At 67.2% G+C, this 57303-nt stretch carries 52 protein-coding genes (2 of these 52 running past the window's edge); 27 read left to right on the top strand and 25 right to left on the bottom strand.

What is annotated here, in order from left to right:
- The 4 genes from V5F84_RS20080 to V5F84_RS20095 all read left to right on the top strand — a co-directional run.
- Positions 1 to 806: the 3' portion of a polysaccharide biosynthesis/export family protein gene (locus V5F84_RS20080; protein WP_394041960.1), read on the top strand. Its footprint begins 52 nt before the window's first position; 806 of the gene's 858 nt are visible here — the last part of the coding sequence; the start codon falls outside the window, past its left edge; the stop codon is at positions 804 to 806.
- A gap of 77 nt (positions 807 to 883) precedes the next feature.
- The gene (locus V5F84_RS20085; protein WP_394041959.1) at positions 884 to 1708 is read left to right on the top strand and encodes a WecB/TagA/CpsF family glycosyltransferase; all 825 of its coding nucleotides are present in this window, start codon (positions 884 to 886) and stop codon (positions 1706 to 1708) included.
- Complete coding sequence (locus V5F84_RS20090; protein WP_394041958.1) at positions 1705 to 3096, top strand: hypothetical protein; 1392 nt, start codon at positions 1705 to 1707, stop codon at positions 3094 to 3096. Before V5F84_RS20085 ends, V5F84_RS20090 begins: the two co-directional genes overlap by 4 nt.
- Positions 3065 to 3910, top strand: a complete 846-nt coding sequence (locus V5F84_RS20095; protein ID WP_394041957.1) for an FkbM family methyltransferase — start codon at positions 3065 to 3067, stop codon at positions 3908 to 3910. The genes V5F84_RS20090 and V5F84_RS20095 overlap by 32 nt, the downstream gene beginning before the upstream one ends.
- A 120-nt stretch (positions 3911 to 4030) precedes the next feature.
- On the opposite strand, the gene nadC is transcribed toward V5F84_RS20095, so the two are convergent.
- From nadC to V5F84_RS20120, 5 genes are all read right to left on the bottom strand, one after another.
- Entirely contained in the window at positions 4031 to 4918 is an 888-nt protein-coding gene (gene nadC / locus V5F84_RS20100) for a carboxylating nicotinate-nucleotide diphosphorylase (RefSeq protein WP_394041956.1), read from the bottom strand.
- Complete coding sequence (locus tag V5F84_RS20105) at positions 4918 to 6486, bottom strand: L-aspartate oxidase (RefSeq protein ID WP_394041955.1); 1569 nt, start codon at positions 6484 to 6486, stop codon at positions 4918 to 4920. Before V5F84_RS20105 ends, nadC begins: the two co-directional genes overlap by 1 nt.
- Positions 6483 to 7445, bottom strand: coding sequence for a quinolinate synthase NadA (gene nadA / locus V5F84_RS20110; RefSeq protein ID WP_394042113.1), 963 nt, complete (start codon positions 7443 to 7445; stop codon positions 6483 to 6485). Before nadA ends, V5F84_RS20105 begins: the two co-directional genes overlap by 4 nt.
- Positions 7446 to 7829: 384 nt before the next feature.
- A complete protein-coding gene (locus V5F84_RS20115) occupies positions 7830 to 8807 on the bottom strand; it encodes a glycoside hydrolase family 18 protein (RefSeq protein WP_394041954.1) in 978 nt (325 codons plus the stop codon).
- Between the two features lie 14 nt (positions 8808 to 8821).
- Positions 8822 to 10225: an exopolysaccharide biosynthesis polyprenyl glycosylphosphotransferase gene (locus V5F84_RS20120; RefSeq protein ID WP_394041953.1), complete on the bottom strand. Its 1404-nt coding sequence runs from the start codon at positions 10223 to 10225 to the stop codon at positions 8822 to 8824.
- A gap of 234 nt (positions 10226 to 10459) precedes the next feature.
- Here V5F84_RS20120 and V5F84_RS20125 point away from each other — a divergent pair, with 234 nt between their 5' ends.
- Positions 10460 to 11494: an acyltransferase family protein gene (locus V5F84_RS20125; protein WP_394041952.1), complete on the top strand. Its 1035-nt coding sequence runs from the start codon at positions 10460 to 10462 to the stop codon at positions 11492 to 11494.
- A 12-nt stretch (positions 11495 to 11506) separates the two neighbouring features.
- On the opposite strand, the gene V5F84_RS20130 is transcribed toward V5F84_RS20125, so the two are convergent.
- From V5F84_RS20130 to V5F84_RS20170, 9 genes are all read right to left on the bottom strand, one after another.
- Complete coding sequence (locus tag V5F84_RS20130; protein WP_394041951.1) at positions 11507 to 12826, bottom strand: aspartate aminotransferase family protein; 1320 nt, start codon at positions 12824 to 12826, stop codon at positions 11507 to 11509.
- Between the two features lie 49 nt (positions 12827 to 12875).
- Positions 12876 to 13865: a phosphotransferase enzyme family protein gene (locus V5F84_RS20135; protein ID WP_394041950.1), complete on the bottom strand. Its 990-nt coding sequence runs from the start codon at positions 13863 to 13865 to the stop codon at positions 12876 to 12878.
- 534 nt (positions 13866 to 14399) lie between these two features.
- Positions 14400 to 15116 (bottom strand): cysteine hydrolase family protein, encoded by a 717-nt coding sequence (locus V5F84_RS20140; protein ID WP_394041949.1) that lies wholly within the window; start codon positions 15114 to 15116, stop codon positions 14400 to 14402.
- Entirely contained in the window at positions 15113 to 16012 is a 900-nt protein-coding gene (locus tag V5F84_RS20145; RefSeq protein ID WP_394041948.1) for a proline iminopeptidase-family hydrolase, read from the bottom strand. The genes V5F84_RS20140 and V5F84_RS20145 overlap by 4 nt, the downstream gene beginning before the upstream one ends.
- A gap of 10 nt (positions 16013 to 16022) precedes the next feature.
- Complete coding sequence (locus V5F84_RS20150) at positions 16023 to 16841, bottom strand: DeoR/GlpR family DNA-binding transcription regulator (protein ID WP_394041947.1); 819 nt, start codon at positions 16839 to 16841, stop codon at positions 16023 to 16025.
- The gene (locus V5F84_RS20155; RefSeq protein WP_394041946.1) at positions 16838 to 17638 is read right to left on the bottom strand and encodes an ABC transporter permease; all 801 of its coding nucleotides are present in this window, start codon (positions 17636 to 17638) and stop codon (positions 16838 to 16840) included. Before V5F84_RS20155 ends, V5F84_RS20150 begins: the two co-directional genes overlap by 4 nt.
- Before the next feature lie 3 nt (positions 17639 to 17641).
- Positions 17642 to 18568 carry an ABC transporter permease gene (locus V5F84_RS20160; RefSeq protein ID WP_394041945.1) on the bottom strand — a complete coding sequence of 309 codons (927 nt, stop codon included), beginning with the start codon at positions 18566 to 18568 and terminating at the stop codon, positions 17642 to 17644.
- Positions 18569 to 18571: 3 nt separating this feature from the next.
- Complete coding sequence (locus V5F84_RS20165) at positions 18572 to 19660, bottom strand: ABC transporter ATP-binding protein (RefSeq protein WP_394041944.1); 1089 nt, start codon at positions 19658 to 19660, stop codon at positions 18572 to 18574.
- A gap of 296 nt (positions 19661 to 19956) precedes the next feature.
- Positions 19957 to 21105 (bottom strand): ABC transporter substrate-binding protein, encoded by a 1149-nt coding sequence (locus tag V5F84_RS20170; RefSeq protein WP_394041943.1) that lies wholly within the window; start codon positions 21103 to 21105, stop codon positions 19957 to 19959.
- A gap of 161 nt (positions 21106 to 21266) precedes the next feature.
- Here V5F84_RS20170 and V5F84_RS20175 point away from each other — a divergent pair, with 161 nt between their 5' ends.
- Together V5F84_RS20175 and fabG are read left to right on the top strand one after the other, a co-directional pair.
- A complete protein-coding gene (locus V5F84_RS20175) occupies positions 21267 to 23207 on the top strand; it encodes a hypothetical protein (protein WP_394041942.1) in 1941 nt (646 codons plus the stop codon).
- A gap of 248 nt (positions 23208 to 23455) precedes the next feature.
- Positions 23456 to 24238 (top strand): 3-oxoacyl-ACP reductase FabG, encoded by a 783-nt coding sequence (gene fabG, locus V5F84_RS20180; RefSeq protein ID WP_394041941.1) that lies wholly within the window; start codon positions 23456 to 23458, stop codon positions 24236 to 24238.
- Between the two features lie 73 nt (positions 24239 to 24311).
- On the opposite strand, the gene V5F84_RS20185 is transcribed toward fabG, so the two are convergent.
- The 3 genes from V5F84_RS20185 to mutY form a co-directional block, all read right to left on the bottom strand.
- A complete protein-coding gene (locus V5F84_RS20185; RefSeq protein WP_394041940.1) occupies positions 24312 to 25481 on the bottom strand; it encodes a site-specific DNA-methyltransferase in 1170 nt (389 codons plus the stop codon).
- A gap of 97 nt (positions 25482 to 25578) precedes the next feature.
- Complete coding sequence (locus V5F84_RS20190; protein ID WP_394041939.1) at positions 25579 to 26589, bottom strand: NUDIX hydrolase; 1011 nt, start codon at positions 26587 to 26589, stop codon at positions 25579 to 25581.
- A gap of 148 nt (positions 26590 to 26737) precedes the next feature.
- Positions 26738 to 27892: an A/G-specific adenine glycosylase gene (gene mutY / locus V5F84_RS20195; RefSeq protein ID WP_394041938.1), complete on the bottom strand. Its 1155-nt coding sequence runs from the start codon at positions 27890 to 27892 to the stop codon at positions 26738 to 26740.
- A 107-nt stretch (positions 27893 to 27999) separates the two neighbouring features.
- Here mutY and V5F84_RS20200 point away from each other — a divergent pair, with 107 nt between their 5' ends.
- The 4 genes from V5F84_RS20200 to V5F84_RS20215 all read left to right on the top strand — a co-directional run bounded on the left by V5F84_RS20200 (position 28000) and on the right by V5F84_RS20215 (position 30572).
- Complete coding sequence (locus V5F84_RS20200) at positions 28000 to 28530, top strand: DUF721 domain-containing protein (protein WP_394041937.1); 531 nt, start codon at positions 28000 to 28002, stop codon at positions 28528 to 28530.
- A gap of 90 nt (positions 28531 to 28620) precedes the next feature.
- Complete coding sequence (locus V5F84_RS20205) at positions 28621 to 29325, top strand: DsbA family protein (RefSeq protein ID WP_394041936.1); 705 nt, start codon at positions 28621 to 28623, stop codon at positions 29323 to 29325.
- A 188-nt stretch (positions 29326 to 29513) separates the two neighbouring features.
- The gene (ykgO, locus tag V5F84_RS20210; RefSeq protein WP_012114086.1) at positions 29514 to 29639 is read left to right on the top strand and encodes a type B 50S ribosomal protein L36; all 126 of its coding nucleotides are present in this window, start codon (positions 29514 to 29516) and stop codon (positions 29637 to 29639) included.
- Between the two features lie 153 nt (positions 29640 to 29792).
- Positions 29793 to 30572, top strand: a complete 780-nt coding sequence (locus tag V5F84_RS20215; RefSeq protein WP_394041935.1) for a tetratricopeptide repeat protein — start codon at positions 29793 to 29795, stop codon at positions 30570 to 30572.
- Positions 30573 to 30914: 342 nt separating this feature from the next.
- On the opposite strand, the gene V5F84_RS20220 is transcribed toward V5F84_RS20215, so the two are convergent.
- From V5F84_RS20220 to V5F84_RS20230, 3 genes are all read right to left on the bottom strand, one after another.
- Positions 30915 to 32399: an FAD-dependent monooxygenase gene (locus V5F84_RS20220; RefSeq protein WP_394041934.1), complete on the bottom strand. Its 1485-nt coding sequence runs from the start codon at positions 32397 to 32399 to the stop codon at positions 30915 to 30917.
- Between the two features lie 121 nt (positions 32400 to 32520).
- Positions 32521 to 33069: a DUF1036 domain-containing protein gene (locus V5F84_RS20225; protein ID WP_394041932.1), complete on the bottom strand. Its 549-nt coding sequence runs from the start codon at positions 33067 to 33069 to the stop codon at positions 32521 to 32523.
- Between the two features lie 104 nt (positions 33070 to 33173).
- The gene (locus V5F84_RS20230) at positions 33174 to 34061 is read right to left on the bottom strand and encodes a DMT family transporter (protein ID WP_394041931.1); all 888 of its coding nucleotides are present in this window, start codon (positions 34059 to 34061) and stop codon (positions 33174 to 33176) included.
- 72 nt (positions 34062 to 34133) lie between these two features.
- Here V5F84_RS20230 and V5F84_RS20235 point away from each other — a divergent pair, with 72 nt between their 5' ends.
- Both V5F84_RS20235 and V5F84_RS20240 read left to right on the top strand, forming a co-directional pair.
- The gene (locus V5F84_RS20235; protein ID WP_394041930.1) at positions 34134 to 34478 is read left to right on the top strand and encodes a DUF1244 domain-containing protein; all 345 of its coding nucleotides are present in this window, start codon (positions 34134 to 34136) and stop codon (positions 34476 to 34478) included.
- Positions 34479 to 34610: 132 nt separating this feature from the next.
- Entirely contained in the window at positions 34611 to 34874 is a 264-nt protein-coding gene (locus V5F84_RS20240; protein WP_348844337.1) for a DUF2312 domain-containing protein, read from the top strand.
- 213 nt (positions 34875 to 35087) lie between these two features.
- Here V5F84_RS20240 and V5F84_RS20245 read toward each other — a convergent pair whose 3' ends face one another.
- Positions 35088 to 35798, bottom strand: a complete 711-nt coding sequence (locus V5F84_RS20245; protein WP_394041929.1) for a GntR family transcriptional regulator — start codon at positions 35796 to 35798, stop codon at positions 35088 to 35090.
- Positions 35799 to 36231: 433 nt separating this feature from the next.
- Here V5F84_RS20245 and V5F84_RS20250 point away from each other — a divergent pair, with 433 nt between their 5' ends.
- Positions 36232 to 36723: an Lrp/AsnC family transcriptional regulator gene (locus V5F84_RS20250; protein ID WP_394041928.1), complete on the top strand. Its 492-nt coding sequence runs from the start codon at positions 36232 to 36234 to the stop codon at positions 36721 to 36723.
- A 50-nt stretch (positions 36724 to 36773) separates the two neighbouring features.
- On the opposite strand, the gene V5F84_RS20255 is transcribed toward V5F84_RS20250, so the two are convergent.
- The 4 genes from V5F84_RS20255 to V5F84_RS20270 all read right to left on the bottom strand — a co-directional run bounded on the left by V5F84_RS20255 (position 36774) and on the right by V5F84_RS20270 (position 42492).
- Positions 36774 to 37985, bottom strand: coding sequence for a xanthine dehydrogenase family Fe-S subunit (locus V5F84_RS20255; RefSeq protein WP_394041926.1), 1212 nt, complete (start codon positions 37983 to 37985; stop codon positions 36774 to 36776).
- Positions 37982 to 38800 carry an FAD binding domain-containing protein gene (locus V5F84_RS20260; protein WP_394041925.1) on the bottom strand — a complete coding sequence of 273 codons (819 nt, stop codon included), beginning with the start codon at positions 38798 to 38800 and terminating at the stop codon, positions 37982 to 37984. The genes V5F84_RS20255 and V5F84_RS20260 overlap by 4 nt, the downstream gene beginning before the upstream one ends.
- Positions 38797 to 41148: a xanthine dehydrogenase family protein molybdopterin-binding subunit gene (locus tag V5F84_RS20265; RefSeq protein ID WP_394041924.1), complete on the bottom strand. Its 2352-nt coding sequence runs from the start codon at positions 41146 to 41148 to the stop codon at positions 38797 to 38799. The genes V5F84_RS20260 and V5F84_RS20265 overlap by 4 nt, the downstream gene beginning before the upstream one ends.
- A gap of 180 nt (positions 41149 to 41328) precedes the next feature.
- On the bottom strand, positions 41329 to 42492 hold the full coding sequence (locus V5F84_RS20270; RefSeq protein ID WP_394041923.1) for an ABC transporter substrate-binding protein: 1164 nt from the start codon (positions 42490 to 42492) through the stop codon (positions 41329 to 41331).
- A gap of 475 nt (positions 42493 to 42967) precedes the next feature.
- Between V5F84_RS20270 and npdG the strand changes: the two genes are divergently transcribed.
- The 13 genes from npdG to V5F84_RS20335 all read left to right on the top strand — a co-directional run.
- The gene (npdG, locus tag V5F84_RS20275) at positions 42968 to 43633 is read left to right on the top strand and encodes an NADPH-dependent F420 reductase (RefSeq protein ID WP_394041922.1); all 666 of its coding nucleotides are present in this window, start codon (positions 42968 to 42970) and stop codon (positions 43631 to 43633) included.
- A gap of 7 nt (positions 43634 to 43640) precedes the next feature.
- Positions 43641 to 44408: a coenzyme F420-0:L-glutamate ligase gene (gene cofE / locus V5F84_RS20280; protein WP_394041921.1), complete on the top strand. Its 768-nt coding sequence runs from the start codon at positions 43641 to 43643 to the stop codon at positions 44406 to 44408.
- Positions 44405 to 45409, top strand: coding sequence for a 2-phospho-L-lactate transferase (gene cofD / locus V5F84_RS20285; protein WP_394041920.1), 1005 nt, complete (start codon positions 44405 to 44407; stop codon positions 45407 to 45409). Before cofE ends, cofD begins: the two co-directional genes overlap by 4 nt.
- Positions 45406 to 46113 carry a 2-phospho-L-lactate guanylyltransferase gene (cofC, locus tag V5F84_RS20290; RefSeq protein WP_394041919.1) on the top strand — a complete coding sequence of 236 codons (708 nt, stop codon included), beginning with the start codon at positions 45406 to 45408 and terminating at the stop codon, positions 46111 to 46113. The genes cofD and cofC overlap by 4 nt, the downstream gene beginning before the upstream one ends.
- Positions 46110 to 48515, top strand: coding sequence for a 5-amino-6-(D-ribitylamino)uracil--L-tyrosine 4-hydroxyphenyl transferase CofH (cofH, locus tag V5F84_RS20295; protein ID WP_394041918.1), 2406 nt, complete (start codon positions 46110 to 46112; stop codon positions 48513 to 48515). Before cofC ends, cofH begins: the two co-directional genes overlap by 4 nt.
- 219 nt (positions 48516 to 48734) lie before the next feature.
- Positions 48735 to 50144, top strand: a complete 1410-nt coding sequence (locus tag V5F84_RS20300; protein ID WP_394041917.1) for a pyridoxal-phosphate dependent enzyme — start codon at positions 48735 to 48737, stop codon at positions 50142 to 50144.
- Between the two features lie 37 nt (positions 50145 to 50181).
- Positions 50182 to 51147, top strand: coding sequence for a CoA transferase subunit A (locus tag V5F84_RS20305; protein ID WP_394041916.1), 966 nt, complete (start codon positions 50182 to 50184; stop codon positions 51145 to 51147).
- The gene (locus tag V5F84_RS20310; protein WP_394041915.1) at positions 51140 to 51910 is read left to right on the top strand and encodes a CoA-transferase subunit beta; all 771 of its coding nucleotides are present in this window, start codon (positions 51140 to 51142) and stop codon (positions 51908 to 51910) included. The genes V5F84_RS20305 and V5F84_RS20310 overlap by 8 nt, the downstream gene beginning before the upstream one ends.
- Before the next feature lie 22 nt (positions 51911 to 51932).
- On the top strand, positions 51933 to 52889 hold the full coding sequence (locus V5F84_RS20315; protein WP_394041914.1) for an LLM class flavin-dependent oxidoreductase: 957 nt from the start codon (positions 51933 to 51935) through the stop codon (positions 52887 to 52889).
- Between the two features lie 99 nt (positions 52890 to 52988).
- Complete coding sequence (locus V5F84_RS20320) at positions 52989 to 54263, top strand: ArgE/DapE family deacylase (RefSeq protein WP_394041913.1); 1275 nt, start codon at positions 52989 to 52991, stop codon at positions 54261 to 54263.
- Between the two features lie 232 nt (positions 54264 to 54495).
- On the top strand, positions 54496 to 55710 hold the full coding sequence (locus V5F84_RS20325; RefSeq protein WP_394041912.1) for a diaminopropionate ammonia-lyase: 1215 nt from the start codon (positions 54496 to 54498) through the stop codon (positions 55708 to 55710).
- A gap of 371 nt (positions 55711 to 56081) precedes the next feature.
- Positions 56082 to 56954 (top strand): branched-chain amino acid ABC transporter permease, encoded by an 873-nt coding sequence (locus V5F84_RS20330; protein ID WP_394041911.1) that lies wholly within the window; start codon positions 56082 to 56084, stop codon positions 56952 to 56954.
- Positions 56951 to 57303: the 5' portion of a branched-chain amino acid ABC transporter permease gene (locus V5F84_RS20335; RefSeq protein ID WP_394041910.1), read on the top strand. It continues 676 nt past the right edge of the window; the window shows 353 of its 1029 coding nt (coding positions 1-353); it begins with the start codon at positions 56951 to 56953; its stop codon lies off the right edge, out of view. The genes V5F84_RS20330 and V5F84_RS20335 overlap by 4 nt, the downstream gene beginning before the upstream one ends.

Consider the following 57303-nt stretch of genomic DNA (forward strand, 5'->3'; position numbering starts at 1 on the left):
GTGCGCCTCGCGGCCGGCGTGCCGGGCCGTGGGCGGCCCTGCGGCTGCCTTTGCTCCTGCTGCTGGGCAGCACCGCCCTTGCCGGCTGCACCACGACGTCCGGCCGCACCCCCCTGCTCACCGGGCAGGAACTGAGCTTCACCCAGGTCAACCCCGAGGGCTTCCGCCCCTGGACGCCGGGCATCCCCGTCTATCGCATCGGCGCGGGCGACAAGCTGAAGATCAAATTCTCCATCACCCGCGAGATGGACGAGGATCTCGTGGTCTCGCCCGACGGCACCATCGGCCTGCGCGCGGTGGGCCAGATCAAGGTCGAGGGCATGACGCTCGCCGGCCTCCAGGAGACCATCCGCGTCTCCGCCCGGCGCGAATTGACCGACCAGCGGGTGGTGGTCTCGCTGGAGGATTCCGGCTCCTCCAAGGTATATGTGGGCGGCAGCGTGGCCCATCCGGGGCTCTACAAGATCGCCGAGATGCGCGTGTCCTCGCTGGAGGCGGTCCTGCTCGCCGGCGGCTTCACCGACGAGGCGCGCCTCGGCGAGGTGGCGCTCATCCGCCGCGATCCCTCCAACCGCGCGATGCTCAAGATCATCAATGTGCGCGACATGATCCAGACCGGCTCGGACGAGGCCGACGTTCCGCTGGTGGCCGGAGACATCCTCTACGTGCCGCGCAGCGACATCGCCGAGCTGAATTTGTGGATCGACCAGTTCATCAACAAGGTCGTGCCGTTCCAGCGTACCTTCTCCTACACGCTGGGCGCCTATTCCACCACGTCCAGCGGCGCTTCGTCCTTCATCCCCTGAGCCCTTTTCTTGCGGGCGCAAGGTGTTATATCCCAAGGTGCGGCGCGGCGCGCGCCGGGCAAGATGCGGTGGGACCGATGCCAGCAGACGCAGCCGAGGCGCCGATCCGGGAAGTTCCCTATCTCGGCGTGCGCATTTCCTGCCTCGACGTGCCGGCGGCCGCGGCCCGCATCGCCGCGCGGGGCGCCGACGCTCCGTTCGCCTATGTAGTGACCCCCAACGCCCAGCATTTCGTGCGGTTGGGACGCCTCAAGGATGCCCGCTTCGCCGACGCCTATGCCCATGCCTGGCTGCGCCTGCTGGACGGCAAGACGCCACGCGCCCTCGCCCGCCGCGTGTTCGGGCTCGATTTGCCTCATGCCGCCGGCAGCGACCTGACCGCCTATCTGTTCGCGCACCATATCGCCCCCGGCGACAGCGTGACCGTGATCGGTGGGGGCGAGGAGATGCGCCGCCGCCTGATGGACCGGTTCGGCCTCAAGGCGGTGAACCTGCTCAACCCCTCCATGGGCTTCATCAACAAGCCGGAAGAGGTGGAGGCCTGCGTGGATTTCGTGCTCGCCCATCCGGCGCGCTACGTGTTCTTCGCGGTCGGCGCCCCAGCCTCCGAATATATGGCGCGGATGGTGGAGAAGCGCGGCGGGGCGGTGGGCACCGGGCTGTGCGTCGGCTCCTCGCTCAATTTCGTCACCGGCATCGTGCAGCGCGCGCCGGAATTCTATCGCAAGTTCGGCCTGGAATGGCTGCACCGCCTGATGCTGAACCCCAAGGGCCACGCGCGGCGGGTGTTCGTGGAATCCATGCCGCTGCTGCTGATGGTGGCCGATGCCCGGCGCAATCCTTCCGCCTACGGCATGGCGGGCGGCAAGGACGAGGGCGCGGGGAGCCCGGGCCAGCCATGAGCGCGCCGGCCGCGCGCGCCTATCGGCACGTGGCCATTCCACGGGTCGGAAGGTTCGCGCCCTCCTCCCGGCCGGACCTCGGCGAGCGCCTTTCGCCGAACCTCACGTTCGTGGTGCTGCTCGGCGTGCTGCCGATGTTCGCCCAATGCTTCCATTATCTCAACGAACTGCCGCCCACCTACCTGCTCTCCAAGGCCTGGCCGGTCATGGCGATTCCGCTGACGCTCTACGCCATGGCGCGCATGAAGCTGCCGGGCAAGGCGATCTATCTGGTGTTCCTCGCCTATGCCATCGGCTTCACGCCGCTGATCTCCATGATCCAGCTGGGCAACGGCTTTTTCGACGCGCTGACCACCACCATCAAGATCTGGCCGGTCACTTATTATTTCGCGCTCTCCGCGCTGCTGGCCTGGATGGCGCCCACGGGGCCGCGGCTGAAGACGGTGGTGCTCACGCTCGGCTATGCCACCTATGGCATCATGGTGCTGCTGTGGCTGGTGGCGCCGGCCTCCTGGTACAATAGCGATCCCTCGGTCGGAAAGCTGATGCTGTTCGAGGCCGAGCGCGGCTATCGCATCTACATGCCCATGTTCTTCGGCATGCTGCTGGTATTCTACCTCACGCGCAGCTTCATGCAGCGGCCGCATTGGCTGAAGGTGGCGGCGGTGGGCATCGCGGTGCTGCTGATGTTCATCATCTTCAAGCAGCGCGCCTCGATCGGCAGCGCCCTGGTGGTGGTCGGCTTCGGCGTGGTGGCCTCGGCGCCGCGGCAATTGCGCCGGCTGATGATCGGCGGCCTGTGCCTGCTGGTGCCCCTGGCGGTGGCCGTTCTGGTGATGAAGGCCAACGGCAACGTGGCCGAATCCCTCGGCGGCTCGCTCTCGGTGCGGCAGAATTCGTTCGCGCTGGCGACCCAGTTCCTGGGCACCGACATCTGGCACTGGCTGTTCGGCGTCGGTGCAACCACGCGTTTCAGCACCATCACGCTCGCGGAAATCTTCGGCAACGCGCAATTCTTCATCGCCGATCTCGGCTGGGTCGGCGTGGTGTTTGAATATGGCGCCGTGGGTGCGCTGTTAATCGTCGTGCTATATTTGTGGGGCTATGTGGCGGTGAGCAAGGCCGCGCAGCGCAGCGGCGAGCCGTTCGCCCAGGCCCTTGCTGACTATATTCTCTTCCTCATGGTGAGCTCCGCGGTATATTCCCTGGTGCTGACCCCCGGCGAACTCGGCGTCATCATGGCGCTCGCCGTCTATCTCGACCGGTACCGGGGACAACATCCGGGCCGCACGCCGCCCGCACCTGCCGACCTTGAGGCTGACAGATCCACCCGTAGACGGATGATGGTGATTACCCATGCTGCGACGGCTAAAAAAACTGTTCGGTGAGCCGGCCTTCCAGGCCGCGCCCGTGACCGTGCTCACGCGCGCGCTGACCTGGGCGGTCTCCGTGCCGCTTGGCCGCCAGCCCGTGTTCACCCTGGTGCCGGGCGGCGCCAAGCTGACCGTGCCGAGCGACTTCCGCTACACCTCGGTCTCCGCCTTCCTGCTGCGCGACGCCATCGAGCCGGAATTGCGCTACATCCAGAATTTCGTCGGCAAGGGCGACGTGTTCATCGACGTGGGCGCCAATATCGGCCTGTTCACCTTGAAGGTTGCGCCCTATGCCGGCCGCGTGGTGGCGGTGGAGCCGGGCAAGGATGCCGGCGACCTGCTGGCCAAGAACATCGCGCTGAACGGCTTTTCCCATGTGACCATCGTGCGCAAGGCGCTGTCCGACGCGCCGGGCGAAGCGGTGCTCCACCACAATCCCCTCGGCGACGACCCGCAGGCCTTCTCGCTGATCAGCGACGGCACCGACGTGGAGAGCGAGGTGGTAGTGATCACCACGCTCGACCAGATGGTGCAGGATCTCGCCCTGCCGCGCGTGGACTGCATCAAGATGGATGTGGAAGGCGCGGAGAACATGGTGATCGCGGGGGCCGGCCACACCCTCTCCACCTGGCGGCCGGACGTGATCTTCGAGATCAATTGCCCGACCCTGTTCAAGGCGGGGGGCGATCCGGCGGCCTCGTGGAACGGCCTCGCCGCCCATGGCTATGCCTTCTTCCGCCTTCAGGACGACGGCGCGCTGCGCCCGCTCTCCAGCCGGCCGACCGAATTCTGCAACGTGGTCGCCCGCCATCCCCAAGGCCGCGCCTGAGCGGAAAAGATGATCCGCGCCGCCTGAGCGGGAAAGATCAACCACGCGAAAGAATAGGGGCCGGAGCGCATCGCGCCGGCCCCTTTTTCATGCCCGCCCTTTTTCAGGCCGTCTGCGCGCCTAAGCTTCGTCCAGCCCGAGGTCCAGGATCGGCGCGCTGTGGGTGAGCCAGCCGCACGAGATGAGGTCGACGCCGGCCGCGGAGATGGCCGGCACGGTCTGGGCGTCCACGCGACCCGAGGCTTCGGTGATGGCGCGGCCGGCCACCATGTCGACGGCGGTGCGCAGCGTCTCGGGGCTCATATTGTCCAGCAGCACCGCATCGACGCCCACGGAGAGGGCTTCTTCCAGCTGGGCCAGCGTGTCCACCTCCACCTCGATCTTCACGAGGTGCCCCACATGGGCGCGGGCGCGCGTGATGGCGGGGATGATGCCGCCCGCCGCCACCAGATGATTGTCCTTGATCAGCACCGCGTCATCGAGCCCGAAGCGGTGGTTCGCCCCGCCGCCGGCGCGCACGGCATATTTCTCCAGCGCCCGCAGGCCGGGCGTGGTCTTGCGGGTGCAGGTGATGCGGGCATGCCCATTGGCGCGCGCGGCCGCGACCAGATGCGCCGTGGCGCTGGCGATGCCCGACAGGCGGCACACGAAATTCAGCGCCACGCGCTCGGCGCTGAGGATCGGCCGGGCGAGGCCCTCGATCCGCATCACCGCCTCGCCGGGGGACACATGCATGCCGTCCGGTTGCAGGATCTCCACGCGGATCTCGGGATCGAGCAGGTGAAACGCCTGCACCGCAAGCCCGAGGCCGGCGACCACTCCGTCCTGCCGGCTCGTCATGGTGAGCGCGAAGCGTGCATCGGACGGCACCACGGCTTCGCTGGTGATATCGCCGGCGCGGCCGAGATCCTCCAGCAGGGCGGCGCGCACGACGCCCTCGGTGAGCAGGGCCGGCAGGGGCGAGAGGTCGGGCACGGAGGCCACGAAGCGGGCGGCGAGAGCGGACATCAGACGGCTTCCTTGAAGGCGGATTCGCTCTGCCAGGGGACTTGCCAGGCGACGAGGGCGGCGGCGATCTGCGCGGGGTCGAACGCGCTGTGGCGTCCCTGGGGTTCGGGCGCGGGATGGTCGGCGCGGAAATGTCCGCCCCGGCTCTCCTCCCGCTTGAGGGCGGCGAGCGCGACGAGGCTCGCGACAAGCGCCGCATCATCGTGGGCGGCAAAGGGCGCGAGCGTGCGCAGCGCCTCGCCGAGCCCGGCGGCGGTGCGCACCACGCCCACATGGCGATCCATGATCCGCCGCAGGGTCTCGATCGCGAGCGCCGGCTTGATCGTGCGCGCCGGCGCCTCGGCGGCGCCGGCATCGCGGGCGGCCTCGGCGGTGATGGCCTCGGAAATCCAGCCGGAGAAGGCGATGGCTTCCAGCAGCGAATTGCTCGCCAGCCGGTTGGCGCCGTGCAGGCCGGTGGAGGCGACCTCGCCGCAGGCATAGAGGCCCGGCACGCTGGTGCGGCCGTGGGCATCCACCTTCACGCCGCCCATGTGATAATGCGCCGCCGGGCGCACCGGGATCGCCTCCCGCGCGGGGTCGATGCCGCTTTCCAGGCACAGGGCATGCACCGAGGGAAAGCGCGCGGCGAACCGGTCGCCGAGGCAGGCGCGCGCATCCAGCGTCACGCGCCGGCCGGCGACGATCTGGGCGTGGATGGCGCGGGCCACCACGTCGCGCGGCGCGAGTTCGGCGCCCGCCACATCGGCCATGAAGCGTTCGCCCTGGTCGTTGAGCAGGATCGCCCCCTCCCCGCGCAGCGCCTCGGTGGCGAGCGGCATGGGATCGCGCGCGGCGGCAATCGCGGTGGGATGGAATTGCACGAACTCGATGTCGCGCAGCACCGCCCCCGCCCGCGCGGCGAGCGCCAACCCGCTGCCGAGCGCGGCGCGCGGATTGGTGGTGGAGGCATAGAGCCCGCCGAGCCCGCCGGTGGCGAGCACCACGGCGCGGCCGAGGAGGTCCGTGCTCGCGCCGTTGGTGCCCATGCAGCGCACGCCGGTGACGCGGCCTTCGGCGTCGCGCAGCAGGTCGATGGCTTTGAGATCGGTGCGGCGGGAGATATGGGGGCTGATGCGGGCGCGGGCGATCAGGGCATCGAGCACGGCGCGGCCGGTGGCATCGCCATCCGCATGGACGATGCGATTGCGGCTGTGGGCGGCCTCCAGCCCGAGCGCGATGGCGCCCGCCGCATCGGTATCGAAGGTGACGCCCCAGTCCGCGAGGCGCGCAATGACCGAGGCGGCGGCGCCGGTGACGCGCGCGGCCGCCGCAGGATCGGTGAGGCCGGCGCCGGCCTTGAGCGTATCGGCGGTGTGCAGGTCGAAATGATCGTCCGCGCCGATCGCGGCGGCGATGCCACCCTGGGCCATGGCGGTGGCCGGCACGGCGGCGACACCCTGCGGCGCCACCACCAGCACCTTGAGCGGAGCCAGCGCGAGGGCGCAGGCGATGCCCGCCACCCCGGCGCCGACAATGATGATGCGATCCGCCTCGCCCGCGCCGGCCGCCGCAGCCACGGCGGTCACTTGATCGCCAGCATGCGCTCGACGCTCGCGCGGGCGCCGGGCACCAAGGCGGGGTCCACATGGACCTGGGGCGACATGGTCTCCAGCGCCCTACGGATGTTCTTCAGCGTGATGCGCTTCATGTGCGGGCAAAGGTTGCACGGCTTCACGAAGTCGATCTCGGGATAATGCACCGCCACGTTATCGCCCATGGAGCATTCGGTGACGAGCGCCACCCGCGCCGGGCGATGGTCGGCCACGAACTGCACCATCTCGGCGGTGGAGCCGGAGAAATCCGCCGCCGCGATCACGTCCGGCGGGCATTCGGGATGGGCGATCACGGTCACGTCCGCATAGATGTCGCGGATGTCCGTGATGTCGGAGGGCGAGAACAGCTCGTGCACCTCGCAATGGCCGTTCCAGGCGATGATCTCCACATCGGTCTGGGCAGCGATGTTGCGGGCGAGATATTCGTCGGGGATCATGATGACGCGCGGCACGCCGAGCCCCTCGACGATCTTCTTGGCATTGCCCGAGGTGCAGCACACGTCGGACTCGGCTTTCACCGCGGCCGAGGTGTTCACATAGGTGACGATGGGCACGCCGGGATAGCGGGCCCGCAGGCCGCGCACATCTTCCGGCGTGATGCTCTCGGCGAGCGAGCAGCCGGCGCGCTCGTCCGGGATCAGCACCACCTTGTCGGGGTTCAGGATCTTCGCCGTCTCAGCCATGAAATGCACGCCCGCGAGCACGATCACGTCGGCATCGGCCTTCGCCGCCTCGCGCGCCAGGGCCAGACTGTCGCCGACGATGTCGGCCACCGTGTGGAAGATTTCCGGCGCCTGGTAATTGTGCGCCAGCAGGATCGCATTGCGCTCCTTCTTCAGGCGCAGGATGGCCGCGACATCGTCCGCCAGCGCCGCCCATTCCATGGCCGGGACATGGCGCGAGACCTTGGCGTAGAGATCGGCCAGGGGCATCACACCCGCGGGAACAGGGACATCGAGCGGCGCGAAATCGGTCGCCGACGAGACCGGGGTGTCGAGCATGGAACGTCTCCCCATATGCTCGATCTGAGCATATCAACAGCCGAAAAACAGCCGGAGCAAAGCCGGCTTTCTTTCGATTATGCTTACACGGAGCATAAGGGGCGTCAATCCGCTGGCAACGGGATTCTTAGGTAGCAACGCACCATTCTCGTGGGTGCGTTGCGGGAAGTCCCTGGAATCGCGGCGCATTGAAATCAAAAAAAATATCCGCCCTCCGATCTCGCCCCGTCGGACCGGATGAGAGGCCAGGCCCGCCACGGACCGGCCCCTGCCGTCAGACGCTTCGATACGCCATGCGACTGACGGTCGATCGGCCTAAGGCATGGGCGCCGAGCAATTGGCGAGATCCAAAGCCATGCAGATGGTGGCGGCGAGATAGCGATCGTCGGGATTGTCCGGCCCGATCACCCCCGGCGGGGTGAGGCGCACCGCATAGAGCATGGCGCCCGCCAGCGGGTCCGAGGTGACCGCGCCCAGGATGCGGCGCGTGTAGTCCACGGTAAAGCGCGGCCCGCCGGCCTCGCTCGGCATCACCTGCACGCCCAGCATGAGCGGGCCCTTCCACAGCCGGCGATAGGCGCGGAACGCCTCCTGCGGGCGATAGCGCGGGCCGGCGTCGTAGGACATGATGGAGACGAGATCGATCTCACCCGCCACCGGCGCGGCCAGCAGCGCCAGGATCGAGCCGGTCCAGGGGCTGCGCGGCGCGGAGGCGCGGAAATCCCCGGAGCCGTAGGCGCCCACGCTCCAGCCCGCCACCGAGACCACGAACGGGCGCGGCAGCGCCTTGCGCACCTGCTCCACCACCGCGATGGACAGGTCGTCGCCGTTGCACTCCATCCCCTCGCCGCGCGGCACGCAGGCCGGATCGGGGGTTTCGTAATCCACGTCCACCCCGTCGGCGCCGAGATCGCGCACCAGCCGCGCCAGCGCCGGCGCATCGAGCTTGTCCCAGGCGAAATAGCCCCAGCCGCCCACGGAGATCAGCACCTTGATGCCCGGCTGGCGCGCCTTCAGCAGCGCCACCGCCTGCTTCAGCACCGCGCCGGAAAACGGATAGAGCAGCCCCGTGCCCTTGAGGTCGAGATCGCCGGCATAGACCAGATCCGGCTTCGCGAAGCTGAGCGCCACATGGGTGAGATAGCCCGGCAGGCGGGCGAGGCTGGTGTCGGCGGCAACCGAGGTCTGCACCTCGTACCAGCTGGCGTGATAGGCGAGGAATGGCCGGGGCGGCTCGGCCGCGCGGGCCGGCGTTCCGCCGGCCAGCAGAAGGGCCGCGCAGGCGGCGAGCACCAGGACGAGGCCGGTTAGAAGACGTCGCGGCCCGCCATGCCCTTGGTGATGGTCAGAAGCATGATTCTGATGTCGAACCATATGGACCAGTTTTCTATGTAGAACAGGTCGAGCTTCGCGCCCCGCTCGGCCTTTTCCACGGTGTTGATGCCGCCGCGCATGCCGTTGATCTGCGCCCAGCCGGTGATGCCCGGCTTCATCCGATATCGTGCCACATATTCGCGGATCGCCTCATAGCGAACATCCTCGGCGACCTGCATGTTCGGCACATGGGGGCGCGGGCCGACCACGGACATGTCGCCCTTGAGCACGTTCAGCAATTGCGGCAGCTCGTCGATGGACAGGCGCCGCAGCAGCCCGCCGACGCGGGTGATGCGCGGGTTGAACTTGGTGGTGCCGAGCGAGCCGTCGTCGGTCGGGTCCACGGTCATGGTGCGCAGCTTGAACACCGTGAACACCTTGTTGTTCAGCCCGACGCGCGGCTGGCGGAAGAAGATCGGGCCGGGGGAATCCAGCTTGATGGCCAGCGCCGCCCCGAGCAGGATGGGCGAGACCAGGATCAGCCCGATCACCGCCACCGAATAATCTTCCAGCGCCTTCAACAGGCCGAGCGAGCCCTTGAGCGGGCGCTGCTGCACCTGGAGCGCCGGCTGGCCGGCGATGCTGGTGACGCGGGCGAAGCGCAGGTTGAAGCCGTCCGGGTCGAGTTCCACCAGGACATCGGCGGCGATGCGGTGCAATTGCTCGACGATCGCGCCGATCTTCAGCGGATTGTCCCAGCTCTCGACGATCGTCACCACGTCCACGCGGTGGTTCTGCACGAATTTCAGGACGTCCGGCAAACCGCCGAGCACCGGGGGATGCGCGAGGTCCGCGGTCTGCGGATCGTGGGGCGCATCGTCGAAAATGCCGAGGAACACAAACAGGGCCTCGTCGTCTTCCTCCGCGCAGCGCAGCGCGAACGCCCGCGCACGCTCCACGTCGCCCACCAGCACCACCTGCCGGCGCAGAACCTCATGGCGGCGCGCCTGCGCCATGCCGAGACGCACGATCACCAGCCGGCCGAAAATCAGCCCGACGCCCGTCATGAGCCCCCAGGCCAGCAGGCCCGGCAGATTGGTGGTGTGGATCGGCACCAGCGCATAGTAAAATACCGCCACCAGCAGCGCGGCGGGCACGCCGCCGACGATCAGATGGCCGATCTGCCGCAGCGAATGGCTGTAATGCTCGACCCGGTACGCGCGCCCGAGCTGGAGGATCTGCGTGAACACGGCCGCGCCGAAGGCGCACAAGATGGCCACCTGACTCCAGGTGGCGAAATGCCAGATGGAATAGGACAATGCCGCGGCGAGCACGATCATCGTCACATCGCACAGCACGACCAGGCGATTTATCAGGCCATGGGTCCAACGCGTCATAGCCACCAACCCCGAAAACTCAAAAAATCGCTATGCCCGCCGGGGCGTTGAAGGTTCTGCGCAAGAAGCGGAAGGGGGTCAAGACGGAGTTTCGTGCCACCCGACCCGAAGCTCCTTGATTTGCCGGCACAGGGTTCCCCGTCGCCAAACCCAGCCCCTCGCCCCGTATGCCTTGATCATTCCGGCCGCCTTCGATACAGCATCTCTATTAAATGCGCTGGAGACCATTAACGGATGCTTGACTCGCTTCAATATTTGCGGGCGATCGCGAGCATCATGGTTGTATGCTTCCACGTTCACGTTCAACTCGAGCGGATGGACTATCACGGGTGGTGGCCAGCCTCGCTCGCCAGCGGCGTTGATCTTTTCTTCATTATCAGCGGCTTCCTGATGCTCGTGACGACGACCAACAGGACCGGCTATACGCTCACGTTTTACCAGAAACGCCTGGTGCGCATCGTTCCCCTTTACTGGATCATCACAAGTCTTTTCGTATTTCTGATGCTGTTCGTCCCCGGCGCGGTGCAGAGCGGACGGCCGGAAGTGTGGCACATCCTCGCCTCCTATCTGTTCCTGCCGGCGCAGCATCCCGTGTTCCCCACCATCGAGCCGGTGGTTATTCCGGGCTGGACGCTGAATTACGAGATGTTCTTCTATCTGGTCTGGGGTCTCGTGCTGCTGCTGCCGGATCGCATGCGCGTCGCCACCATCATCGCGCTGTTCGCCGGCCTCGTGCTGCTCGGCGCCGCGCTGCCCTCCCCCAATGTGATGCTGACCTTCTATACCTCCACCATCATCATCGAATTCATCTTCGGCGTCATGGTGGGCATCTGGTACCTTCAGGGCCGCGCGCTTCCCGTCGCGGCGGGCTGGGTGCTGGTCGTCGCGGGCTTTGCCGTGATGCTCGCCATCAACGAGGTGACGCCGCAGACGCGGTTCCTGCTCTGGGGCCTTCCGGCCGCGATGATCGTCATCGGCGCGCTGGCGCTGGAGAAGGCCGGGGCGGTGCGCAAATATCCCCTCTTCGTCCTGCTGGGGGATGCCTCCTATTCCATCTATATCGTCCACGGCATCGCGCTGTCGGCGGCCGGGCAGATCTGGCGCAAGCTCATTCCCGCCGATCTGCCGGGCGGCATCGCCGTGTTCACCGTGGGCGCCATCGTCGCGGCGGTGGCGGCGGGCGTGGTGGTGCATTTCACCATCGAACGCCCGCTCCTGCGGCTGATGACGCGCCGGCCGAAGGCGCGGGTCGCCCCGAGCCTGCCCTGAGAACGCGCCGCCTCACCCCGGCGCGAGGATGGCTTCCACCGCGTCGACGAACCGGTCGGCCTGCTCCAGGCTGAGGCACAGCGGCGGGCGCACCTTCAGCACGTTGCCGAGCGGACCTGCGGCGCCGATGAGGATGCGCTTTTCCCGCAAGGCATTGATCAGCCGCGTGGCGCCGGCCGCATCGGCCTTCTCGCCGTCCACGATATCGACGCCGAGATAGAGCCCCGCCCCGCGCACCATGCCGATCGCCGGGCAGCGGGCGCGGGCCGCGTTCAGCCGCTCGGCGATATGTCCGCCCACCTGCGCCGCATGGGCGATCAATCCCTCCTCCTCGATCACGTCGAGAACCGCGAGCCCCGCCGCCGCCGCCACGGGATTGCCGCCGAAGGTGTTGAAATAGCCAAACGCGTCGCAATAGCCCTTCAGCAATTCCGGCCGGGTGACGACGCCGCCCATGGGAATGCCGTTGCCCATGGGCTTGCCCATGGTCACCACGTCCGGCACCACGCCGTGGCGGGCAAAGCCCCACATGCCGGAGCCGGTGCGGCCGAAGCCGGGCTGCACCTCGTCGGCGATGAACAGGCCGCCCGCCGCATGCACCGCCTCCACCGCTTCCTTCAAGAAGCCCGGCGGATCGGCGAAAACGCCGTCGCTGGAGAAGATGCTGTCCACCAGCAGGCCGGCGAACTTGATCCCGTCCGCCTCCAGCGCCGCGATGGCGGCGCGCACCGCCTGGGCGAAGCCCGCGCCGAGATCGCCGGGGAAGGTGCGCGGATCCGGCGCCGGCACGGTGCGCACATATTTGGGCGGCGCGCCCACCTTGTAGGAGGAGGGCGACACCTCGGTCACGGCGGTGGTATTGCCATGATAGGCGGTCTGCGTGACGATGAAGCCGGTGCCGCCGGTGGCCATGGCGACGATGCGCAGGGCGAGGTCGTTGCTCTCGCTGCCAGTGCAGGTGAGCGCGAGGTTCGACAGCGAAACCGGGAAGGTCGCCAGCAGCCGCTCGGCATAATCGTGCACATTGTCGAACAGATAGCGCGTGTGGCAGTTCAAAAGCGCCACCTGTTTCTGCACCGCCTCCACCACCTTGGGGTGGCAATGGCCCACCGAGGGAACATTGTTGTAGAGGTCGAGATAGTCCGCCCCGTCGGCGGTGCGGATCAGCGCGCCGGACGCGCTGACCACATGGAGCGGCTGCTGGTAGAACAGCACCGAGGAGGCGCCAAAGCTGCGCTTGCGGCGTTCCACCAGCACCGCCACGTCATCCGCGAGCCCTGCGGTTTCCCCCGGCTGGAAGGCATTGAGGGACAGGATCTGCTGGGTCTTCATGGGCTTGTTTCCGGTTTTCCTGGCGGTGCCGGCGCGCGGCCGGGACGCGTCACGCGCGGGCGGAGAGGAAGGCTTCGGCGAGGGCGACCGTGCCGTCCGTGTAGGGAATCCCCATGGCCTGCGCCGTCGGCGTCTCGGCATGGGAGGCGATCCAGGCGGTCAGCAGCATGCGGCGCAGCATGATGAACACCGGCAATTGCGCCGCCTGCGCATCCGTCAGCGGCGCGCGGATGCGATAGCCGGCGATCCAGGCCTCCATCAGGGCCGGGACATAAGGCTCGTGCTCGATGAACGAGATGGCGGCGGCGAAATCATAGAGGAACCAGGAGAAGCCGCAGTCGTCGAAATCGATCAGCGCCAGCTTGTCCCCGTCCACCAAAAGGTTGGCGAGCCGCAGGTCGGCATGGACGAGGCCGAAACTGTCCGCATCCGTGCCGATGGCGGCGAGTTCGCGCTCCAGCACCTGGGCGGTTTTCTCCAAGGTGGCGCGGCCCGCGGAGGTGAGGCCGAGGCCGGCGCGCCAGTCGCCCCACAGCGGGGTGTCGCCCAGCATGGACTGGAAGTTCCACACCTTGCGGGTGAAGCCCTCCGGCCGCCGCCAGGCGCGGGCCTGGGCGTGCAGCCCGGCGTGGATGGCGCCGAGCTTCTCGAACCAGCCCACCAGGTCGTCGCCCTCGTCCGGCTCCTTGCCGGGCAGGAATTCGAACGCCACCACATGGCGCGTCGCGCCGGCGTCGTCGATGTCGGCGATCAGGCTGCCGTCCCGCTGCGGGATCGGGCGCGGGGTGAGGATGCCGCCTTCGGCGCGCAAGGCGTCGATCCAGGCCAGCTCGGATTCGATCTCGCGGCGGGTGTGATAGTCCGGCCGATGGACGCGGAACACGAGATCGCCGCCGGTGCCGGTATGGCTGGCGCGGAAGGTCGCGTTCTCCGAAATGGTCAGCAGCTTCAGTTCGGTGTCCGGAGCGATGTCCCAGCGCGGCAGCGCGCTGCGCACGCCGTCTTCGAGCCGGGTCAGGAATCCGCCGTCATAGAGCACTGGTGTTTCTCCCTCTGGTCCGGTGGCGTGTGACGGGACCTTCCGCCTCCCCGGCCTTTCGCGCCAGCGGCCCCGCATAGGTGCCTGCCCCCTCCCCAGCCCTCCCCCGCAAGCGGGAGAGGGGGTGCGCCGCAGACCGGACCTTGTGTCCCGGCCAAGTGCAGCGCCGGCTTGCCGGCGCGGAGCGCGAGCCGGGACCCAGCGCAAAAATCCGCCGCAGGCGCTTCGATCCCAAAAGCGCGCCGCACGGTCGGCTGCTACGCAGACTTCTTGCGCTGGGTCCCGGCGCGGCGCTCCGGCCGTGCCGTCGCTGAGCCGGGACACCGGAGCGCACAAATTCGCGTCCCGGCCAAGCGCAGCGCCGGTGCGCCGGCGTGGAGCGCGCGCCGGGACCCAGCGCAAGAATCCGCCGCAGGCGCTTCGATCCCAAAAGCGCGCAGCGCGTTCGGCTGCTGCGCAGACTTCTTGCGCTGGGTCCCGGCGCGGCGCTCCGGCCGTGCCGTCGCTGGGCCGGGACACGGAAGCTCAACCCGCTCATCGCGCCGTCTCCTGCGCCATCAGCAGCGCCGCGCACTCGGAAAAATCCATCACGTTGCAATAGATCATGTTGAGGATCGCCAGCTCCTGCGCGTGCAGGTCCAGGCTCGCGGCGGCGCATAGGTCTTCCAGCACCACCACGTCGAAGCTCTCGTCCGCGAGGCTGCGCACCGTGGAAGACACGCACTGGTCGGTGAAGATGCCCACGCACACGACCGTGCGGATGCCGAGATTGTGCAGGATCAGCCGCAGATTGGTCCCGGTCAGCGCGCTGTCCGTGGTCTTGGTGAGGACGATCTCGTCCCCCACCGGCGCAAGCTCCGGCACGATCTGGGAGGCGTGCTCGTCCTTCGGCAGAAGAAGATTGTTGAAGCCGGGCTTCTTCTGGCTGAGCGAGCGCTCGCGCCCGTCCGTCGTGAGGCAGGCGATGCGCGCGAACAGCACCTCCATGCCCTTGCCGCGAAACACTTTCAGTGCCTCGGCGATGCCGGGGATCACCTGGGCATGCATGCGCTCATGGAACGGCGTCCAGGCCTCATAATGGGCCAGCTCCGCCGCGCTCAAGCCCTCGCGCGCCGGGCGCTCCAGATAGGTGTTCTGCACGTCGATCACGAGCAGGGCCGTGGTCGCGGGATCGAGCACCGGATCGTCCGGCGCGGGCGCGGTGGCGTAATAGAGCGAGCGATTGCGCTGCTTCCAGTGCGGGGTGCTCATGCCGCCCCCCCTTGCGCCGCGCGCTGGAGGAAGGAGAGCAGCACCGCGCCGTGCGCTTCGGGTTCCTCATAGGCCGGCATGTGGCTGGAATGCGCGAATTCGTGCAGCTCGGCCTGGGGAAGCTGCGCCTTCATGCGCGCCGCGCAGGCCGGGGTCTGCTCGTCGTGCGCGCCCACCAGGATCAGCACGGGAACCGCGATCCGCGGCAGGTCGGCGAGGCGCGACCAATCCTTCAGATTGCCGATATAGAGAAATTCGTTCGGCCCCTGCATGGCCTCGTAGGGCGCCATGTTCCAGTCGGCGAGCGAGCGCATCACCGGGGCGGGCCAGTCCATCAGCCGGCACACATGGCGATAGTTCAGCACCGTGATGGCGCCCTGGTATTCGGGATGAGCGAGCGTGCCGTCCGCCTCGTGCCGGGCCAGCATGGCGGAGGTCTCTTCGCCCAGCGCATCGCGCAGGCGGTGCAATTCGCTCATGAGGTGCGGCAGGTCGGCGGCGGTGTTCTCCAGCAGCAGGCTCTTCACCGCGTCGGGATAGGTAAGCGCATATTCGATGGCGAGCCAGCCGCCCCAGGAATGGCCGGCGAGATGCACTGGGCCGAGGCCAAGCGCCTGCCGCACCGCCTCCACCTCTTCCACATAGCGGGTGATGCTCCACAAGGCGGGATCGGTCGGCCGGTCGGAGGCGCCGCAGCCCAATTGATCGAACGCCACCACGCGGAAACCATGGTCGGCGAGGAAGGAATGGGCCTCGCGCATGTAGTCGCACGGCAGGCCGGGGCCGCCATTCAGCAGCAGCACCACCTCCGGCCCCGTGCCGAATTCATAGGCGACGATGCGATGGCCCTGGATCTGGAGATCCACCCGCCGGTCCGGCGCTTTTTCCTGCCACATGGGATGCTCCTCAGGCGCCGCGCTTGCGGGCCACGGTGACTTCGACGCGGGCGCGATGGAGCGCGCGGGCGATGGCGCCGCTCGGGGCGATGTCGGTGACGAGGCGGCCGACATCGGCCCATCGCCCCCAGATGGCGAGCGCCTGCTGGTCGAATTTGGAATGATCGGCCACCGCGATGGTCTGCACCGCCCGGTGCATCATCGCCTTATAGACCGAGGCGGCCGCCGCCTCGGCGTCCGAGAAGCCCTCGGCGGTGATGCCGGTGGCGCCGAGGATCGCCCAATTGGCGTTGTAGGATTGCAGGAACTCGATGGTCTCCGCCCCGACGATCATGCCCTCGCGCCCGTCGTAGCGGCCGGGGCACATGAGCACGGAGATGGTGGGATTCGGCGCCAGGACGGTCGCCACCGAGAAGGAATGGGTGATGACCGTGATGTCCCGGCACTCCGCCGCCATGCGGCGCGCGACATGGGTGGTGGTCGCCCCCGCGCCGATCGCCACCACCTCGTTGGGGCGCAAAAACTTCACCGTCGCGGCGGCGATGGCCTCGCGCTCCTCCACCAGCATGCGGTGGCGCTCGGCGACCGAAGGCTCCGTGCCGAGCGGGCGCACCGCCCCGCCATAGGTGCGGTTGATGAGCCCGCGCTCGCCCAGTTCGTACAAATCGCGCCGGATGGTCTCGGTGGAGACGTCCAGCTCCGCCGCCAGTTCCGACACCCGCAAGGTGGAGCTGGTGCGCATCTCCGCGAGGATGCGCGCGTGGCGATCCTTCTTGGAGAGCTTGACCTTGTCCGCCAGCGGCGGCGCGCCATCGCCGGCGGGGCTCATGCCACCGCCCGCCGCCGCAGCATCCACAGCACCAGCCCGCCGAGCAGAAGCGCGCTCGCCGCGCCGAGCGTGCTCATGGTTCCAAGCGCCGGCACCATGGGCGTGTAGCCCGCCACCATCTTGGAATAGAGCCATTTCGGCACGGTGGAATCGGCGCCCGCCGTATAGAGCGAGAGCGGGAAATTGCCCCAGGAAAGCAGGAACGCGAACAGGGCGCCGGACCAGATGCCCGGCCACAGGATCGGCAGCGTGACTTCGCGCATCACCTGCCAGCGCGTGGCGCCGAGATCGAAGGCGGCTTCCTCCAGCGACGGATCGAAGCTGTAGACCTGGATCGCGATCACCAAGGTGACCACCGGCACGATCCACACCAGATGGGCGAAAACGGCGGTGAGCCAGGAGGTCTGGATGCCCACCGCGCTGAACCACAGAAGCAGTGCGAGCCCGAGCACCGGCTGGGGAAAGAAGATCGGCAGGATGACGATCTTCTGGAACAGCCGCCGGCCCTTCCAGTCATAGCGGGCGAATGCGAGCGCGCCGAAGAAGGCGACCACCACCGAGAGCACCGTCACCAGCGCTGCCACCAGCAGCGAGGTGTGGACGATCATGCCGATCTCGATGGAATCCACCGTCTTCTCCCACCATTCGGAGGTGAAGGCGCGGACCGGGAAGGCGAAATAGCGCCCCTTGGAGACGCTCGCCAGCGCCCCGCAGAAGATCGGCAGATACAGCAGGACCACGACGAAGGCGGTCCACAGCCAGATGAAGAGGCGCGTGCGGGCCTTTTCCTGTTCCATGGCTCAGCGCCTCCCCAGCAGGCGGTCGAGATCGAGGCGCGAGAACACCGCAAGGGTGAGCGCGCCGATGAAGATGGTCACCACCACCGCCAGCGCCGAGCCGAGCGGCCAGTTCTGCGAATAGGTGAAGGCGATTTCGATATCGTGGGAAATCACGATCACCGATTGGCCGCCGAGAATCTTCGCCTCCGCCACCGCGCCGATGCCCAGCACGAAGGTCAGCAGCATGCCGATGAGGATGCCCGGCATGGCGAGCGGCACTTCCACCTCGCGCCAGATCTGCCAGCGGTTCGCGCCGAGGTCGCGCGCCGCGTCGATCAGGTCGCGCGGCACCATGGCAAGGCCCAGCGTCATGGGAAACAGCATGAACGGCAGGTACACATAGAGCATGCCGGCGAGGATCATGGGCGGCTGGAACAGGATCTGCGGCCCGCCCTCGAAGCCCATCATCTTCAGCGTGCCGTCGAGCACGCCGTTCTTGATGAAGAACAGCACCCAGCCGTAGAGCCGCACGTTCTCCGACACGAACAGCGGAAACACGAACAGGATCGAGACCAGCGACGACCATTTCCCGAACACGCGGTTCAAGCCATAGGCGATGGGATAGGCGATCAGCGCCAGCAGCGCGCAGGTGGCGAAGGCAAAGCCCAGCGACCACAGGAAGGAGAGCCAGACCGTATTGTTGGCGTTGAAGATCTCCGCATAATTCACGAGCGTGAACGAACGGAACACTTCAAACGTGCGGGGCTTGGCGAAAGAATAGGCGAAGATGGCGATCAGCGGCGCGACGAAGCCCACCGCCAGCAGCACGATCACCGGCAGCGAGCAGCGCGCGCCGAGGGACAGCAGCTTGTCGCGCTGCGTTGGCAGGGCGGGCGCCGCCTCGAGCGAGACGGGGGCCGCGGGGTGGGAGAGCGAGGTATCCGCCATGGCTCAGGCCCGCACCGTGATGGCGTCGGCGGCATCCCAGCCCACCGTGACGCTGCGGTCCGCGGCGATCGGCAGGGCCTTGGAGCGCGACAGCTCCACCAGCATCACCTTCTCGCCCACCCGCACCTGGTACTGGATCCGCGAGCCGAGCGAATATTCGTTGTAGACCGTGCCCTTCAGGCTGTTCTGGGCACTGTCTCCGGCGCCGAGGAAGCGCAGATATTCCGGGCGGATGACGACGAAGGCGTGGTCCGCCTGCGCATCCTCTTCCGGCGGGCGCACATGAAAGGCGCCGGGCACGTCGACGCCGCGCCAGGGGGCGCCGTCGGTTTCCTTCTTCACCTCGATGACGTTCACCTCGCCGACGAATTCGGAGACGAAGCGGTCCACCGGGTGATTATAGATCTGCTCCGGCGTGCCCACCTGCACCAGGCGGCCGGCGCGCATGACGCCGATGCGGTCCGACATCACCATCGCTTCTTCCAGCGAATGGGTGATGTAGATGAAGGTCTTTCCGGTCTCCTTGTGGAGATCCTTCAATTCCTTCTCCAGCACCTTCTTCAGCTTGTAGTCGATGGCCGACAGCGGCTCGTCGAAGAACAGCACCTCGGGGTCGTAGGCGAGCGCGCGGGCCAGTGCCACGCGCTGGCGCTCGCCGCCCGAGCACTTCATGACGTTCTTGGAATAATAGCTTTCCGGCAGGCGCACCACGCGCATCAGCTCCAGCGCGCGGGCCTTGCGCGCCTTGGCCTCGACGCCGCGCACCTTCAGCGGGAATTCGATGTTGTCGCCCACGCTCTTGTGGGGAAACAGCGCCAGCGACTGGAACACCAGGCAGGTCGGCCGCTTGTTGGGCGGCACCTCGTTGATGCGCTCGCCGTGCAGGGTGATGTTGCCTTCGCTCGGCTGGTCCATGCCCGCGAGCATGCGCAGCAGCGTGGTCTTGCCCGAGCCCGAGGGGCCGACGATGGTGAGGAATTCCCCTTCGATCACATCGAGGTCGATCTTCTCGACGGCGACGAAATCATTGAAGGTCTTGCGCACCCCGACCAGTTGCAGGATGGGCAGTTTCGGCACGGGTTCTTGGGTCATCGCGGGTCTCGACAGGCGAAAAGGCAAAGCGGGTGAAAGTCGGGCGGGGGCTCATGCGCCCTACGGGCCCCCGCCCCACCCCTCCCCCGCACGCGGGAGAGGGAGCGCATCGGCGCTTTTTGAGGGCGCCATTCCCTTTCCCACCCCCGCCCCTTCCCACCTCTCCCCTCTCCCCTGTCCCCTCTCCCGCTTGCGGGGGAGGTTGGGGAGGGGGACGGCGGCTAGGGAAGGGGGATTGCCGGTGAGGGCCAGGGAGAGGAAGGCACCGGGCACGGGCCCGAAAGGGCGTGAAGCCCCTACCCCCGCACGCGCTTGGCGGCGTTCATGAGATCGAGCGCCTTCTCGTAGTCGGGCACGATGTCGTACTCGACCGAGCGGTCCATTTCCTCATCCAGGCTGTCCCACTGGATCGCGTCCAGTTCCTTCTTGGTGAACAGCTTGAAGCAGTCCGGATTGCCCATCTGGGCGACCGGGTTGAACGTGCCTTCCGCGAACGCGACCGTGTGGGCGATTTCCGGCGCCTGCACATATTTCAGGAATTCCACCGCCAGCGGGGTGGGGTTGGGATTGTTGACCGTGGACGTCACCTCGATCCACGAGACGCCACCCTTGCCGCCGGGCAGCGGGCCCTTGAGCGGGGTGATGCCGCGCAGCTCGGGATAGCCGTCGGCACGCGCCGCCGAAACCGAATAGGTGCCGCCGGTCAGGTGCAGGTCGATTTCGCCGGAGACCAGCGCCTGGTTCATGGTGGCGATGTCGCCGATCAGCTTGGCGCCCTTGAACACCTTCTTCGCGGTCTCCTCGAACTTGGCAAGCTCCTCCGGCGTATGGACCTTGAACGGGTCGATGCCGGCCACCAGGAAGATGTTGAACACGTTCCAGTCGTCGGATTCCAGGATGCCGTACTTGCCCGACAGCTTGGGATCGTTGAACAGGTCCCAGCCCGTGGTCTCGGCGGTCTTGCGGTCGATCTTCTTCGTGTTCACCACGAAGGAATAGGGTCCGAACCGCTGGATCGAGCCGAGCAATTCCTTGCCGTCATCGCTCATGGCCCATTTATAAGGCCATTTGAACATGGGGAGCATCTTCGCGAAGAACGGCTCGAACTCGTCCTTGGGCAGCGGCTTGATCAGCTTCTCGGGCCACATCACCTTGCGGGCCCAGGGATTGTTGACGTTGATCAGGTCCCACACATTGATCTCGCCGGCGCGCAGGCGGTTGATCATGGTGGGATCATTGGTGAGGCTTTCCGCCTTCACCGTGGCGCCGGTCTTCTTGCGGAACGGGTCCAGCACCTGGGCCGAATTGTAGCCCTCCCAGCACAGGATGTTCAGTTCCTTCTCGCGCGCCGCGAAGGCGGACCCGGTCATGGCGAACGGGCCGCCCGCCATCGCGAGGCCGCCGGCCGCCATGCCCTTGAGCACGGAGCGTCTGGAAATGGTCATTGTCGATCCCCTGGAATGGTCTGGTGGTTCTGATTTCGCGTCCAATCTCGGCCCGCCAGTCTTCCGGCACAGCGCCGCCATTGCCGTCCGAGGGGTCGGAGGGCAGGTCATCGCTTTGACACGCGGCGCCGGAGGAATGTTGGACTTTCTGTTGAACTATGTTGGATGTTAAGCTGCGACTCGTGGGCTTTACAACAGTTTTTTGCACCGCATTCTGCGTTTCGCACCGCGGGAGGAGGCAGCGCCCTGCCGCTTTCCGCCTTCCCACACCGCCGTGTTTTATTAAACTGCCGCGCTTCCCGCGCTTGCGGGGCCCTGCGCGGCGGTCGCGCGCAGCGCCGGCCTTGAGCGAGGTTCGACCGGAGCGAACGTTCAAGATGACTGGCCAGCCTGAGCACAGCGCCGCGCGCATCAGCCGGAGCGAAGACGACCGGGCCAGGCGAAGACCCGCCTTCGCCGCGCGCCTCATCGCCGGCGTGCGCGCCCATCCGCGCCTCGCCTGCGCGGTGGCGATCCTCGCCGTGATCCTGGCGCAGCGTCTTTTTCTGGCCATCACCCTGGGCGCGGCGCTGGACCAGTCGGCTGAAGCCAACCCCTCCCGGGTGACGATGCAGCTGATGCGCCGCGACGGGTTCCGGTTCGAGTTCCTGAAGACGCTCTGGTATCTCCAGCAGACGCCGCCGCTTCCGCACGTCATCTTCGGCGCGATCGTGACTCTGGCGGAGTGGCCGGCGGGCGTTGCGCGCTGGCTCTATGTGGTGCAGGCCGCGATCGGCAGTGCCAGCGCGGTGGTGCTCTTTCTTCTCATGGCGCGGCTGCGGTGCGGCCTGCTGGTGAGCGCGGGCATGGCGCTTGTGTTCGGCTGTTCCACGGACCTGCTGGTGATGGAGGTGCACGCCTTCGGCCAGCTGTTTTATGAAACGCTGGGCATGCTCCTGACCTTGCTGGCGAGTTATTTCGCCTGCGTCGCCTTCGACACACCCGCGGCGGGCCGCGGGTCGCGCAGCTTCATCCTCCTGGCGGGGCTGTACACGGCGCTGGCCATCCTCACACGCTCGTCCCTGTCCTTCATCTCCCTGCCGATCGCCGCCGTCCTGGCCTGGAACCGCGGCCTGCGCGCCATGCTGGTCTTCCTCGCTCCGGTGATCCTGCTGCAAGGCGGATGGGCGCTGAAGACCTATGCCGTCTACGGCTATCTCAGCCCCACCGCGTCCACCTGGGGGGGCATCAGCATAATGCACGGGCTGTTTCAGACCGACGCGGATGTCAAACGCTTCACCGACGCGGTGGCAAAGCCCGGCAGCCCGAGCGCGGAGTGGTTCGTGCGGGTGATGCAGGAAAAAGGCGTGGTCGAATGGGTTCCGCCGGTCGTGCTGTCCTTTGTGCCCGACGCGGTGCGGCAGCGGCAGGCCCGAATCGATGCGGACCTGCGCGGCACCAACCGCGCCGTCAATTCCATCGCCATTCAAATGCTGTCGGTGGAGTATCTGAAGGCGATCGGGGCAAATCTCGACATTCTCGGCCCGCTGCTGGTGAATAAATTCTTGCGGGCCTATCGCATATATTGGGAACCCATCCTGGGTTACGGCGCATTTGTCGGCGGCCCCCTGTTCCTGGAACCTCCGCTCGCCAGCATTGCCGACCTGACCTTCGATTGGCGCCCGCAGACCCCCTGGCTCAACACGGGCACACTTCAAAACCACATCCTGAGCCCGATTTTCCTTCCGGCGATCCGCCTGCTGCCCTTCGACACGGTCTTCTTCTTCATTCTCCACTTCGTCACGCCGCTGGCCCTGGTCGCGGACCTCGCGCTCCGGTGGCGACGGCGCCCCGGCATCTTCGATGCGAAGCTGATGGTGCTGCTCGCGGTGGTCACCTATGGCGCGATCTTTTTCAATGCCGTGGAGGTGAACGAGAACATGCGCTTCCGCATCGCGGTGGAGCCCGAAATCATCGCATTTTCACTTGGCTTGATCGCGGCTCTCGGGGCGCGGGTGCGCAGGGCGCGGGGCCTCATGGCACGGGACACGGCGCTGCCTTCCGCCGCGCACGGAGCGACCTCCCCTCTTTCGCCCGAGACAGCGGCAGTCACCCCGGCCTGAGGGCGCTGCGCCCCGCCCCCCGACGGCGCCGCGCTCCCGCAGGCGCCGAGCGAGGCGGGGCCGCGGTACCGGAAAAATGTTGGACTTAATGTTGAACTATGTTGGAAGCCGATCTGCGACTCGTGGGCTTTACAACAGTTTTTTTGCACCGCATTCTGCGCGTCGCATCGCGGGACGAAGCGCCCGCCGCGCGTGCGTCATCCCCCACCCGTCGCGTTGAAAACCTTCCAGATCATGAGGAGAAGCGCATGTTCAAAGCGCTCGCAGGGCGTACCGTCATCGTCACCGGCGCCAGCAAGGGCATCGGGCGCGGCATCGCGAAACGCTTCGGCGCGGCCGGGCTGAATGTGCTTGTGGTGTCGCGGAAGTTGGAAGAAGCCACATCCGTCGCCACCGAAATCGGCGCCCATGCCTCGGCCTTCGCCGCCGACGTCACCAAGGCGGAGGACTGCCGCGCCTTCGCCGCCGCCGCCCTGGAGCGCTATGGCAGCATCGACGTTCTGTGCGCCAACGCGGGCATCTTCCCCGCCGCCAAGCTGGACGTGATGACGGGCGAGGATTTCGACCTCGTCATGGACACCAATGTGAAGGGCACGTTCCTGTCGGTGTCCGCCGTTCTGCCGCACATGAAGGCCAGGAAATGGGGGCGCATCGTGCTCACCTCCTCCATCACCGGGCCGATCACCGGCTATCCCGGCTGGGCGCACTATGGCGCCTCCAAGGCGGCGCAGCTGGGCTTCATGCGCACGGCCTCCATCGAGCTGGCGCCCTGGGGCATCACGATGAATGCGGTGATGCCCGGCAACATCCGCACCGAGGGCCTCGACGGGCTCGGGCCGGACTATATTGCGAAAATGGAATCCTCCATTCCCTTCAAGCGGCTCGGCAGCGTGGACGACATCGCCAATGCCGCCTTGTTCTTCGCGTCCGAGGAAGCCGGCTACATCACCGGCCAGGGCATGGTGGTGGACGGCGGGCAGATCCTGCCGGAATCCCTCGGCGCGCTGGAGGAGATGGGCGGGCCGGTGTGAAACGCAAATCGGCCCCGGGCGAACCGGGGCCGACTGTCTTTCGTAACATTTCGCGGGGCGCCGAGGCGGGCGGCTATTCCGAGCGGATGCCCATTTCGGCGCGCAGGCGGGCCCGCAGCACGTCGATGGGATGGCGGCGGCCTTCCTGCTCCACATGCCAGAAGGTCCAGCCGTTGCAGGCCTCCGCCCCCTGGGCGAGCGCGCCCATGCGATGGATCGAGCCCACGGTGGGCGCGCCCGCCATGCCGGTGAGGGCGATGGTGCCATCGGCGCGCACCACGGCGCGCACATTGCCCTTGGAATCGGTGAGTTCCACACCCGGCGTCACCAGCCCGCGCTCCACCAGGGCCGAGAAGGCGACGCGGGGCGCTTCGCGCGCGCTCGGCGGGGCGGCGAGCGCGGACTCCGGCAGCGGTGTCACGCCGGCGATGCGCTTTTCCGCCGCCGCCGCATAAGTCGTGTCGCGCTCGATGCCGAGATAATGCCGGCGAAGGCGCTTGGCCACCGCCGCCGAGGTGCCCGAGCCGAGGAACGGGTCCAGCACCACGTCGCCGGGCCGCGAGGCCGCGAGCAGGATGCGCGCGAGAAGCGCTTCCGGCTTCTGGGTGGGATGGGTCTTGCGGCCGGTCTCGTCCTTCAGCCGCTCGGGGCCGGTGCACAGGGGAAACAGCCAGTCGGACCGCACCTGCGTATCCTCGTTGCCGCCCTTGAGCGCCTCGTAATTGAACACGTAATTGCGGGCGTCCGCATCGCGCGCGGCCCAGATCAGCGTCTCATGGGCATTGGTGAAGCGGCGGCCGCGGAAATTCGGCATGGGATTGGTCTTGCGCCAGATCACGTCGTTGAGGATCCAGAAGCCGAGATCCTGCATCGTCGCGCCGACGCGGAAGATGTTGTGGTAGGAGCCGATCACCCACAGCGTGCCGGACGGCTTCAGCACCCGCCGCGCGGCCGAAAGCCACGCCTTGGTGAAGGCGTCATAGGCGGCGAAGCTCTCGAACTGGTCCCAATCGTCGTTCACCGCGTCCACGCGGCTTTCGTCGGGGCGCTTCAGCTCGCCCTGGAGCTGGAGATTATAGGGCGGGTCGGCGAACACGAGATCGACGCTGTTGGCCGGCAGGGCGTTCATCGCGGCGATGCAATCGCCCACCAGCACCCGGTCCAGCTCCAGATCCACCGCCGCGAGGGCCGCCCGGGACAGACGGGGCGCCCCTCGGGGCGCCCCTTTACGCACCACATTCATGACGCAACCCATACGCAACGCTTACGATGGGGGCAGTGTCGCGGGCCGGACTTAAGGGCAGGTAAAGCAGGAGGGTTTTTTCGCCCGGATTGCGCCGCTATCCGCGCCGCGCGCCCTGCGGCCGCACGCCGGGGGCCGGGCGCTCCAGCAGCACGTCGCGGCGGAACCGCACGAGGCGCGCCGGGCGGCCGCCGGTGCCGCTGGTGGTCTCGCCGGTTTCCTCCACCAGGCCCTGGCTTTCCACCAGGCGGCGGAAATTCTGCTTGTGCAGCAGCATGCCGGAGAGCGCCTCCACCGCCTTCTGCAATTGCAGCAAGGTGAAGGCGGGCGGCATCAGCTCGAACACCACGGGGCGATACTTGATCTTGCCGCGCAGGCGGCTGATGGCGGTGGCGAGGATGCGCCGATGGTCGAGCGCCATGGGCTGGCCGAGCAGCGGCTGGCCGGGAAGCGCCTCGGGCGCGGCCGGCGCCCCGTCCTCTGCTGCGGCTTCCGCGACGAGGCCCGCTTCATAGAGCAATTCGTAGCGCTCCAGCACGCGTTCGTCGTTCCAGGAGGTCTCTTCCGCCCCGTCCTGGCCGAAGGCGAGCACGCGGCGGCGGCGGCGCACCTCGGCGGTGCGCGCGTCGGGCGCCGCGCAGGCCCAGGCTTCCAGGCCCGCGCCGATGCGGTCGAGCACGGCCGGGCGGCCGCCGCGCCAATCCTCCCAGGGGAAGCAGGCGTACCAGCCGAGCCAGGCCGCCGCCATCTCGCCCGCCGGCCGCGCCTCGCGCACCAAAGCGAGATAGGCCACGGAGAGCGCACGGGCCGCGCCGCCGTCGTGCCGGTCGAGATCGCCGAAGGTGTAGAGCTGCTCGACATAATTGAGCTGCTGGTGGGTCTGCCGCTCCACCCAGCTGCGCAGGCCGCCTTCCAGCGTGCGGTGATGTTCTTCCAGCGGGCCGGAGGGGAGCGCCGGCCGGTCGCCCACGCGCAGCGCGAGCACGCGCGGCTCCTCCGCCGTCACCGCGACCACGGCGGCGCTCAGATCGATGCTGAATTCTGCCGGCGCGTCGCCTCCACCTCCCGCCACGGGGCGCGAGGGAAAGCGGGGTCGGTCATCGCGCATGCCCACCGCCATGGAGTTTGCCTTGCGCGATCCTATGGCGCGAACGCGCGTCGGCGGCAATGCGGATTTCGGCGGGGGTGCGCGGGACGGCGCGAGACGGGGGTGGTCCGCCGCCTCCCTTGTCAGATGCCGGCCGGAGAATTTGCCCTCACGCCCCCGGTATGCGCGCGTGCGCCAGCACCTTGCGCATCACGCTCGGCAGCGCCTCGCGGGCGAAATCCGCCGGCTGCACCCAGCGATGGCCGGTGGGCGCGAGGGTGGCGGCCGGCAGATCGGCGCGCCACACCTCCAGCTCCAGGGCGAAATGGGTGAACACATGGCTCACCCGCCCCGGCAGGGCCCGCCAGCCCTTGGCCCCGGCGGAAAGCGGCGCATGATCGCCGGGCGAAGGCACGCCGGCGGTCCAAGGCGTGGACGGCACCTCGGTCATCTGCGCCAGCAGGCCCTTTTCCGGCCGGGTGCGCAGCAGCACCGCGCCATCGGCGCGCACGGCGAGAAAGGCGATGCCGGCCCGCGCCGGCTTCTCGGCCTTCGCCGCCTTGACGGGATAGCGCGCGGGATCGCCCGCCGCCCGCCCGAGACAGGGCACGGAGAGCGGACACAGCACGCAGGCGGGGGAACGCGGGGTGCAGATGGTGGCGCCGAGGTCCATCATGCCCTGCGCGAAATCGCCCGGCCGGTCGTGCGGCGTCAGCGCGGCGGCGAGCGCCTTGATGCGCGGCTTGGATTTCGGCAAGGGCTCATCCACCGCATAAAGCCGGCTCACCACCCGCTCGATATTGCCGTCCACCGGGCTTGCCGGAAGATCGAACGCGATCGCGGCGATGGCCGCCGCCGTATAGGGGCCGATGCCGGGCAGGTCGAGCAGCGCGGCCTCATCCGCGGGAAAGGCGCCGCCGTGACGGTCCACCACCGCCTTGGCGCAGGCGTGCAGATTGCGCGCGCGGGCATAATAGCCGAGCCCCGCCCAGGCCGAGAGCACTTCGTCCAGCGGCGCCGCCGCAAGATCCGCCACGCGCGGCCAGCGGAGAAGGAAAGCGGTGAAATAAGGCCCCACGGCCTTCACCGTGGTCTGCTGGAGCATGATCTCGGAGAGGAACACATGATAGGGATCGCCGAGGCGCCCGCCTTCCGCGCGCCAGGGCAGGCGGCGGCGGTGGCGGTCGTACCAGGGGAGCAGGGCGGCGGCGACGGCGCCCGTCGCCTTTTCACCCGTTGCTTTTTCGCGGGTCACTTTCGCGGGGGCCGCCGGCGCGGCGGGCTTCTTGCGGCTGCGCGGGGCTGATAGGGTGGCATCGTCCATGGCGCCACCGTGCCGGGGCCGCGCGCCGCCCGCAAGGGGGCGAGCGCCCGGCACGCCCGCCTTCCACCCGCGCGCCTCGCCCCGCGCGCCTCGCCCCGCCCGCAGCCATGACGGAAGAGCGCCCCATCAAAGCCCCCTGGAAGCGGCGGCCCGCCGCCCGCCCCCTCGCCGATCTGGTGGGGCCGTCCATCGCCGACCTGTGCGGCAAGGCGGGCTTTTCGGCGGTGGAGATCGTGACCCATTGGGACGAGATCGTCGGCCCCGCCCTCGCCCCGCGCTCGACGCCGGTGAAATTGCAATGGCCGCGCCAGGATGCAAGGCAGGATGCCCGTCATACCAGCGAGCCGGCGACTTTGGTGGTGCGCGTGGAAGGGGCCTATGCCATCGAGCTGCAATATGCCGCGCCCGTGGTGATCGACCGCATCAACGCCTATTTCGGCTGGCGCTGCGTCGGCCGGCTGGTGCTGCGCCAGGGGCCGGTGCCGCCGCGCCATCACGGCCCGCCGCCGCGCGTCGAGCCCGAACCGGAAGCGCTGGCGCAGGTGCGCGCCACGCTCGGCCCCTTCGAGGATGAGGCGCTCGGCGCCTCTCTCGCCCGTCTCGGCGCCCTGGTGCGCCGCGCGCGCCGGAAATCTTGATCGCCCCGAGGGCACGGGGGGATTGGCGCCCTATCCTCGCCATGCTAGCGCGCTCCTTAGAACGCGAAGGCGCAGTCCCCGGAGATCTCCATGTCGCTTCATCGTCGCCGTTTCCTGCTGGGCGTGGGCCAGTTCGCCCTGAGCGTCGCGCTCGCCGGTCCGCTGCTCCAGCTGTCCGGGATGGTGCCGGGCCTTTCGGCGGGCGCGCGCGCCCAGTCGCCGGCCCAGGGCCAGACCGTCGACCCGGTCAAGCTCAATGCCCCCGCCGCCACCCCGCTGCCCGAGCAGGCCATGGGCAAGGCGGACGCCCCCGTGACCATCATCGAATATGCCTCGCTCACCTGCAGCCATTGCGCGGCATTCCATACCGGCACCTTCCCGAGCCTGAAGGAAAAATACATCGACACCGGCAAGGTGCGCTTCATCCTGCGGGAATTCCCGTTCGATCCGGTCGCCACCGCCGCCTTCATGCTGGCGCGCTGCATGCCGAGCGACAAATATTTCCCCATGGTCTCCTCGCTGTTCGAGACCCAGCGCAGCTGGGCGTTCGGCAACAATCCGGCCGAGGGGCTGATGCGCGTCGCCAAGCAGGCGGGCATGAGCGAGACCGATTTCGAAAAATGCCTGAGCGACAAGGAGCTGGCGGAGAAGATCCAGGCCGGTACGCAATATGGCAACAAGGAACTCGGCGTCGATTCCACCCCCACCTTCTTCATCAACGGCAAGAAGGTGTCGGGCGCCATGACCCCCGACCAGCTCGACAAGGAACTGGCGCCGCTGCTCGCCGGCAAGTGAGGCGCAGCCCGCGAAGTGGGGCGGGTGCTGCCTGCGGGGCTTTCCGCAGGCGCGCAATCACGCGTCATCCACAGCGCGCGCCGTTGACATTGCGGCGCGCGCCCCTTATCGAACCGGCTCGATCCAATACATTGTGTCGACGAGCCGCGCGGTGAAGCCGCGCCGCGGTCGGCCGAAGGCAGTAGGTTATGAAGATCCGCAACTCTCTCAAGTCGCTCCTCGGCCGTCACCGGGACAACCGTCTCGTGCGCCGCAAGGGCCGCGTCTACATCATCAACAAGACCCAGAAGCGCTACAAGGCCCGCCAGGGCTGAGCGTTTTCCCGCTCCTTGCGAGCGGGGCTCTCGTCATCGAGATGAGTTGATCGCGCCGCTCCCCCCGAAAGGGGTGGGGCGGTTGACGCTTTATGCGCATCGCCTCACACTTTGCCGATGATGATGTCCAAGCATCCGTCCGGGGATTCCGCCTTGCGCGCGCCTGCCGTGCGCGCCTCTGCCGTGCGCGCCTCTGCCGTGCGCGCCGCTGCGGCCGGGCGCCGGGCGGTGGTGATGGCGCTGGCCTGCGCGCTCGCCCTCGCGCTCTGCGGCGCCTATGCCGCCCACGCCCAGGTCACGGGCGAAAAGCCCCCGGCCGGCGCCCCCAGATCCGATGCGACAAAGCCCGATGCGACCCGGCCCGATGCGACAAAGCCCGATGCGGCGAAGCCCGCGCCCAACGTCGGCGCGGCGGATTCGACCCCCGCCCGGCCCAAGCTGCCGCGCGACCGGCGGGTCCAGCTCGACGCCATGTTCGAGGCCCTGCGCCTTGCGCCCGACGATGACACCGCCTCCGCCCTCGGCAGCCGCATCGAGGCCATGTTCGCCCAATCGGGAAGCGCCAGCGCCGACCTTCTGATGTCGCGTGCCGAGGCCGCCGCCCAGGCCAAGGAATATGACCTGGCGCTGGAACTGCTCGGCACGGTGATCGACACCAATCCGGATTTCCTCGCCGCCCGCAGCCGGCGCGCGACGATCTATTATCTCCAGGACGATTACGCCTCCGCCCTGGTGGACGTGGGCGAGGTGCTGACCCGCGAGCCGCGCCATTATTCCATGCTGCTCGGCCTGTCGCTCATCATGCGCGAGATCGGCGACGACACCCGCGCCCTGGAAGCCGCGCGCCGCGCGCTCGCCGTCAACCCCCACCTGACCGCCGCCAAGGACATCGAGACCGAGCTGAAGATCAAGGTGGAAGGACGGGACATCTAGGGTCCCCCGTCAAGCACGCCTCCGTCCGCCTGCGGGCAGGGTGCGGTGCCTATCTGCGGCGCAGCTGACACCGCCCGAACGGCCCAGTCCCCTCTCCCGCGTGCGGGGGAGGGTTAGGGAGGGGGAAGGGAGGGAGGGAGAGGGGAGGCATTCCGGACATCCGAGGCGGCGCGGATTCATCTGCGCCGAAACTTCGGCCGAAATCGCCGTTTGGTCCGCGGAGAAGGCACCGAAAAGGGCCTCCAAGTGCCTTCTCCCCGCGATTCGTCTGCGCTAACCCATTGTTTCACGTGAAACATTTTTGGGGCGATCGCGGCACGCCTGCACGTCCGCGAAAGCCCCTCAGACCAGGATGGCGGCGAGATAGGCTTGCGCGGCGGGAAAATCCGTCGCCGCGGCCACGAGGCCCACATAGCCGTCCGGCCGCACCACCCAAAGCCCATCGTGCCCCGCCGGCGGCTCACGCGCTTCGACCAGCCCGCCGAACCGGGCCGCAAGGTCGCGCGCCGCCGCGCCAGGGGCGATCAGGGCGAAGCGCGGCGTGTCGCCAGCGCCGATGGGGGCAAGGGCCGGATCGAGCTGCGGCCAGCGTTCGCCCGCCTTCGGCAGGTCCCCGCCGTGGGGCGCGTGGGGCGCGGTGACCGACAGGGGGCTCACCGGATAGGCAATCTCCAGCTCGGTGAGGCTGTGGGAGGCGCGACGCTGCACCTGCGACAGGCCCAGCACCACATGGGCGACGAAATTGCGCACCGCCTGGGCCAGCGGATTGCGCATCACCCCGAGGGCGGTCATGCGCGTCGCATTGTGCAGCACCAGGTCGCCGACAGCGCTGCGCTCGATGGAATAGCTGTCGAGCAGGGCCGGCCGCGCCCGCCCATGCACCACCAAAGCCAGTTTCCAGGCGAGATTGAAGGCATCCTGCATGCCCGTGTTCATGCCCTGCCCGCCGGCCGGGCTGTGGATGTGCGCGGCATCGCCCGCCAGGAACGCGCGACCGAGGCTGTAGTCCTTCACCTTGCGCTCGTTGATGCGGAAATTCGCCAGCCAGAAGGGATCGTGCATATGGATGCCGCCGGGGCCGCGCGTCTCCACCAGCGCCTGCACCTCGGCGAGGGTGGGGTCGGGCCGGCGCGCCTCGCCTTGCGCCGGGCCGAGATCCGCCACCATGCGATAGCGCCCGCCGGTGATGGGAAAGAAGGCAAGGATGCCGTCGGCATGCCAGAAGATATCCAGCTTGTCGGGCTTGAGCCCCTCCAGGTGCGCATCCGCCAGCACCCAGTCGCTGGGCTGGGTGCTTCCGGCGAACGCCATGCCGAGCGTATGGCGCACCGTGGAATGGGCGCCGTCGCAGCCGACCAGCCAGTCCGCCTGAACCTCCTCCTCGCGGCCGGAGGCATCGCGCAAGGTGGCGCGCACGCCATCACCCGCAAGCGTGAAGCCCGTCAGGCCGGTGTTGCGCTCCACCGTCACGCCCAGGGATTCGAGATGGGTTTCCAGCAGCCGCTCGGTTTCGCTCTGCGGAATCATCACGGCGGCGGGAAACAGGCTGTCCGCCTCGTCGAAATCGATCTCGGCAATCAGCGCCCGGCCGTTGGACATGCGCGCGCCATACACTTGCATGCCGGCATCGATGAACGCCTGCGCCCGGCCGGTGCGGGCCAGCAGCTCCAGCGAGCGGCTCCACAGAACCAGGGCCTTGGATTTGTCGGTGCGCGCGGCGGACGTGTCCACGATCCGCACGCCGACGCCATATCGCGCCAATTCGCCGGCGAGGGTGAGGCCCACCGGCCCCGCGCCCGCGATGAGAACACGCCCCGTCCCAGCCATGCGACCCTCCCTGACCCGGACATTTTTGCCCGTGGCGCCGCAGGATGGCGCGGCTCTCTGGAAATATCACAGCGCCGGGCACCCGGCAGGGGGAAAGGCGCGATAGACGCCAATCTGGATGCTATTTCGCCCGGCTGCCGGGATTCGGCATGGGCATGGGAGCAGCGCCGGGCGGCGCAATGCCGGGCTGGGCACGGCCGGATTGGTTGGCCTCGGTCAATTGCACGGTCCAGCCGCGCTGCTCCTTGGTGTCCACCTCCAGGAAGCCGGCGCGATCGAAACCGCGGGCGAGGCAGTCCTCCACCCCGCGAATGGTGAATTCCTTGTCGCGGGTGCACATGAAGGCCTTGCCGGCCCATTCCCCGCCCTGGTCGTAATCCACCGCATAGAGGTAATAGAAGCGGGCCACCAGATCGCCGCGCAGCAGGGTCTCGCAGCTGTTGGCCGCGACGTTCCACCATCCCTCGGTGGTCCAGACCTCGTTTTCCTTATAGCCGATCGCCACCCCGACCCGGCTGGAGGTGCGGTTGCACAGGCGGAAGTCCGCCGCCGCCGGCGCCGCGCTCGCCGTCAGCGCGCCCGCCGCCAGCAGGGCGAGAAGCGCCAGGGCGCGCAGGCCGCGCCAGGGGCGGAAAGATCCATTCGGAGCGAACGGGAGGGAAAGCGACATGGGCTCGGCTGTTAGCCTTGGTACGGCACGGGCGTCAATGGATGATGCATGCACGATGCATCGACCCGCCTTTTCGGGCGCGATCGGGGCAGAAGCGAGGCGGATCACCCTTGCCGCCGCGGCCGGGCGACCCAGAGGCCGAGCAGCACCAGCCCCATGCCCACCCCCTGGAGCACGCCGAGCACCTCCCCCAGCACCAGCCAGCCCAAGGCTGCTGCCGACACCACTTCCAGGAAGAACACCAGCGCCCCGTACACCGGCGGCACCACGGAGAGGCCCACCGCCATCAGCCCCTGCCCGCCCACCTGACTCACCAGCGCAAGGCCCAGCAGCGCTGCCGCGCCGGAGGCGCTTGTGGGCCATAGGGTCGGCTCGGCCACCAGCGCCACCGCGAGCAGGATGAGCGTGGTGGCCGCGGTGGAAATCAGCGTCACCGCCCCGGCGCCCCGGAGGCGGCGGGCCCTGCCGATCGCCAGGAAATAGGCGGCGAAGAAGAGCGCCGTCACCAGCCCGGCCGCATCGCCCAGCAGATGCGCCGGCTCCAGGTGGAGGCTGCGCCCGATCAGCGCCCCCGCGCCCGCCAGACACAGGAAAAGCCCGGCGAGGGTGGCGCGGGTGATGGCCGCCCGCATCCCCAGCCAGGCGAACAAGGCCACCCACACCGGCGAGGTGGTGGCGAGCACGGCGGCATTGGCGACGCTGGTGCCGAGAATCGCCAGATGCCAGAAGAACAGGTCGCCGGCGAAGAATACCCCTGCGAGCAGCGCGTCGCGATCGGGCACCAGGGCCCGCCGCCCCTCGGCCGCCAGCGCCCACACGAGCAGGACCGGGAGCGCCAAAGCGGTGCGCCAGAACGCGCTGGCGAACGGACCCACGTCCGCGAGCCGGACGAACAGCACCGACGCGCCCATGGCGAAGGCTCCGGCGGCCAAAGCGGCGATGCCGAGCGCAAGGCGCAGCGGCGGTGCGGCGGCCTGCGGCGCCGGGTTCATGGCCTGCCCCTTGCGGCCCTTGCACCGCGCCCGCACACGCGCCACATGGAGCCGACAGAAGGACGACACGCCATGAGCACGCAAGTTTTCGACCCGACAGCGCACGACGGCGCCGCCTCGCTTTCCGAGCAGGATCGCGAACGACTGGAGGCAGCGGCGTTCCGGCGGCTCGTCGCCCATTTGCGCGAACGCACCGATGTCCAGAACATCGCGCTCATGAACCTTGCCGGCTTCTGCCGCAACTGCCTCTCCAACTGGTATCTGGACGCCGCCGAAGCCGAGGGGCTGCCGGTGAGCAAGGCGCAAAGCCGCGAAGCGGTCTATGGCATGCCTTACGAGGAATGGAAAAGCCGTTACCAGACCGAGGCGACACCGGAACAGGCAGCCGCCTTCAAGCCGCCCCACGATGGCCATTGAACCGGTCGCACGGCGGGGGATAGGGAGGATTGCGGGGACAGTGGCTTGACGGCGACGCCTCGCTGCGCGCTGTATCTTGCCCCTGATCGGCGCCCCATCCGCCCCCTTTGATTGTTTATGAGGTTGCACCACGTGTCGGAAGACGTATCGGACGCCCCGGCGGGCTTCGCCAAGGAACAGCTGAAATCCTTCATCGAGCGCGTCGAGCGGCTCGAGGAAGAGAAAAAGGCGATCGCCGACGATATCAAGGACGTATTCGCCGAAGCCAAGGCCAATGGCTTCGACGTCAAGGCGCTGCGCGCCATCCTCAAGATCCGCAAGGAAGACGTGGACGAGCGCAAGGAACACGAGGCGATCGTGGACCTCTACATGCAGGCGCTCGGCATTTTCTCCTGACGCCTTCTGCCGGCGCGATCTTAAGGCGCGTTTGCTGGCGCTATCTCTTGGCGCCCTTTTTTGGCGCCTTCTTTTCGCGCCCCGGCGGGCCGAGCCGGCGCGTTCCGCACCTTGAGCCGTGGCCGGGCAGACCCCGGCCATCGGCGCGGCAAGCCGGGTCAGGCGGGGCCGATATGGCGCCCGAGGCCCCGGCCGCCCCGCGGCGGAACGCCCTCAGCCGCGCTCGGAGCGCAGCAGATCGATCTGCAACTTGATGCAGTCGCTGCGATAGACGATGTCCGCCACATAGATGGCGACGTTTTTATTGTCGATCACCACACAATGACTTTCCACCGTGGCGGCGCCGAGCGGGATTTTCATCAGGTCCGCCACGGTCGGATCGGCGCTGCCGATGATCAGCGTCTGGTGGGCGTCCTTCACCTTCACTTTCTTCAGGCCGGCCAGCGCGGGGAGCGCCGGGCCGGTGAGAAAGACATCGCGATCCATCTCAAAGACATGGCGGGCGAGCAGGAGGTTGACGATGGAATAGGGCTGGTCGTCGCGGAATTGAAGGCTTTTCAGCGAGACGTATTCGGGCGCGAGTTCCCCGTCCTCCGGCTTCAGAAGTGGCGGCGGAACATTCTCCGTCAGGGTGATGGGACGGGGCACGTTTTCCTTCACCGAGGCAATCAGGCTTGCCCAGGTGGTCTCCAGCTTCAGCCAGTGCCGATCCGGAACGACGCTGGACACGAACGTGCCGCGGCCTTGGCGTGCGCTGACAAGACCTTCATCGCGCAGCATTTCCACCGCCTGACGCACGGTCACGCGCGCGACCTGGAACTCCTCTTCCAATTCTTCAAGCGTGGAAATCTTGTCCCCGATGGCCCAATGCCCCGCCTGGATCCGCTGCCGGAGCACAGATGCCACCTGGATGTAGAGCGGCACGCGGCTTCGATCATAGGCTGCCGATAGTTTGGACTTTGTTTGCATAAAGGACCATCAGACTCGGCGGCGTTTGAGCAGAAACCGTCTCCACTTCACGCCTGAGACTGCAGTTTAGCCCGATGACGCCCAAAGGTGAATAGGGAAATGCCTGCGACTTGTGCATATTAGCCCGTCTTCTGACGCCGGGCATAGAATTACCGAGGGCGCGCACGACGCCAGAACGCGCGCACGATGAAAGCGCAACCAATCCCAACGGCAGAACCAAAGCCGATTACCAGCACCTCGCGATTTACAATACTGATATTCGATAAAATTATTGTTATAATATGTATATCTGATATATTATTTCGTAATTATAGAAAAATTCAACAATTTATAGACAAAAACACTCTCTATTTTTAGAATGAAGGAAGTTCAATAAATTTGGTGCGTCATGGCCTCTTCTCTGTCCAACCAGCGCGCAGATCTGGATGCCTTCGACCTTGCGATACTTACTATTCTTCAAAAGGACAATACCACGCCCCAGCGCACCATCGGCGAGCGCGTGAACCTCTCGGCGGCCGCCGTGCAGCGGCGCATCAAGCGGATGCGGGAAAGCGGCGTGATCGCCGACGATGTCACCATCCTCAACCCCGCCCGCGTCGGCCAGCCGCTGACCCTCGTCGTGGAGGTCGTGGTGGAAAGCGAGCGCATCGACCTCGTGGACGCCGCCAAGGCCAATTTCGTGCGCTGCCCCGAAGTGCAGCAATGCTATTATGTCACAGGGGACGCAGACTTCGTGCTGATCGTCACGGTCCCAACCATGGCGGATTATGAAGATCTCACCCGCCGCCTGTTCTTCGAGAACAGCAATATCAAGCGGTTTCGCACGCTGGTCGTGATGGACCGGGTCAAGGCCGGGCTCACCGTGCCGCTGGAACGGTGAGGCGCGAGAGAGCCCTGAAGCGGGATCCGCCACCCCCTCACCGCCCAGTCTCATCCCGCTATTCTGCGCCATAGCTCTTTCAGCCGCGACACGATCACCGAATAGACCAGGGAACCCGCGTTCAACTCCGTAACCACGGCCGCGGCGGGCGCGCCCTCGCCCTGGGCGAGCCGCGCTTCCAGGTTCTGAACGAACGCCGAAACCAGCCGCCCGGCGATATCCTGAACCAGACCGGAGCGCCCGAACTGCGCCAGCATGCCGGTGAGCGTATAGCCGATGCTGACATCCACCCGCGTCGCCCGGCCGTCTTCGACCGGCGTCAGCGTGTAGCCGATGAGCCCGCGCGTCGCCGAATTGCTGCGCGTATCACGGCCGCTGCCGGAGATGCGCCCCGCGTGCAAGGCATCATCGCGCGAAATGTCCGCCACGCCCTGGAATTCGGCCACCATGGGGCCGACCTTCACGCGGATCTGCCCTTCCACATGCTCCGGCGTCGGCGTGCCCACAAGGGAGGCGCCGGGCAGGCAGGCGGCGACTTCGTCCACGCGGCCGAAGAAATCCCACACCACGTCTACAGGATGGGCGACCACGAAGCTTTGCGGAAAGCTGGTCTGGGGCACGAAATCCGCATCGAGCCTGGCGCTCTCGCGCGGCGCCGCCGCGCGCGGGGCGGGTGCCGCGAGCGGCGCGGGCGGAGCCTCGGCGGCTTTTTCGGCACCGCCGGCAAAGGCGCCCGCATGGCCGGAGCCGACCGGGCCGAGGGCGGCACGCACATCGGCACGGGGCACCGCGCCCCGCGCCTTGCGGTCCGCGATCACCGAGCGGATCGCCCGCACGATGCCCACATAGCCGGTGCAGCGGCACAGGTTTCCGCTCATGGCGACGCGGATCTCATGTTCGCTGGCGTCGGGCATGCGCAGCACCACGTCGCGGGCGGAAACGATCATGCCCGGCGTGCAATAGCCGCATTGAAGGCCGTGCTCGCGCGTAAAGGCGGCGCGCAGTTCGCCGGCCACCTCGTCGTCGTTGAGACCCTCGATGGTGGTGACCTGCGCATTCTCGCACGCCACCGCATAGGTGATGCAGGAACGCACCGGCTCGCCGTCCACGATGATGGTGCAGGCGCCGCACACCCCGTGCTCGCAGCCGATATGGGTGCCGGTGAGATCATGCGAATCGCGCAGGAAATCGGCGAGGTTTGTGCGCGGCTCCACATCCGCGCGCACCGTGCGGGAATTGACGGTGAGGGAAACCATGCTCATGCCGCGTCCGCCTGCTCGAATGCGCGGCGCAGAGCCACCGCGTGTGTCCGGCGGTCCAGCAGGTCCGCCATGCCGGCGGCCTGCGCCACCTCTTCCGCCGCGCCCGTCGAGAAACCCGTTTCGGCGAAGAGCGCCGCGCGTTCGGTGACGAGGATGGGCCGCGTCTCGGTCGCCCCCATCACGGCGCGGAACACGCCTCGGTCCGGATCCACCAGCACCGCGCCGATGGCATGGGCGAATTCGCCGGTCTTGCGGCAGCTCTTGAAATAGCCCCAGCGGGCCGAGGCGCTACATTTGGGGATGCGCACCGCCTCCAGAAGTTCGCCGGGATTGAGGTCGGCCGCGAGCGCGCCGAGCATATACTGCTCCACCGGCACTTCGCGGGTGCCCGACGGCGACCGCAGGATCACCCGCGCGCCCACGGCGGAGAGAATGGAAATCCAATCGGCGGAAGGATCGGCATGGGTCAGGCTGCCGCCCACCGTGCCGCGGTTGCGCACCGCGCGATAGGCGATTCCGCGCGCCACGCCCGGCAAAGCCCCGGCGGTCACGTCCGGCACGCGGCGATCCTCGAAGTCGGCATGGGTCACGCAGGCGCCGACGATGATGTGATCGGCATGATCCTCGATGCGCTTCAGCGCGGGAATGGCGGTGATGTCCACCAGCAGTTCCGGCTGCACGAGGCGCATGTTCAGCATCGGCCCGAGGGACTGGCCGCCGGCGATGATCTTCACCACCCGCCCCTCGTCCCGCATCAGGGCGAGGGCGGCGCCGATCTCGACCGGGCGCTCGTAATCGAAACGGACGGGCTTCATGCCACGCTCCCGGCGAGTTTGGCGCCCTTGGCGGCCTCGATGGCTTCCAGGACGCGGCGCGGCGTGATGGGCGAATGCAGCAGCTCGGCGCCGATGCCTTTCAGGGCATCGTTGACCGCATTGCCGATGGCGGCGGGCGGAGCGATGGCGCCGCCCTCCCCGATGCCCTTCACCCCGAATTCCGTATAGGGGGCGAGGAACTCCATATGGTCGAGCCGGGGTTCCGGCACCTCGGTGGGGCCGGGAAGGAGATAATCGGCGAAGGTGGAGGCCAGAGGCTGCCCCGAGGCGTCGAACTGCATCTCCTCATAGAGCGCGGTGCCGATGCCCTGGGCGAGGCCGCCATAGATCTGGCCGTCCACCACCATCGGGTTCACCAGCTTGCCGCCGTCCTCGACGATCACATAATCGAGGATCTCGATGTCGCCGAGTTCCGGGTCCACCGCCACCAGCACCACGTGGGCGGCATAGGAGAAGGTGCCCGTGTCGCGCACCGGCTTGTAGCCGATGGTGGATTCAAGCCCGTGGGGATCGATGCCGGCGGGCAGGTCCTGCGGGCGGCGATACCAGGTGTGGGCGATCTCCTGGAGGCTCACCTGGCCGGTGGGCGCCACCGCGAAACCGTCCCTGATCACCACCTCGTCCGGGTCCGCCTGGAGCAGATGGGCGCCGATCCGCGCCGCGAGCCGCGCAACTTCCTTGCAGGCCGTGGCCACCGCGCCGCCGGCCATCACCATGGAGCGCGAGCCCCAGCTTCCGGTGGAATAGGGGGTGTATTCCGTGTCGCCGTGCACCAGCTTGATGCGCGCGGTATCGATGCCGAGCACTTCGTGCGCCACCTGGGCGAAAGTGGTTTCCATGCTTTGGCCGTGGGAATGCACGCCCACGCGCAGTTCCAGCCCGCCGTCGGGCGTCATGCGGGCGGTTGCCTGCTCATGGCCGGGCACCATGGGGATGCCCCAGCCGGAATAGACCGAGGTGCCGTGGGCACCCTGCTCGCAATAGATGGAATGGCCGATGCCGATCAGCCGGCCGTCCGCTTCGCCCTTCGCCTGGCGCGCGCGCACCTCGTCGAGGCGGGCCATGGCGATGGCGCGGTTGAGCGCCTGGGGATAATCGCCGCTGTCGAAATGCTTCTTGGTGATGTTGTCGAACGGCATCTGCTCAGGCCGCACGAGGTTCTTCAGCCGCAGCTCGTGCGGCTCCATGCCGATCTCGCGGGCGATGGCATCCAGCACCAGTTCGAGCGCGAAGCACACCCCCGTCCGCGCTACGCCGCGATAGGGCAGGATCGGGCATTTGTTGGTGGCGACCGACCAGGTGCGGCAGCGATAGGCGGGGAAATCGTATGGGCCGGGCAGGATGCTCACCACCTGCGCGGCCTCCAGGCACGCGGAGAAGGGATAGGAGGAATAGGCGCCGGAATCGACGATCGCCTCGCAGTCGATGCCGCGCAGCGTGCCGTCGCGATCCGCATAGGCGGTGATGGAATAATGATGCTCGCGGCAGTTCGCGCCGGCGGTCAGGCTCTCGCGCCGATCCTCGATCCAGCGCACGGGATGGCCGAGGCGCATGGCGAGCCAGCCGAGGCAGATGTCCTCCGGCAGCAGGATGCCCTTGTAGCCGAACCCGCCGCCGACGTCCGGCGAGATGATGCGGATCTGCTCCTGGTTCAGCCCCAGGCATTCGGCCAAGCCGTTGCGCACGATGTGCGGCATCTGGCTGCCCGTGTGGAGGACGAGTTGTTCCTTGCGATGGTCCCAGTGCGCCACCGTCCCGCGTCCTTCCATGGGCGCCATGCTCTGGCGCGAGGTGGAGAGGGTGCGGGTGATCTTGATGGGGGCGTCGAACGCCTTCTCGATGCCCACTTCCATGAAGCTTTCGAGGAAGACGTTGTCGCCCCAATGCTCGTGCACCAAAGCGCTGCCGGGCGCGCGCGCCTTCACCATGTCGTGGACGGCGGGGAGTTCCTCAAGATCCAGCTCGATGGCGGCCGCGATGTCCTCGGCCTTGGCGCGGGTATCGCCGACGCACACGGCGAGCAGCTCACCCACCTGGCGGACCTTGTCGGTGGCGAGCGGCCATTGCTCGGACACCTTGAAGCCGGGCAGGGTCGTCACGGCGCGGATCGGCTTCACGCCGGCCAGGGCATCGGCGGCGAAGGCGACGTCGCGATAGGCCTCCGGGACATGCACGCCGTGGATGCGGGCATGGGCGAGCGGACTGCGCACGAACGCGACATCTTTCAGCCCCGGCAGGCGGATATCGGCCACGAACTGGCCGCGTCCGCGCAGGAAGCGATCGTCCTCCTTGCGCGGGAGACGCGCCCCGACACCCTGCTTCGTCATCGCGTTTTCCTTAAGCGCCGTCGCCGGATCCCCGGCGGCATCATGGCCGGGAACGTCCGATTTTAGAACCGCCCGGCGCGGTGCGCGGCCGGGGAAAGATGGGGCATCGACGGTGTCAGGCGCTGGCCCGCCGATGCCCCACCCAGCCGGAAGGAGCGGGGGTTCAATGCCCCTCCCGGATCAATGGACCACTTCGACCTTGCCGTTGACGATCTTCACGACATACGTGGCCGGGCTGCTCTGGCCGCTCTCGCGCCCTTCGGGACCCGCCTTGGCGAACACGATCTTGCCGTTGAGGCCGGGCACTTCCACCTTCCACAAGGCTTCGGTGATCTTCGCCGGGTCGGCCGCGCCGGCCTTCTCGATGGCGGCGGCGATCACGGTGATGCCGTCATAGCCGCGGAAGCTCTCGGTGAGGCCGGCGGCGGGATAGCCCTTCTTCTTCCAGGCTTCCACGAACGCCTTGGCGCGCTCCGGATACGGCGTCGCATCGGGCGACCAGGGGGTGAAGAACAGCAGGTGATAGGTGCCGTTGGCGGCGGTGCCCGCCTGCTCGGCGAGCTGGTCGGGGCTCTGCGAGCCGCCGGTGGTGATGATCTGCTTGTTGAGGCCGAGCGCCTGGGCCTGCTTCAGCACCAGGGTCAGCTGCTCGACGGCGGTGGTGACGATCAGGGTGTCGCTGTCCGACGCCTTGATCTTGGCGAGCTGGGCGCTGAGATCCTGCGCGCCCTGATCCATGGTCTCGACCGCGCCGACCTGGATGCCCTTGTCCTTGAACATGGCCGAGAAGTCGCTGGCGGTGCCGCGGCCCCAGTCATTGTTGACCACCAGGAAGTCGGCCTTCTTGATCTTGAAGCCGTCGATCACCTTGGCGAAATTCTGCGCTTCCAGCGAGGACGGCGCGGAAATACGGAACACATAGGGATTGCCCTGAACCGTGATCTTGGAGGAGGAGGAGGTCTCCACCACCATGGGCACGTTGTACTGCATCAGCTTGGGCATGACGGCGAGGGTCAGGCTGGAGCCCCAGGCGCCGAGCATGACCGGCACCTTGTCGCGCACGATCAGCTTTTCCGCGACCGCGGCGGCTTCGGTGGGATTGCTCTTGTTGTCCTCGATGATGAGGTTGAGCTTCTTGCCCAGCACGCCGCCCTTGGCGTTGATCTCCTCGGCGGCCAGCTTGGCGCCGTCGGCGACGAAATTGCCGGAGGCGGCGAACGCCCCGGTGAGCGGCATGTTCACGCCGATGGAAATGTCCTGCGCAGCCGCCGGCAAGGCGAAGGCCACGGATAATCCCAATGCACAGGCGGCAGATGTCAGAAATCCGAATTTCAGCTTCGCCATATCACCTATCCTCTGGAGGGGGTTATTTTTCGTTGTTGAAGCACTGGCATCGTCTTGCTGCGATGAACATGCGCGGAAGGCCCACATAACGCGCATGAAGGGCGCGGGAGCGGATCGGACACTTTCCGAAATCAGCCCCGGGCACCAATCATTCTATATACCATCAGATAGGAAAACTCCTTCTGTCAAGGCTCTCTTGCGCAATCGCTCCGCGGGGCGCAGCATTTTTTTGACGCGGCCGCTCCAGCACCGGTCGCAACGGCACTTTCGTTTGCCGGGAAAGCGGCGCCGGCTCTGGATTTTCGAGCTTCCGGCGCCGTTGCCGGTGGACCCGAAAGGGCGATTGAAGAATTGAGTTGTCTTATCATTCTGTTTATAGCACCATTTGCCTCATCGAGATCGAATTCCCTGGCCGAAACGCCGTGCGCGAAATCGCCAACAATTTGATTCAACACTAAAATCAGGAACAGAGCCCATGTCCGGCGACGCCAAGCCCACCATTGCCATCCTCGGGGGAACGGGCGATCTCGGCTCCGGCCTTGCCAAGTCCTGGGCGGCGGCCGGCTATGACGTGGTAATCGGCTCGCGCAGCGCCGAAAAAGCCGCCGAAGCCGCAGTTGCCCTCGGCGGCACGGCCCGTGGCGACGACAATGCGGGCGCCGCGCGCGCCGGCGATATCATCGTTCTGGCGGTGCCGTTCGCAAGCCACGAAGCCACGTTGCTGGACGTGCGCGACGCGGTGCAGGGCAAGATCCTGGTGGATGCCGCCGTGCCTCTGGTGCCGCCCAAGGTTTCCACGGTCCAGCTGCCCCCCGAAGGGTCGGCCGCGCAGATCGCCCAGAGCCTGCTGGGCGAAGGCGTGCGCGTGGTTTCCGCATTCCACAATGTGGGGGCCACGAAGCTGCACGGCGGCGGCAAGGTGGATTGCGACGTGCTGGTGTTCGGCAATGACAAGGACGCCCGCGACCAGGTGATCGCTCTTGCCGGCGTGATCGCGACGCGCGGCATCGACGGCGGCGTGCTCGCCAATTCCGCTGCCGCCGAGGCGCTCACCTCCGTGCTGATCGGCATCAACCGGCGGTACAAAGTGCCGGGCGCGGGCATCCGCATCACCGGCCTCGACATTCCCGCCGTCGGCTGACCCCGTGATGGCCGCGCCCGCGCTTTCACTCCATGCCGTGCCAGGGATCCCCCTGGTGGAGCCCGGCGACGACCTCGCCGGCCTGCTCGGCGCGGCGCTGGAGGCGAGCGGGCTCGGCCTTGAAGAGGGCGACATCCTCGTCGTCGCCCAGAAGATCGTCTCCAAGGCGGAAGGGCGCTATCTGGCGCTCGCCGACGTGGTCCCCTCGCCCCGCGCGATCGAGATCGCCGCCCGCCTGCGCAAGGACCCGCGCCATGTGGAAACGGTGCTTTCGGAATCCTCGGAGATTGTGCGCGAGGGGTCCCATGTGCTGGTGGTCGCGCACAAGCTCGGCTTCGTCATGGCCAATGCCGGCGTGGACGAATCGAACATCGACCATACGGACGGCGCACGCGTGCTGCTGCTCCCGCGCGATCCCGACGGCTCCGCCGCCGCCCTGAAGGCACGCCTCGATGCCCGCTTCGGCGTCCGCGCCGGCGTCGTCATCAATGACAGTTTCGGCCGGCCCTGGCGTAACGGGGTGGTGGGCGTCGCGCTCGGCGCCGCCGGCGTCCCCGCGCTGGTGGACATGGTCGGCGCGCCGGACCTGTTCGGCCGCGCCATGCGCGTGACCGAAATCGCGGTGGCGGACGAACTTGCCGCCGCCGCTTCCCTCCTCATGGGCCAGGGCGACGAGGGCCTGCCGGCGGTGCTGGTGCGCGGCTATCGACGCGCCGCGCCCGAACGGCCCGCCGCCGCCCTCATCCGCTCCCGCGAACGCGACATGTTCCGATGAATGCACCCCTCCCCCCTCCCGGCTCCGGTTCCATAGTCGCTTTGTGCGGCGGCGTCGGCGGCGCAAAGCTCGCCCTCGGCCTGGAGCGGGAATTCGGCGCGGCGGTCTCGCTCGTGGTGAACACGGGTGACGATTTTGAGCATCTCGGGCTTGCCATTTCCCCCGACCTCGACAGCGTGCTCTACAAATTGAGCGGACTGAGCGACGAGGTGCGCGGCTGGGGCCGGGCGGACGAGAGCTGGAATTTCATGGCCGCGCTCGGCGAATTGGGCGGGGAAACCTGGTTCCTGCTGGGCGACCGTGACCTTGCCCTGCATGTGGAGCGCACGCGCCGCCTGCGGCTCGGGGAAAGCCTCACCCAGATCACCGATTCGCTGCGCGCACGCCTCGGCATCGCCGCCCGCCTGCTGCCCATGAGCGAGGAGCCCGTGCGCACGCTGGTGCATACGGACGAAGGCATATTGCCGTTCCAGCGCTATTTCGTCGAACGCCGCTGCGCGCCCGCCGTCACCGGCTTCACCTTCGCGGGCGCCGACGTCGCGCGCCCGACTTCGGAGGTACTGGCCGCGCTCGCCGCGCCGGACCTGCGGGCGGTCGTCCTCTGCCCTTCCAATCCCTATCTGAGCATCGATCCCATTCTCGCGCTGCCGGGGTTGCGCGCCGCGCTCGCCGCCGTGCGCGCGCCGGTGGTGGCGGTCTCGCCCATCATCGGCGGGCAGGCGATCAAGGGGCCGACGGCCAAGATCATGGCGGAGCTTAAGGTCCCGGCGACCTCGGCCGCCATCGCCGCCCATTACGACACGCTGATCGACGGCCTCGTGATCGATGTCGCGGACGGCGACGAGCGCGCCCGCATCTCGACACCCATCGCCGCCGTCCCCACCTTGATGAAGACCGCCGAGGACAGCATCCGCCTGGCAAGGGACGTGCTGCGCTTCGCCGATTCGCTGGCCGCCGCCGGCGCAGTCATCCATGCCGACCGGGAGGCGGTGGGCCCATGAACAGGCATGTTCCCGCATGTGATTTCGGCGCGCCCCGCGACCTGTGGGCCTTGGTGCCGGTGAAGCGTTTCGCGCTCGCCAAGCGCCGCCTTGCCCCCGAGCTTTCGCCCGCCGAGCGCGCGGCGCTCGCCAAGGCGATGCTGCGGCAGGTGCTCGGCGTGCTTGCCGGATGCCGGGGGCTGGCCGGCATCCTCGTCGTCACCGGCGATCCGGACGCCATGGCGCTCGCCCGCGCGTTCTGCGCCCATGTGCTGCCCGATGCGGTCGAGAATGGCACCAACGCCGCCGTGCGCGCCGGCATGGCTGCGCTGGACCGCGCCGGCAAGGGCGGGGTGATCGTCGTGCCCGGCGACGTGCCCGGCATGACGCGGGCGGAACTGGATGCGGTCGTCGACGCGCTGGAAAGCACTTCGGTGGTGCTCGTGCCGGCGACCCGCGACGGCGGCACCAATCTGCTCGCGGCCTGCCCGCCGGCCCTCATGGCGCCAAGCTTCGGACCCTCCAGCTTCGCCCGCCACCTGGAAAGCGCGCGGACGGCCGGCCGCGATCCGCGCGTGCTGCATCTGCCCGGCCTCGGCCGCGACATCGACGTGAGCGCGGACCTCGCCGCCCTGCCCGCCGGGCTTTCGCCTGTTCCTTTGCGAGCCCGCCCCGGCGTGGCTCAGCCCCTGCCCTCGCCGCTTGAGGAGCCCTTGTCCCTATGATTACGCCCTCCGTCTTCGCCGACCTCTCCGCCGGCGCCCGCCTCGCCCCCGAACAGGCTTTCGCCTTGGTGGGCATGAGCGATCTTTCCCCGCTGCTGGCGGCGGCGGCGCAGCGGCGCGACGCGGCCCACGGCAATTATGTCTCCTATTCGCGCAAGGTCTTCATTCCGCTCACTCAATTGTGCCGCGACGTGTGCCATTACTGCACCTTCGCCCATGCCCCGCGAAAGGGCGAGCGCGCCTTCCTCTCCCGCGACGAGGTTCTGGCGATTGCCCGCGCCGGCCAGAAGGCGGGCTGCAAGGAGGCGCTGTTCACCCTCGGCGACAAGCCGGAGCTGCGTTACCAGTTCGCGCGCGACGCATTGGCCGAGCTTGGCCACGCGACGACCCTTTCCTATCTCGCCGAAATGGCGGACTTGGTGTTTCGCGAAACCGGCCTTCTGCCCCATGTGAACCCCGGCCTGCTGACCGCCGAGGACGTGGCGGCGCTGCGGCGGGTCTCCATCTCCCAGGGCATCATGCTGGAGAGCACCTCCGAGCGCCTGCTGGCCAAGGGCGCGGCCCACCACGGCTCGCCCGACAAGATCCCGGCCGCGCGCCTGGAGACCATGCGGATCGCCGGTGAACAGGGCGTGCCCTTCACCAGCGGCATTCTGATCGGCATCGGCGAGACGCGGGCCGAGCGCATCGAGGCGCTGCTGGCGCTGCGCGATCTCAACGACACCTACGGGCACATCCAGGAAATCATCGTCCAGAATTTCCGTCCCAAGCCCGGCACCCGCATGGCCCATGTGGAGGCACCGACCCTCGACGAGCATGTGTGGACCATCGCCATGGCGCGCCTATTGTTCGCGCCGGAGATGAACATCCAGGCACCGCCCAACCTCAGCCCCGGCGCGCTCAGCAAGCTGGTGGCCGCCGGCATCAACGATTGGGGCGGCGTCTCCCCCGTCACGCCGGACCATGTGAACCCGGAGGCGCCCTGGCCCCACCTGCGGGTGCTGGACTCCGCCACCAAGGCCGCCGGCAAGATCCTGACCGAACGGCTCGCCATCTATCCTGCCTTCGCCGCCCAGTCCCGCCGCTGGGTCGACGAGGGGCTGCGCACCAAGCTGCTCGACCTCATCGACGGCGACGGCTGGCCGCGCGCCGACGATTGGTGCCCTGGCTCCACCGACCGCCTGCCGGCCAAGGAAGGCGCGCTGCTGAAGCCTTCCGCCCCCGCCAGCACCGACGGCGCGCTCACCCGCATTCTCGACCGGGCGGTGTCCGGCATCGCGCTGGAGGAAACCGAGATCGTGCGGCTGTTCCGGGCGCGCGACGAGGGGTTCACCGCCGTATGCCGCGCCGCCGACGACCTGCGCCGCAAAGTGAACGGCGACAGCGTGAGCTATGTCGTCACCCGCAACATCAATTATACCAACATCTGCTATTTCAAATGCCAGTTCTGCGCCTTCTCCAAGGGCAAGCTGAGCGAGAACCTGCGCGGCCGCCCCTATGACCTCGAAATGGAGGAAGTGGCGGACCGGGTGCGAGAGGCCTGGGCGCGCGGCGCCACCGAAGTGTGCATGCAGGGCGGCATCCACCCTTCCTATACCGGCCAGAAATATCTGGATCTCTGCAAGGTGGTGAAGGATGCGGTGCCGCAGATGCACATGCACGCCTTCTCACCCCTCGAGGTGAGCCAGGGCGCGAAAACCCTCGGCGTGAGCATTCCCGAATTCCTCGCCGCCCTGAAGGAGGCGGGGCTCTCCACCTTGCCCGGCACGGCGGCGGAGATCCTCGACGACGAGGTGCGCGCCCATCTGTGCGCGGACAAGATCAACACCCTTGAATGGCTGGACGTGATGCGCGCCGCCCATGGCCTCGGCCTGCGCTCCACCGCCACCATCATGTATGGCCATATCGAGCGCTATGAGCATTGGGCGCGCCACCTGATCCGCGTGCGCGATCTGCAGATGGAGACCGGCGGCTTCACCGAATTCGTGCCGCTGCCGTTCGTCCACATGGAAGCGCCGATCTATCTGAAGGGGCGCTCGCGCAAGGGGCCGACCCTGCGCGAGACGATCCTGATGCATGCGGTGGCGCGGCTCGCGCTGCATCCGCACATCACCAATATCCAGGCCTCCTGGGTGAAGCTCGGGCCCGAGGGCGTGAAGCTCGCCCTCGCCGCCGGGGTGAACGACCTCGGCGGCACGCTCATGGACGAGACCATCTCCCGTTCCGCCGGCGCAAGCCACGGGCAGGAGATGACGCCGCGCTCCATGGAGATGATCATCCGCTCCGCCGGCCGGGCGCCGCGCATGCGCACCACGCTCTATGACGACGCACCGGCGCTGCATGGCGAGCGCGCCCGCAATGTGAACGCCCCGACCGCCTTGCAGATGGCCGCCCAGGGCTAAGAAAACACGCCTGGACGCCGGTTTCCCCGCAAAAAAGATTTGCCATTCCCCAAGCGTATTGTACTAATAATAGTATGATAATATGACCTTAGGTCGCCAGATCCGTTTCGGCGGGGGAGTTTCCTTGAGATGAGTGCAGCGCACGTACCCGGATCGGTTCCGGGCATCGTCAATGCTGAGCAGCGGCAGGCCGCGATCCGGCATATGCGGGATGCGGGCTTGAGCCTGCCGACCTTCGGCCAATTGGCCGATCCCTCGACCATTCCCGCCGCCCGTATGGCCGCCTTGGCGGACGTGGACCGCAATGCGCCCGACGGCGCCAATCTGTGGCGCATCCACTGGAACAACGCCGTCGACGGGCGCGGCATGGTTTCGGTGCCCGATCATATCGTGCTGCCGAGCGCCCTCACCGGCGTCGCCGCGCCGATCGTGGTACTGCTCGGCGCGCGCTTCCCGCTGATCGGCGCCCACAAGGTGCTGCCGGCCTATGCGGGCCTGGTGACGCAGCTCGTCACCGGCGCGTTCGATCTTTCCCATCACAAGGCGGTGTGGCCGTCCACGGGCAATTATTGCCGGGGCGGCATCGCGGTGTCGCGCATCATCGGCTGCGCCGGCGTCGCCGTGCTGCCGGCCGGCATGAGCCAGGAGCGCTTCGACTGGCTGGAGAAGTGGGTCTCCGACCCCGCCCACATCGTCCGCACCCCGGGCACGGAAAGCAACGTCAAGGAAATCTACGACGCCTGCAATGAAATGCAGAAGGATGAAAGCAACGTCATCCTGAACCAGTTCTCGGCCTATTCGAACTACATGGTCCATCGCGCCGCCACCGGCGCCGCCTGCGCCAGCGTGTTCGAGAGCCTGAAGGCCGGCGCGCCCACGCGCCGCCTCGCCGCCTTCGTCTCGGCAACGGGCTCCGCCGGCACGATTGCCGCAGGCGATCACCTCAAAGCCCTCTACGGCACGCGGATCGCGGCAGTGGAAGCGCTGGAATGCCCCACCATGCTGGAGAACGGCTACGGCGAGCACAATATCCAGGGCATCGGCGACAAGCATATCCCACTCATCCACAATGTGATGAACACGGACTTCGTGGTCGCGGTCTCGGACCGCGCCAGCGACCGGCTGAACCTGCTGTTCGGCACCGAGGTCGGCCGGGCCTATCTTGCGGACCGCAAGAACATCGACCCCGCGCTGATCGCCGCCTTCGATAATGTGGGCATCTCCGGTCTCGCGAACATCGTCGCCGCCATCAAGCTCGCGAAATACATGCGCTATGGCGCGGACGACGTGGTGGTGACCATCGCCACCGACGGTGCGGGCCTCTATGCCACCGAGCGGGACGCTTATCTCGCCAAGCATTATGGCGGCCGCTTCGATCAGGTGGACGCGGCCGAAAGCTTTACGTTCGCCATTGAGGCCGCCTCCACCGCCGACCTGCTGGAGCTGCGCGAGAGCGACCGCCGGCGCATCTTCAACCTCGGCTATTACACCTGGGTGGAGCAGCAGGGGATCGCCTTCGAGGATTTCGAGCGCCGCAAGCATCAATCCTTCTGGGACGACCTTGCCGCCCAGCTGCCGGTCTACGACCGGCTGATCGAAGACTTCAACGCGGAAGTAAGCGCCTCCTAGCAAAGCAGAAGCTTCCAGGGACAAAAAGGAGACGAAGGTGACGGCATCAGGCGTGACGCCCTATGCGCAATTGCGCCAAGACCTTTCGCAGCGGGACAAGAGCCTGCGCGAGAAGGTGGTGACGCTGGAGGAAGCCGCCTCCTTCGTGCCGGACGGCGCGAGTGTGGGCCTCGGCGGCTCCACCATGTCGCGCACGCCCATGGCGATGATCTGGCAGCTCATGCGCGCCCGCAAGACCGGCCTCACCTGCTCGCGCAGCATCATTTCCACGGACGGGGATCTGCTGTTCGGCTCCGGCATCTGTGACCACATCATCACCAGCTGGTTTGCCCAGGGCATCCTGTGGGGCCTCTCCAAGGTGCTGCGCCACCATGTGGAGAGCGGGAGCGCCACGTACGAGGAATGGAGCCATATGGCGGTCGGCATGCGGTTCCGCGCCGGCGGTATGGGCGTGCCCTTCCTGCCGATCCGCTCCATGCTCGGCTCGGACGTGCTGCGCATTCGCCCCGAGGCCAAAGAAATCGATTGCCCCTTCACCGGCGAGAAGCTGCTGCTGGTTCCCGCCCTCAACCCCGACGTGGCGCTGATCCATGTCCAGCGCTGCGACGCCTACGGCAATGCGCAGATGGACGGGCTGCAATTCATGGACATCGACCTTGCCATGGCGGCGAAGCGGGTGATCCTCACCACCGAGCGCATCGTCTCCAACGACCAGATCCGCCGGGCGCCCGACCAGACGAAGATCCCGTTCTTCTGCGTCGATGCGGTGGTGGAAGTGCCCTATGGCTCGGCGCCGCACGAATGCTACGGCCTGTATGAGCCGATGATGAAGCACATGTCGCAATATGTGGCGCAGGTGAACAAGGCGCCCGTCGAAGGCATGCGCGAATATTTGGAAAAATACGTCTACGGCCCCGCCTCCTGGAACGAATACCTCTCGCTCATCGGCCTTGAGGAAATCCTGGAAGCCAGCCAGCGCGGACGGAGCATCTACAATGACTGAGGCGCATCGCTACACGGCGACCGAAATTCTCGCCATCCTCAGCGCCCGCCAGCTCAAGGACGGGCAGGTGGTGTTCGCCGGGGTCGGCATTCCCCTGCTCGCCGCGACGCTGGCCCAGCGCCTGCGCTGCCCCGGCCTCACCATCCTGTTCGAGGGCGGCGTGGTGGGTGCGTTCGTGGAGCCCGGCAAGCTGCCGCCCTCCACCAACGACCAGCGCTGCACCAAGCGCGCCAACATGGTGCTCGGCTCCACCGACGTGCTGCTGCTGCTCCAGCGCGGCTATGTGGACATCGGCTTCATGGGCGGCGCGCAGATCGACCAGTTCGGCAATCTGAACTCGTCCTTCATCGGCGATCCCGCCCATCCCAAGACCCGCCTGCCCGGCACCGGCGGCGGCAACGACATCTCCTCCCTCACCAACATGATCGTCGCTATGAAGCACGAGAAGCGGCGGTTCGTGGAGCATGTGGACTTCATCACCAGCCCGGGCTTCATCCGCGGCGGCACCTCGCGCGCCGAAAGCGGCCTGCCGACGGGCGGCATGTTCCGCGTCATCACCGAGCTGGCGGTGTTTGGCTTCGACGACGCCGAGCGGCGCATGAAGGTGCTCGCGCTCAATCCTGGCGTGACCCGCGAAGAAGTGCAGGACAACACCGGCTTCGACCTGGTGTTCGATGCCCAGAACGCCGTCACCGAGCCGCCCACCGAACACGAATTGTCGACCCTGCGGATGCTCGATCCCGAGCGCCTGTTCACTGCCTGAAAAGGCCAATGGAGGAACAAGAATGACCATCCTGTCCAAGACCTTCGGGATCGCCTCGCGGAACTTCACCGCTTATCCGGAAATGCCGGATGCGCCCGGCCTCGTCGAATACGGCGTGAAGTGCGAGGAACTCGGCTATGATTCCATCTGGGTGTGGGATCATATGCTGCTCGGCGTGGAGCCGAACTTTCCGATCATCGATTCCCTCACGGTGCTGACCGCCATCGCCGCCCGCACCACCCGCATCAAGCTCGGCACGGGCATCCTGGTCCTGCCGTTGCGCAATGCGGTGGCGCTCGCCAAGCAGCTGTCCAGCATGGATCAGCTGTCCAAGGGCCGCATGGTCATGGGCATGGCGTCCGGCTGGTACAAGCGCGAATTCGATGCCATGGGCATCCCGTTCGAGAAGCGCGGCAAGATCATGGATGAGAATCTGGAGATCCTGAACCGTTTGTTCACCGAGGATAAGGTGGACGGCGAGTACATGTTCCACAAGATCTCCGCCGCCGTCATGTATCCCAAGCCCTACCAGCAGCCGCGCATGCCGATCCTGATCGGCGGCTATGTGGACAAGGTGCTGCAGCGCGCGGCCACCGTCGGCGACGGCTGGCTGACCTATTTCTACCGCCCCGAAGACTTCAAGAAGTCCTGGGCCAAGATGCGCAACTTCGCCGAAGAAGGCGGCAAGGACCCGGACGCCCTGCTGAACGCCTCCCAGCTTCCGATCATGGTCGGCGATTCCCGCGCGGCCGTGCAGGACGAGATGATGGATTGGCTGAACAAGGAATGGGACTTCCCGGCCTATAGCGATTGCACCCGCGAGAGCGCCATCATGGGCAATGTGGATGAGTGCGTCGCCCAGCTTCAGGAGCAGATCGACGCCGGCGTGCAGAAGATCATCTTCGTTCCCTACAAGTATCGCCCCGACCAGGTCGAGGTGATCGCCAAGGAAATCATTCCCCGCCTCAAGGCCCTCTGAGGCGGTGCCTCAAGCCCCCGGGCCGGTCCCGGGGGCGTTTTCTTTTGCATCGGGACATCGCCGCGAGCCGGCGCAACGAGACCTTCCGGAGACAGAGCAATGAGCGACCCCAACCGTCAGGCCCTTCTGGACACGATCGACGCCAACCGCGACAAGGCGATCGCGTTCTTGCAGAAGATGATCACCATCCCGAGCGTGACCGGCGACGAAGCCGCGATCCAGGCCTTCCTCAACGACTACATGACCAAGATCGGCCTCGACGTGGACATGTGGGAAACCGACTGGGAAGAGCTGAAGAAGCATCCCGGCTATCGCCCGGTCGATCGTGGCTATGAGAACCGCCCCAACATCGTCGCCACCTTCAAGGGCGCCGGCGGCGGGCGCTCGCTGCTGCTCAACGGCCATACCGACGTGATCCCCGTGGGCAACGGCGAAGGCTGGAGCGACAATCCCTGGTCCGGCCTGATCCGGGACGGGCGCATCTACGGGCGCGGCTCGGCGGATATGAAGAGCGGCGTCGCCAGCCACATCATGGCGGTGGAGTTCATGAAGGAACTCGGCCTCCAGCCCAAGGGCGACGTGTACATCAACGTCGTGATCGACGAGGAAGTCAGCGGCCACGGCACGCTCGACACCGTGATCCGCGGCTATAAGGCGGATGCCGGCATCTCCGGCGAGACCAGCGATCTTCACGTGCAGCCCGCCTGCATCGGCCGCATCTGGTTCGAGATCGAGATCAACGGCAAGCCGGCCGGCATCCAGCAGCGCTACAAGGGCATTTCCGGCATCACGCTCGGCAACAAGATCGCCGCCGCGGTGCAGGAACTGGAGGACGAGCGCGTCGCGACCGTCACCCATCCGCTCTATCCCAATGCGCTGGATTCCCTGCCCTGCATCGTCGGCAGCTTCCAGGCCGGCAATTATCCCAGCGCCTTCCCCGCCACCTGCCTGCTCAAGGGCTCGATCGGCACCGTGCCGGGCGAGGACCACGAGGGCGTCAAGCAGAGCCTGGTGAAGAAGATCGCCGAGCATGCCGCCCGCGATCCCTGGATGAAGGATCACCCCCCGGTGGTGCGTTTCGTGGGCTATGACGCGGAGGCCTCCGAGATCCCCCGCGATCACCCCATCGTCGACATCGTCTCCAAGACCTATACTGAGATTTCCGGCCACCAGCCGATCATCTCCGGCCGGCAGGGCGCGGCGGATACCCGCTTCCTGAACCTCTATGCCAACACGCCGACCGTGATCTTCGGCCCAGGCTCCACCGCCGTGATGCACTCGAACGACGAATATGTGTCGATCGAGGATTACATCACCGCCATCAAGGTCATGGCGCTGAGCATCTACGACTGGTGCGGCGTGGAGAAGAAGTGAAACCATCACGTCACGCAGTCTGAACTTTGGCGGCCGGTTCGAAAGAGCCGGCCGTTTTCTTTTGGGCGAGGCTTCCTCGCGGCAACCTCTCCGTGCTGCCCGGTTTCCGCGACAAGCGAAAACGCATCTTGCCCAGCGCCAAACGCAACAAGATTGCATGCGCGACCGACATTTAGAGCGCCGCACCCTGTCCACGCACACTAACGTTGCATGGAGAGCACAAGGACGCGGCATGCTTATTCTCAATGCACATTCCGATCACGGTCGCGCGCTGGATCCCCAGGACGATGACTGCCTGTCGATCGCGGCGGCGGACGAAGTGGAACGGTTCCTCGCCCACCGGCCCGAGCATGTGCCGACGCAGCTTTATGCCCTGCCCGCGCTTGCCCGCGAGTTGCAGGTCGCCGCCATCGCGGTGAAGGACGAGAGCACCCGTCTCGGGCTCGGCAGCTTCAAGGCGCTGGGCGGCTCCTATGCGGTGATCCGCCTGGTGCTGGAAGAGGCGAGCCGGCGCCTCGCCCGCGCCGTGGACGTTTCCGAATTGCTGACCCCCGAAATCCGCGCCATCGCGCAGACCATGACGGTCGGCTGCGCCACCGACGGCAATCACGGCCGCTCGGTCGCAGCGGGGGCGCAATTGGTGGGGGCAACTGCAGCGATCTTCGTGCATTCCGGCGTCAGCCCCGACCGGGTCGAGGCCATCGCACGCTTCGGCGCCCGGATGATCCACGTGCCCGGCACCTATGACGATGCGGTGGAGGAAGCCGCGCGCAAATGCGCCGCCGAAGGCTGGATCGTCGTCTCCGATACGTCGTGGCCCGGCTACGAGCGCATCCCGGGCCTTGTCATGCAGGGCTATACCGCCATGATCCGCGAGGCCCTCGCCGCGATGCCGGAAAAGCCGACCCATGTGTTCATGCAGGCCGGCGTGGGCGGGCTCGCGGCGGCGGTGGCGGGTCATCTCGCGGTGATCTACGGGGAGGCGCGCCCGCGCTTCATCGTGGTGGAGCCGGCCCGCGCCGCCTGCCTGTTCGAGAGCGCCAAGGCCGGGCAATCCATGAAGATCGCGGCCGGCGAACCCACCATCATGGCAATGCTGGAATGCTACGAGCCGTCCCTCGTGGCGTGGCGCATCCTCTCGCGGGCCGCCGACGCCTTCATGACCGTGGACGAGGCGGACGCGGAGGGCGTGATGCGCCGCTTCGCCCGTCCCCTGCCGGGAGATCCGGCAATCGTCTCGGGCGAGAGCGGCGGGGCGGGTCTTGCCGGCCTCATTCAAGTGGCGAGCGACGCGCAGATGCGCGCCACGATCGGCCTCGACGAGACATCGCGCGTGTTCGTCATCAACACCGAGGGGGCCACCGACGCGGGCCGCTATGCCGCCATTGTCGGCGCCTCGCCCGCGGAGATTCTCCGCATGCCTGGCGCGGCGCGCGCTTCGGCGTAGAATTGCGTGTCCATGCCGTTGCGGGACTTGAAATCCGCGCGGCCACTCGTATTATTGTGCTAATAATAATACGTTTTAGCATCCCCTTACGGGACAATGCGAAAAGCGAGCTTTCTTCGAGGTTTTCTGTCGGGTTCCGCCGCCATTCGGCGGGGTGACCCTGTACGCACGAATCCCGCGCGGAAAGTAAAAACAAATAACCGGCGCCGCTGTTCCGCAGTCAAGGATGCCGGATACCTTCAGTGGGAAATTGACGGCGGGTCGGTCCTCCTCCTCCCTCAGCTTCTCCCGTTCAATGGGTTTTGCCCGCGTCGTGCGCGTTCGTGCGCGCGCCCGTGCGAGGTGCGGCGAAGCCCCCAGTCGGAGCGGTCATGGACCAGTTGCTGCAACATCTCGCCAATGCGCTCATCATGGGCGGCACCTATGCCCTCTTGGGCATCGGGCTGACGCTGATCTTCGGCATCATGCGCGTCGTGAACTTCACCCACGGAGAACTGTACGCGCTCGGCGCCTACATGATGTATTTCGTGGCGGGCATGCTGGGGCTCAACTTCTTCCTGGCCATCGGCTTCGCCATCTTCGCCGGCCTGGTGCTGGGCGCGCTGATCGAATTGATCCTGCTGCGGCCCAAGCGCACCGCCGATATCGACACCACCATGCTGCTCATGATCGGCGCCTGGATCGTCCTGCAGAATGTGGAGACGCTCACCTGGGGCAGCGTCGCGAAGTCCATTCCTTCTCCGCTGCCCACCGAGCCGCTGGTGATCGGCCCGGTCTCGCTCTCCTGGCTGCGCCTGCTGGTGCTCGGCCTCGCCTTGGCCCTGATCGCGGCGACCTACGCACTCATCAACCGCACCAAGCTCGGCAAGGCCATGCGCGCCACGTTCCAGGACAGCAGTACGGCGGCGCTGATGGGGGTGAATATCAACCTCGTCTACACCATGACCTTCGCGCTCGGGTCGAGCCTTGCAGCGGCGGCCGGCGCCCTGCTCGGCCCGGTATTCGTGGTGACGCCCACCATGGGCGATCTCGCCTCGCTGAAAGCCTTCGCCATCGTCATTCTCGGCGGGCTGGGGAGCATCTCGGGGGCCACCATCGGCGGGTTCATCCTCGCCTTCGTGGAGGAGATCGGCGCCGGCTACATCTCCTCCGGCTACCGTGACGCCATGGGCTTCATCATCATCATCCTGGTTCTTCTGTTCCGGCCCACCGGCCTGTTCGCGCGCGTGGAGCGTATCGGATGAGACGCCTTCTTCCCTATCTCGTCATTCTCTTCTTCGCCTGCGTCCCGCTGTGGCTGAAGGACCAGTATTTCCTCCATACGCTGGTGGTTTCCGGCATCTTCATCCTGGCGGCCCTCAGCCTTAATTTGCTGCTCGGCTATACCGGGCAATTGAGCCTCGGCCATGTCGCCTTCTTCGGCATCGGCGCCTATGTCAGCGCGCTGACCACGCTCGGCTTCGAGGTCACGCTGTTCGGCCACACCTTCGTGCACGGGCAATGGCCGGCGGTGGTGGGGCTGCTGCTCGGCACGCTGATCGCGGGCCTATGCGGCTACATCATCGGCCGGCTGTCGTTCCGCGTACGCGGCGC

The sequence above is a fragment of the Roseixanthobacter liquoris genome (assembly GCF_043195135.2).
Lineage (GTDB): Bacteria > Pseudomonadota > Alphaproteobacteria > Rhizobiales > Xanthobacteraceae > NCEH01.

Coding starts and splice junctions, on each gene's coding strand:
- V5F84_RS20120 (WP_394041953.1), bottom strand. CDS start 10,225: ATGACGCGTTGGACCCATGGCCTGATAAATCGCCTGGTCGTGCTGTGC.
- cofD (WP_394041920.1), top strand. CDS start 44,405: ATGAATGCACCCCTCCCCCCTCCCGGCTCCGGTTCCATAGTCGCTTTG.
- V5F84_RS20220 (WP_394041934.1), bottom strand. CDS start 32,399: ATGGCTGGGACGGGGCGTGTTCTCATCGCGGGCGCGGGGCCGGTGGGC.
- V5F84_RS20125 (WP_394041952.1), top strand. CDS start 10,460: ATGCTTGACTCGCTTCAATATTTGCGGGCGATCGCGAGCATCATGGTT.
- V5F84_RS20235 (WP_394041930.1), top strand. CDS start 34,134: ATGAGCACGCAAGTTTTCGACCCGACAGCGCACGACGGCGCCGCCTCG.
- V5F84_RS20150 (WP_394041947.1), bottom strand. CDS start 16,841: ATGAGCCCCGCCGGCGATGGCGCGCCGCCGCTGGCGGACAAGGTCAAG.
- V5F84_RS20095 (WP_394041957.1), top strand. CDS start 3,065: ATGCTGCGACGGCTAAAAAAACTGTTCGGTGAGCCGGCCTTCCAGGCC.
- mutY (WP_394041938.1), bottom strand. CDS start 27,892: ATGGACGATGCCACCCTATCAGCCCCGCGCAGCCGCAAGAAGCCCGCC.
- V5F84_RS20315 (WP_394041914.1), top strand. CDS start 51,933: ATGACCATCCTGTCCAAGACCTTCGGGATCGCCTCGCGGAACTTCACC.
- V5F84_RS20140 (WP_394041949.1), bottom strand. CDS start 15,116: ATGAGCACCCCGCACTGGAAGCAGCGCAATCGCTCGCTCTATTACGCC.
- V5F84_RS20230 (WP_394041931.1), bottom strand. CDS start 34,061: ATGAACCCGGCGCCGCAGGCCGCCGCACCGCCGCTGCGCCTTGCGCTC.
- V5F84_RS20200 (WP_394041937.1), top strand. CDS start 28,000: ATGACGGAAGAGCGCCCCATCAAAGCCCCCTGGAAGCGGCGGCCCGCC.
- nadC (WP_394041956.1), bottom strand. CDS start 4,918: ATGTCCGCTCTCGCCGCCCGCTTCGTGGCCTCCGTGCCCGACCTCTCG.
- V5F84_RS20320 (WP_394041913.1), top strand. CDS start 52,989: ATGAGCGACCCCAACCGTCAGGCCCTTCTGGACACGATCGACGCCAAC.
- V5F84_RS20310 (WP_394041915.1), top strand. CDS start 51,140: ATGACTGAGGCGCATCGCTACACGGCGACCGAAATTCTCGCCATCCTC.
- npdG (WP_394041922.1), top strand. CDS start 42,968: ATGTCCGGCGACGCCAAGCCCACCATTGCCATCCTCGGGGGAACGGGC.
- V5F84_RS20325 (WP_394041912.1), top strand. CDS start 54,496: ATGCTTATTCTCAATGCACATTCCGATCACGGTCGCGCGCTGGATCCC.
- V5F84_RS20205 (WP_394041936.1), top strand. CDS start 28,621: ATGTCGCTTCATCGTCGCCGTTTCCTGCTGGGCGTGGGCCAGTTCGCC.
- V5F84_RS20145 (WP_394041948.1), bottom strand. CDS start 16,012: ATGTGGCAGGAAAAAGCGCCGGACCGGCGGGTGGATCTCCAGATCCAG.
- V5F84_RS20190 (WP_394041939.1), bottom strand. CDS start 26,589: ATGCGCGATGACCGACCCCGCTTTCCCTCGCGCCCCGTGGCGGGAGGT.
- V5F84_RS20260 (WP_394041925.1), bottom strand. CDS start 38,800: ATGAAGCCCGTCCGTTTCGATTACGAGCGCCCGGTCGAGATCGGCGCC.
- V5F84_RS20090 (WP_394041958.1), top strand. CDS start 1,705: ATGAGCGCGCCGGCCGCGCGCGCCTATCGGCACGTGGCCATTCCACGG.
- V5F84_RS20255 (WP_394041926.1), bottom strand. CDS start 37,985: ATGAGCATGGTTTCCCTCACCGTCAATTCCCGCACGGTGCGCGCGGAT.
- nadA (WP_394042113.1), bottom strand. CDS start 7,445: ATGCCCCTGGCCGATCTCTACGCCAAGGTCTCGCGCCATGTCCCGGCC.
- fabG (WP_394041941.1), top strand. CDS start 23,456: ATGTTCAAAGCGCTCGCAGGGCGTACCGTCATCGTCACCGGCGCCAGC.
- V5F84_RS20270 (WP_394041923.1), bottom strand. CDS start 42,492: ATGGCGAAGCTGAAATTCGGATTTCTGACATCTGCCGCCTGTGCATTG.
- V5F84_RS20225 (WP_394041932.1), bottom strand. CDS start 33,069: ATGTCGCTTTCCCTCCCGTTCGCTCCGAATGGATCTTTCCGCCCCTGG.
- V5F84_RS20185 (WP_394041940.1), bottom strand. CDS start 25,481: ATGAATGTGGTGCGTAAAGGGGCGCCCCGAGGGGCGCCCCGTCTGTCC.
- V5F84_RS20085 (WP_394041959.1), top strand. CDS start 884: ATGCCAGCAGACGCAGCCGAGGCGCCGATCCGGGAAGTTCCCTATCTC.
- cofH (WP_394041918.1), top strand. CDS start 46,110: ATGATTACGCCCTCCGTCTTCGCCGACCTCTCCGCCGGCGCCCGCCTC.
- V5F84_RS20130 (WP_394041951.1), bottom strand. CDS start 12,826: ATGAAGACCCAGCAGATCCTGTCCCTCAATGCCTTCCAGCCGGGGGAA.
- cofE (WP_394041921.1), top strand. CDS start 43,641: ATGGCCGCGCCCGCGCTTTCACTCCATGCCGTGCCAGGGATCCCCCTG.
- V5F84_RS20170 (WP_394041943.1), bottom strand. CDS start 21,105: ATGACCATTTCCAGACGCTCCGTGCTCAAGGGCATGGCGGCCGGCGGC.
- V5F84_RS20330 (WP_394041911.1), top strand. CDS start 56,082: ATGGACCAGTTGCTGCAACATCTCGCCAATGCGCTCATCATGGGCGGC.
- V5F84_RS20165 (WP_394041944.1), bottom strand. CDS start 19,660: ATGACCCAAGAACCCGTGCCGAAACTGCCCATCCTGCAACTGGTCGGG.
- V5F84_RS20265 (WP_394041924.1), bottom strand. CDS start 41,148: ATGACGAAGCAGGGTGTCGGGGCGCGTCTCCCGCGCAAGGAGGACGAT.
- V5F84_RS20160 (WP_394041945.1), bottom strand. CDS start 18,568: ATGGCGGATACCTCGCTCTCCCACCCCGCGGCCCCCGTCTCGCTCGAG.
- ykgO (WP_012114086.1), top strand. CDS start 29,514: ATGAAGATCCGCAACTCTCTCAAGTCGCTCCTCGGCCGTCACCGGGAC.
- cofC (WP_394041919.1), top strand. CDS start 45,406: ATGAACAGGCATGTTCCCGCATGTGATTTCGGCGCGCCCCGCGACCTG.
- V5F84_RS20155 (WP_394041946.1), bottom strand. CDS start 17,638: ATGGAACAGGAAAAGGCCCGCACGCGCCTCTTCATCTGGCTGTGGACC.
- V5F84_RS20250 (WP_394041928.1), top strand. CDS start 36,232: ATGGCCTCTTCTCTGTCCAACCAGCGCGCAGATCTGGATGCCTTCGAC.